This is a genomic window from Paenibacillus polygoni, from assembly GCF_030263935.1.
Classification (GTDB): domain Bacteria; phylum Bacillota; class Bacilli; order Paenibacillales; family Paenibacillaceae; genus Paenibacillus; species Paenibacillus polygoni.
Window position 1 is genome coordinate 147,501 of record NZ_CP127162.1, and the last position, 47,500, is coordinate 195,000.

At 44.0% G+C, this 47,500-nt stretch carries 44 protein-coding genes, 1 tRNA gene and 1 other RNA gene (1 of these 46 running past the window's edge); 42 read left to right on the plus strand and 4 right to left on the minus strand.

Annotation, left to right across the window (positions count from 1 at the left end):
* The 24 genes from QPK24_RS00715 to QPK24_RS00830 form a co-directional block, all read left to right on the plus strand.
* Positions 1 to 829: the 3' portion of a PucR family transcriptional regulator gene (locus QPK24_RS00715; protein ID WP_285745393.1), read on the plus strand. Its footprint begins 290 nt before the window's first position; only the last 829 of its 1,119 coding nucleotides appear in the window; the start codon falls outside the window, past its left edge; the stop codon is at positions 827 to 829.
* Between the two features lie 144 nt (positions 830 to 973).
* Positions 974 to 2,098, plus strand: a complete 1,125-nt coding sequence (locus QPK24_RS00720) for an ABC transporter ATP-binding protein (RefSeq protein ID WP_285745395.1) — start codon at positions 974 to 976, stop codon at positions 2,096 to 2,098.
* 341 nt (positions 2,099 to 2,439) lie between these two features.
* Complete coding sequence (hprK, locus tag QPK24_RS00725; protein WP_160036704.1) at positions 2,440 to 3,378, plus strand: HPr(Ser) kinase/phosphatase; 939 nt, start codon at positions 2,440 to 2,442, stop codon at positions 3,376 to 3,378.
* 116 nt (positions 3,379 to 3,494) lie between these two features.
* Entirely contained in the window at positions 3,495 to 4,517 is a 1,023-nt protein-coding gene (lgt, locus tag QPK24_RS00730; protein ID WP_285745398.1) for a prolipoprotein diacylglyceryl transferase, read from the plus strand.
* Between the two features lie 18 nt (positions 4,518 to 4,535).
* The gene (ppaX, locus tag QPK24_RS00735) at positions 4,536 to 5,177 is read left to right on the plus strand and encodes a pyrophosphatase PpaX (RefSeq protein WP_285745400.1); all 642 of its coding nucleotides are present in this window, start codon (positions 4,536 to 4,538) and stop codon (positions 5,175 to 5,177) included.
* Positions 5,178 to 5,185: 8 nt separating this feature from the next.
* On the plus strand, positions 5,186 to 5,695 hold the full coding sequence (locus QPK24_RS00740) for an acyltransferase (RefSeq protein WP_160036707.1): 510 nt from the start codon (positions 5,186 to 5,188) through the stop codon (positions 5,693 to 5,695).
* A gap of 292 nt (positions 5,696 to 5,987) precedes the next feature.
* Positions 5,988 to 7,208 carry an ATP phosphoribosyltransferase regulatory subunit gene (locus QPK24_RS00745; RefSeq protein ID WP_285745403.1) on the plus strand — a complete coding sequence of 407 codons (1,221 nt, stop codon included), beginning with the start codon at positions 5,988 to 5,990 and terminating at the stop codon, positions 7,206 to 7,208.
* A gap of 37 nt (positions 7,209 to 7,245) precedes the next feature.
* The gene (hisG, locus tag QPK24_RS00750; protein ID WP_160036709.1) at positions 7,246 to 7,881 is read left to right on the plus strand and encodes an ATP phosphoribosyltransferase; all 636 of its coding nucleotides are present in this window, start codon (positions 7,246 to 7,248) and stop codon (positions 7,879 to 7,881) included.
* 212 nt (positions 7,882 to 8,093) lie between these two features.
* Positions 8,094 to 9,383 (plus strand): histidinol dehydrogenase, encoded by a 1,290-nt coding sequence (hisD, locus tag QPK24_RS00755; protein ID WP_285745405.1) that lies wholly within the window; start codon positions 8,094 to 8,096, stop codon positions 9,381 to 9,383.
* A gap of 205 nt (positions 9,384 to 9,588) precedes the next feature.
* Entirely contained in the window at positions 9,589 to 10,206 is a 618-nt protein-coding gene (gene hisB / locus QPK24_RS00760) for an imidazoleglycerol-phosphate dehydratase HisB (RefSeq protein ID WP_285745407.1), read from the plus strand.
* Positions 10,207 to 10,209: 3 nt separating this feature from the next.
* Entirely contained in the window at positions 10,210 to 10,833 is a 624-nt protein-coding gene (gene hisH, locus QPK24_RS00765; RefSeq protein WP_285745409.1) for an imidazole glycerol phosphate synthase subunit HisH, read from the plus strand.
* A gap of 29 nt (positions 10,834 to 10,862) precedes the next feature.
* Entirely contained in the window at positions 10,863 to 11,618 is a 756-nt protein-coding gene (gene hisA, locus QPK24_RS00770; protein WP_285745411.1) for a 1-(5-phosphoribosyl)-5-[(5-phosphoribosylamino)methylideneamino]imidazole-4-carboxamide isomerase, read from the plus strand.
* Positions 11,619 to 11,686: 68 nt separating this feature from the next.
* Positions 11,687 to 12,445 (plus strand): imidazole glycerol phosphate synthase subunit HisF, encoded by a 759-nt coding sequence (gene hisF / locus QPK24_RS00775; RefSeq protein WP_285748990.1) that lies wholly within the window; start codon positions 11,687 to 11,689, stop codon positions 12,443 to 12,445.
* On the plus strand, positions 12,442 to 13,140 hold the full coding sequence (hisIE, locus tag QPK24_RS00780) for a bifunctional phosphoribosyl-AMP cyclohydrolase/phosphoribosyl-ATP diphosphatase HisIE (protein ID WP_285745413.1): 699 nt from the start codon (positions 12,442 to 12,444) through the stop codon (positions 13,138 to 13,140). The genes hisF and hisIE overlap by 4 nt, the downstream gene beginning before the upstream one ends.
* A gap of 18 nt (positions 13,141 to 13,158) precedes the next feature.
* Entirely contained in the window at positions 13,159 to 13,977 is an 819-nt protein-coding gene (gene hisJ, locus QPK24_RS00785) for a histidinol-phosphatase HisJ (protein WP_285745415.1), read from the plus strand.
* Positions 13,978 to 14,114: 137 nt separating this feature from the next.
* The gene (locus QPK24_RS00790) at positions 14,115 to 15,062 is read left to right on the plus strand and encodes a ribose-phosphate diphosphokinase (RefSeq protein WP_213535892.1); all 948 of its coding nucleotides are present in this window, start codon (positions 14,115 to 14,117) and stop codon (positions 15,060 to 15,062) included.
* Positions 15,063 to 15,459: 397 nt separating this feature from the next.
* Positions 15,460 to 17,250, plus strand: a complete 1,791-nt coding sequence (locus QPK24_RS00795) for a tetratricopeptide repeat protein (RefSeq protein ID WP_285748992.1) — start codon at positions 15,460 to 15,462, stop codon at positions 17,248 to 17,250.
* 37 nt (positions 17,251 to 17,287) lie between these two features.
* On the plus strand, positions 17,288 to 18,253 hold the full coding sequence (gene trxB, locus QPK24_RS00800; RefSeq protein WP_285745419.1) for a thioredoxin-disulfide reductase: 966 nt from the start codon (positions 17,288 to 17,290) through the stop codon (positions 18,251 to 18,253).
* 171 nt (positions 18,254 to 18,424) lie between these two features.
* Positions 18,425 to 19,375 (plus strand): ROK family glucokinase, encoded by a 951-nt coding sequence (locus QPK24_RS00805; RefSeq protein ID WP_285745421.1) that lies wholly within the window; start codon positions 18,425 to 18,427, stop codon positions 19,373 to 19,375.
* Between the two features lie 71 nt (positions 19,376 to 19,446).
* Positions 19,447 to 20,352, plus strand: coding sequence for an RNase adapter RapZ (gene rapZ, locus QPK24_RS00810; protein WP_285745423.1), 906 nt, complete (start codon positions 19,447 to 19,449; stop codon positions 20,350 to 20,352).
* A 199-nt stretch (positions 20,353 to 20,551) separates the two neighbouring features.
* The gene (locus tag QPK24_RS00815; protein WP_160036740.1) at positions 20,552 to 21,517 is read left to right on the plus strand and encodes a gluconeogenesis factor YvcK family protein; all 966 of its coding nucleotides are present in this window, start codon (positions 20,552 to 20,554) and stop codon (positions 21,515 to 21,517) included.
* Between the two features lie 6 nt (positions 21,518 to 21,523).
* Positions 21,524 to 22,468 carry a DNA-binding protein WhiA gene (whiA, locus tag QPK24_RS00820; RefSeq protein WP_285745425.1) on the plus strand — a complete coding sequence of 315 codons (945 nt, stop codon included), beginning with the start codon at positions 21,524 to 21,526 and terminating at the stop codon, positions 22,466 to 22,468.
* A 117-nt stretch (positions 22,469 to 22,585) separates the two neighbouring features.
* A complete protein-coding gene (locus QPK24_RS00825; RefSeq protein WP_160036722.1) occupies positions 22,586 to 22,855 on the plus strand; it encodes an HPr family phosphocarrier protein in 270 nt (89 codons plus the stop codon).
* A 192-nt stretch (positions 22,856 to 23,047) separates the two neighbouring features.
* Positions 23,048 to 23,818, plus strand: coding sequence for an SIMPL domain-containing protein (locus tag QPK24_RS00830; protein WP_285745427.1), 771 nt, complete (start codon positions 23,048 to 23,050; stop codon positions 23,816 to 23,818).
* Between the two features lie 86 nt (positions 23,819 to 23,904).
* Here QPK24_RS00830 and clpP read toward each other — a convergent pair whose 3' ends face one another.
* Both clpP and QPK24_RS00840 read right to left on the minus strand, forming a co-directional pair.
* Positions 23,905 to 24,501, minus strand: coding sequence for an ATP-dependent Clp endopeptidase proteolytic subunit ClpP (gene clpP / locus QPK24_RS00835; protein WP_160036723.1), 597 nt, complete (start codon positions 24,499 to 24,501; stop codon positions 23,905 to 23,907).
* A 196-nt stretch (positions 24,502 to 24,697) separates the two neighbouring features.
* Positions 24,698 to 24,772, minus strand: a tRNA-Arg gene (locus QPK24_RS00840).
* 300 nt (positions 24,773 to 25,072) lie between these two features.
* Here QPK24_RS00840 and QPK24_RS00845 point away from each other — a divergent pair.
* The 9 genes from QPK24_RS00845 (at position 25,073) to rnr (ending at position 36,000) form a co-directional block, all read left to right on the plus strand.
* Complete coding sequence (locus tag QPK24_RS00845) at positions 25,073 to 26,095, plus strand: sugar-binding transcriptional regulator (RefSeq protein ID WP_285748994.1); 1,023 nt, start codon at positions 25,073 to 25,075, stop codon at positions 26,093 to 26,095.
* Positions 26,096 to 26,201: 106 nt separating this feature from the next.
* On the plus strand, positions 26,202 to 27,206 hold the full coding sequence (gene gap / locus QPK24_RS00850; RefSeq protein WP_285745429.1) for a type I glyceraldehyde-3-phosphate dehydrogenase: 1,005 nt from the start codon (positions 26,202 to 26,204) through the stop codon (positions 27,204 to 27,206).
* 245 nt (positions 27,207 to 27,451) lie between these two features.
* Positions 27,452 to 28,633, plus strand: a complete 1,182-nt coding sequence (locus QPK24_RS00855; protein ID WP_285745431.1) for a phosphoglycerate kinase — start codon at positions 27,452 to 27,454, stop codon at positions 28,631 to 28,633.
* A gap of 35 nt (positions 28,634 to 28,668) precedes the next feature.
* The gene (tpiA, locus tag QPK24_RS00860) at positions 28,669 to 29,424 is read left to right on the plus strand and encodes a triose-phosphate isomerase (RefSeq protein WP_285745433.1); all 756 of its coding nucleotides are present in this window, start codon (positions 28,669 to 28,671) and stop codon (positions 29,422 to 29,424) included.
* Between the two features lies 1 nt (position 29,425).
* Positions 29,426 to 30,970, plus strand: a complete 1,545-nt coding sequence (gpmI, locus tag QPK24_RS00865; protein WP_285745435.1) for a 2,3-bisphosphoglycerate-independent phosphoglycerate mutase — start codon at positions 29,426 to 29,428, stop codon at positions 30,968 to 30,970.
* A gap of 113 nt (positions 30,971 to 31,083) precedes the next feature.
* Positions 31,084 to 32,370 (plus strand): phosphopyruvate hydratase, encoded by a 1,287-nt coding sequence (eno, locus tag QPK24_RS00870; RefSeq protein ID WP_285745437.1) that lies wholly within the window; start codon positions 31,084 to 31,086, stop codon positions 32,368 to 32,370.
* A 165-nt stretch (positions 32,371 to 32,535) separates the two neighbouring features.
* On the plus strand, positions 32,536 to 32,721 hold the full coding sequence (locus QPK24_RS00875; protein ID WP_285745439.1) for a YjfB family protein: 186 nt from the start codon (positions 32,536 to 32,538) through the stop codon (positions 32,719 to 32,721).
* 91 nt (positions 32,722 to 32,812) lie between these two features.
* The gene (secG, locus tag QPK24_RS00880; RefSeq protein ID WP_285745441.1) at positions 32,813 to 33,043 is read left to right on the plus strand and encodes a preprotein translocase subunit SecG; all 231 of its coding nucleotides are present in this window, start codon (positions 32,813 to 32,815) and stop codon (positions 33,041 to 33,043) included.
* Positions 33,044 to 33,321: 278 nt separating this feature from the next.
* Complete coding sequence (rnr, locus tag QPK24_RS00885; protein ID WP_285745443.1) at positions 33,322 to 36,000, plus strand: ribonuclease R; 2,679 nt, start codon at positions 33,322 to 33,324, stop codon at positions 35,998 to 36,000.
* A 153-nt stretch (positions 36,001 to 36,153) separates the two neighbouring features.
* Here rnr and QPK24_RS00890 read toward each other — a convergent pair whose 3' ends face one another.
* Complete coding sequence (locus tag QPK24_RS00890) at positions 36,154 to 37,221, minus strand: response regulator transcription factor (RefSeq protein ID WP_285745445.1); 1,068 nt, start codon at positions 37,219 to 37,221, stop codon at positions 36,154 to 36,156.
* 110 nt (positions 37,222 to 37,331) lie between these two features.
* Positions 37,332 to 39,140 carry a sensor histidine kinase gene (locus QPK24_RS00895; protein WP_285745447.1) on the minus strand — a complete coding sequence of 603 codons (1,809 nt, stop codon included), beginning with the start codon at positions 39,138 to 39,140 and terminating at the stop codon, positions 37,332 to 37,334.
* 135 nt (positions 39,141 to 39,275) lie between these two features.
* On the opposite strand from QPK24_RS00895, the gene QPK24_RS00900 reads away from it, so the two are divergent.
* From QPK24_RS00900 to ssrA, 9 genes are all read left to right on the plus strand, one after another.
* The gene (locus QPK24_RS00900) at positions 39,276 to 40,652 is read left to right on the plus strand and encodes an ABC transporter substrate-binding protein (RefSeq protein WP_285745449.1); all 1,377 of its coding nucleotides are present in this window, start codon (positions 39,276 to 39,278) and stop codon (positions 40,650 to 40,652) included.
* A gap of 25 nt (positions 40,653 to 40,677) precedes the next feature.
* Entirely contained in the window at positions 40,678 to 41,640 is a 963-nt protein-coding gene (locus QPK24_RS00905) for a carbohydrate ABC transporter permease (RefSeq protein ID WP_285745451.1), read from the plus strand.
* A gap of 43 nt (positions 41,641 to 41,683) precedes the next feature.
* Complete coding sequence (locus QPK24_RS00910) at positions 41,684 to 42,508, plus strand: carbohydrate ABC transporter permease (RefSeq protein ID WP_285745453.1); 825 nt, start codon at positions 41,684 to 41,686, stop codon at positions 42,506 to 42,508.
* 127 nt (positions 42,509 to 42,635) lie between these two features.
* Entirely contained in the window at positions 42,636 to 43,547 is a 912-nt protein-coding gene (locus QPK24_RS00915; RefSeq protein ID WP_285748996.1) for a sugar phosphate isomerase/epimerase family protein, read from the plus strand.
* Positions 43,548 to 43,720: 173 nt separating this feature from the next.
* Positions 43,721 to 43,888, plus strand: coding sequence for a hypothetical protein (locus tag QPK24_RS00920; protein WP_285745455.1), 168 nt, complete (start codon positions 43,721 to 43,723; stop codon positions 43,886 to 43,888).
* Positions 43,885 to 44,934 (plus strand): Gfo/Idh/MocA family protein, encoded by a 1,050-nt coding sequence (locus tag QPK24_RS00925; protein ID WP_285745456.1) that lies wholly within the window; start codon positions 43,885 to 43,887, stop codon positions 44,932 to 44,934. The genes QPK24_RS00920 and QPK24_RS00925 overlap by 4 nt, the downstream gene beginning before the upstream one ends.
* 75 nt (positions 44,935 to 45,009) lie before the next feature.
* Positions 45,010 to 46,038: a Gfo/Idh/MocA family protein gene (locus tag QPK24_RS00930; protein WP_285745458.1), complete on the plus strand. Its 1,029-nt coding sequence runs from the start codon at positions 45,010 to 45,012 to the stop codon at positions 46,036 to 46,038.
* Between the two features lie 290 nt (positions 46,039 to 46,328).
* Complete coding sequence (gene smpB / locus QPK24_RS00935) at positions 46,329 to 46,808, plus strand: SsrA-binding protein SmpB (RefSeq protein ID WP_213535943.1); 480 nt, start codon at positions 46,329 to 46,331, stop codon at positions 46,806 to 46,808.
* A 264-nt stretch (positions 46,809 to 47,072) separates the two neighbouring features.
* Positions 47,073 to 47,436, plus strand: a transfer-messenger RNA (tmRNA) gene (ssrA, locus tag QPK24_RS00940).
* Positions 47,437 to 47,500 lie beyond the last annotated feature (64 nt).

Genomic DNA, 47,500 nt, shown 5'->3' on the forward strand with positions numbered 1-47,500 from the left:
TAAAGAAGTAAACTCATTAGAACAGCTTGGAAGCTGGATTCAAGAGAGTGTAGATAAGGATAAGCCTTTGCCTTATCCTGAGGATCTTAGTGTGTATGAGAAACAGTTTGCCAAGGGAATGATTCCTTTTTACCTAACGTATGAGGGAGCTCATGAATCTGGGATCTCACTTAAAGCTTTAAATAAACTACTCCAATCTTATTTTGACGGAAAAGTACTCTTAGTTCCCTTAGAAGAAGATAGATGGTCTATATTAGCTGAATTAGGTTTAGTATTAGATAATACGGATGAAGATATGGACCAAATGGCTCTGCAGCAAAAGATGCAGTTCTCCATTGAAGAAGAGCTTGCTGCCTTTACCGATGGTCTTCATGAGGTAATTGCAAATGAGTGGGTTGGGGTCTTTCATCTATCCGTAGCTAAACCTCTATTCAATATAGCTTACTTACCTCCTACGATCTCTTTTCTTAGAGAAATAACGGAACTGGGTAAGAAGTTTAAAGTTGGCGAGCATGTTTACTTTCCATGGCAATTTCATTTGGAACGTTTGATCTATAGTATACCTGAGGAAGTGAGAGCAAATTATCTAAAAGGAATGAGTAACACCTCGATCCTTTTTGAGGATGAGACGATTTCTACTTTAGAGACCTTTTTTCAGATGGATTGTAACGTAAGTGAAACGGCAAAACGTCTTTATATTCACCGTAATACTCTAATTTATCGCTTAGATAAGATAAAGCAAGAGACAGGACTTGATGTGCGTACCTTTAAAGATGCAGTATTGGTCAAGTTGACTCTCTTCATGTACAAAGTGACGAAAACCTCTTAATTTTTTTGTGTGAATTGTGCATAGTCACAAGCACGGTTCCCAGGTTATTATAAGAGCAGGAAATGAATTCGATTACATTATGCTATATCGTATATGTATTCGCTTTCATAATTAAATCGAAACGATGCTGAGGAGGCAATAATCATGGCTGGTGTACGCTTAGAACATATTTACAAACAATATCCGGGTGCAGAAAAAGCAACAGTTGTTGATATTAACTTAGATATTAAAGACAAAGAATTTCTCGTTCTGGTAGGTCCGTCCGGTTGTGGTAAATCTACAACACTTCGGATGATCGCTGGCCTTGAGGAAATCTCCGATGGCAAACTATATATTGGGGATCGCGTTGTAAATGACGTAGCTCCTAAAGATCGTGATATCGCGATGGTATTCCAATCTTACGCTCTTTATCCACATATGAACGTTTATCAAAATATGGCGTTTGGTTTGAAACTTCGTAAAGTGAAAAAAGAAGAAATCGATAAGAGTGTTCGTGAAGCAGCTAGAATTCTTGATATCGAGCATTTGCTGGATCGTAAACCAAAAGCTCTTTCCGGTGGTCAACGTCAGCGTGTAGCTTTGGGACGTGCAATCGTTCGTAACCCACAAGTTTTCTTGATGGATGAGCCGCTCTCTAACTTGGATGCGAAACTTCGTGGACAAATGCGTGCTGAAATCACTAAACTTGCGAAACGTCTTGAAACGACTGTTATCTACGTAACGCATGACCAAATCGAAGCGATGACGATGGGTGACCGTATCGTAGTAATGAAAGACGGCTTTATTCAACAAGCAGCTTCACCGGAAGAACTGTACAATCATCCTACAAACTTGTTTGTAGCTGGTTTTATTGGATCACCTACAATGAACTTTATTACTGGTAAATTGACGCAGCAAGGTGAAAGCCTTCGCTTCGCAGCAGCTGGTCTAGATGTAGAAATTCCACAAGGTAAAGCACAAATTCTTAAAGGCAAAGGTTATGCTGGCAAAGAAGTAATTCTGGGTGTTCGTCCAGAAGATATTCATGAAGAGCCAGTATTCTTGGAAGCTTCTCCACACACAGCTTTCACAGCTAAAGTAGATGTTAGTGAGAACCTTGGTCACGAATTGCTCTTGTACCTGAGTGGTGTAGGTAATGATGTAACGATCGCACGTGTTGATGGACGTTCCAATACTCGCGATGGTAACACAGTTAAAATGGCAATTGATATGAACAAAGTTCATATCTTTGATAAAGAAACAGAAGCAAACGTACTTGTTCAAGATTAATACAAGTATGATGCACTAAAAAAGGGGGTTGTCAGGCTTTTCTAAAGCCTGGCAGCCCCTTATTTTTAATTAAATAATATTAGGTTAAGAACATTATGGAACATTAAATTAATGAATAACTTTGATTGTTGAGAGTTGCGATAATTAAGAAAAACTAATGTTCTACTTCAGAAATACTACATGAAAGGTGCAACTTGCCGAACATTGCAATCAACTTCATTTTCCGATACGATGAGTACAATGATAATCAGGTTAATATAGATAGAGAACTGTACATAATAGTGGCAACACTTTCTCTTTAAATCCGCGTTATATTTGCCGTACCGAAAGGAAGATAAAATATGGCTAAAAAAGTAAAAGTATCGCAACTTGTTAATGAATTTCAAATGGAAGTTGTCTCAGGTGAAAATGGTCTAAAAAGACCAATCACGGTAGATGATCTGAACAGACCAGGCCTTGAGATGGCAGGATATTTTGAGTATTATCCATCAGAACGGGTACAGTTGCTAGGAAGAACTGAACTTGCTTTTGTTAAGATGCTGCCCGAGAAAGAACGTCGGGAACGTATGGAAGGTTTGTGTCACGAAGAAACACCTTGTATTGTTGTCACTCGTGGCCTCGATGTTCCTCAAGAACTGATTGATATCAGTAATGAGAAAGACCTGCCTGTACTGCGCAGTACGATGGCGACAACCATTCTATCAAGCCGTATTACGGGATTCCTCGAAGGAAAGCTGGCTCCGACCACAACCATTCATGGTGTTCTTTGTGACGTATATGGCATCGGCCTACTCATAACAGGAAGCAGTGGAATTGGTAAAAGTGAGGCTGCTTTGGAGCTTGTTAAACGCGGTCATCGTCTTGTTGCCGATGATGCGGTTGAGATCAGCCAAACATCAGACAATCAATTACACGGAACAGCACCAGAACTCATTCGTCATCTGCTTGAGATTCGGGGCGTCGGGATTATTAATGTTATGACCCTGTTTGGAGTAGGTGCCATCCGTAATCATAAAAGAATTACACTCGTTGTCCGCTTAGAAGCTTGGCAGCAGGATAAGCAATATGACCGTCTGGGTCTTGATGAAGAGACAACTCGAATTATTGATACCGATGTTCCGCTCGTCACCATTCCAGTACGTCCAGGCCGTAACCTTGGGGTTATTATTGAAGTGGCAGCGATGAATTTCCGTCTGAAGCGGATGGGTGTGAATGCGGCTCTGCAATTTACGAATAAGCTGACAGCTACTATTGCTGAAGATAACGATGATATGGACTGAAAATTAGATTAAATAAACTATAGAATATAAACGAGTATGAACGGATTTTAAACTTGCGATAGAGGATGTAACAAGCCAGCATGGGTTATATTATCAACGAAACAGGGAGTGGGTAGATGGGTACCTTATTACTTGATCCGATTGCATTTTCTATCGGTTCGCTCAGTGTCCATTGGTATGGACTAATCTTGGGGACAGCAGCCATTGTAGGTCTGCTGCTCGCAATACAGGAGGGGAAACGTTTTGGAATCCCCTCTGATTTTTTCATGGATTTATTGCTGCTCGGCGTTCCTTCTGCTATTATCGGAGCACGAATTTACTATGTAGCATTTACGTGGGATGACTATAAGAATAACTTATGGGATGTCTTTAAAATTTGGAATGGCGGTATTGCCATTTATGGAGCATTAATTGGTGCTATCATCTGTGCCTTTTTCTATTTCCGGCATAAAGGTTATAATTTCTGGCGTATCGTGGATATTTGTGCTCCTTCTCTTATTATTGGACAGGCAATTGGTCGCTGGGGGAATTTCGTCAATCAGGAGGCATACGGCGGACCTGTAGATGAGTCTTTCCTTAGAAATACGCTACATCTACCTGACTTTATTGTAAACCAGATGAATGTGCAGGGTACTTTTCATCACCCCACTTTTTTATATGAATCTCTCTGGAATATCGCAGGACTGATTATACTTCTTGTTTTACGTCGTCAAAAATTCATGCGTGCAGGAGAGTTATTCCTGTCCTATTTCATATGGTATTCAATCGGTCGGTTCTTTATCGAAGCACTGCGTACAGACAGCCTTGGATTCCAAGGTCCAGAGTGGCTTGCATCTCTCGTAAATGCTTTGTGGTCTCCTATGACCGCAATGGGATTTGAACTGGGTTATTTAGACCCTGCTTATGGAAATATCCGTATATCACAAGTATTATCAATTGCAATTATTATCGTCGCTATTATCCTCATTGTAGTTAGACGCGTAACAGGCGCTTCAAATGAACGTTATATGGATCCGATTGTGTCCAGTAAGACTCCTGCAGATGGAGGTAGTGACAACGTTTCAGAACTAGAACGAAAAAAAGATCACAGAAATGAGTCATCTTCTATCGGTTCTGGTACTGATCAGAAAAAGGAGTAACAAAGGAGCAATAGCTAAATGATTAAAACGGTTTTATTTGATTTAGATGGTACGATTATTGACACGAATGAGCTGATTATCAGCTCTTTCATCCATGTTTTGAATGAACTCGGTCCGGGCGCACTTTCTAGAGAAGAAATTATTCCTCATATGGGAGGCACACTGGAGCAGCAAATGCAGGCATTTACCGGAAAACCTGATGTAGCCGAATATGTTACAGGATACCGTGCCTACAACTCGGTTCATCATGATGATATGGTGAAGCCTTTTCCGGGTGTAATGGATGTAGTGAAGAAACTGCACGAGCAAGGGATACGTATGGGTGTAGTTACGACTAAAATAAGACCAAGTACCCTTCGAGTACTAGAACAGTTCGATCTTCTAAAATATATGGAGTCCATCGTCACAGTATCGGATGTAACTCATCCAAAGCCGCATCCAGAACCGGTTCTTACTGCGGTGAAGCAGCTTCAGGTGGATCCATCGGAGACGCTAATGGTAGGCGATAGTCCAGTCGACATTCAATCCGCCAAAGCAGCTGGCGTTAAGGCAGCAGGTGTAGCTTGGTCCCTAAAAGGGGAAGCGAAGCTTAGAGAGTATGACCCTGATTATATTTTGCATGATATGCATGACATTCTTACTCTGACCAAGAAGGAGTAGTAAATACTGTGAGGAAGCTGGAACGTTATCCCGTTGAAGAGCAGAATGCACTATGGCATATCTATCGAACGGTTAGTCCCTTCAAAGGGGTTCGTAACTTCGTCTGGGTGCAGCTAGCAAGATATTGTCCCATCTTACCTTTGAAAAATTGGATTTACAAAAGCCGTCTTCGCATGGAAGTGGGAGATCACACGGCATTTGCACTAATGGTGATGGTCGATGTGTTTTTCCCAGAACGGATCCATGTAGGAACCAATTCTGTAATAGGATATAACACAACGATTTTGGCACATGAGTATCTCATTCATGAATATCGCCTGGGTGATGTATGGATTGGTGATAATGTATTAATCGGTGCGAACACGACGATCCTGCCTGGAGTAACCATTGGGGATGGAGCAGTGGTTGCCGCAGGTTCTGTGGTTCATAAGAATGTGGCTGCAGGCGCTTTTGTCGGGGGTAATCCTTTGCGGGAACTTGGTTCTCAGCGGGAAAGCGGAAGTAGCACACTACACTAAAGAGTTCTCTTTACACCTAAAAGAATAGAAAGTATGGAAGACCGCTTATCGAGCGGTCTTTTTTTTGTGATATAACCCTTTTAATCAAATTATGGGTGTACATACAGCAGTTTAGAAGAAGACAAAGAATTGACGATAAAAGGGAAATCGTGGTAAGATACCGAATAATACTTTAATTTGTTAGATTGGTAGCACTTTAATGCAGTGAAGATAAGATAAAGATTACAGTAAAAATCATGGATAACGAATCCGGTGTGAATGTTAGGAACTATAGATGCAGAGGTGAACAGAAATGACCAAACCAAAAGGTTTTGAAAAGCCAGCCGGTGTACGTGATTACCTTCCTCATGTCGTAGATAAGTTGAGACGGATCGAACATAGAGTGCTGGAATGTATGAGCAGCTGGGGATATCGGCAGATTATTACCCCTTCCATGGAATATTACGATACCGTAGGTGTGGCTAGTTCAACGTCCGATCAAAAACTGTTTAAGTTGTTAAACAACCGGGGAACGACACTCGTGCTCCGTTCCGATATGACAGCACCGATTGCGAGAGTAGTCTCTTCTATGCTTAAGGATGAGAAGTTGCCTCTACGGCTTTCGTATCATGCGAATGTATTCCGGGCGATTGAAGAAGAAGCAGGACGTGAAGCAGAATTCTTTCAAACCGGTGTAGAACTGGTCGGCGATGACTCACCCGAAGCAGACGCTGAGGTTGTAGCTCTAGCGATCAGTTCCCTACAGGCGGCTGGAGTGACGTCATTTAAAATAGCGATGGGTCATGTGGGATTCTTGAATGGTTTACTCGGTGAGATTATCCCAGAAGAAGTAGATTTGCAAGAAGAATTAAAGGCAGTACTACTGAAGCGTGACTATGTAGGTTACCGTGAGAAAATTGAAGATTTGTCATTATCATCAGAGCAAAAAGAGCGACTTGAGACTATATTACGTCTTCGGGGCGGAAAAGAAATAGGTGAGCGTGCTGAATCATTGGTCTCAAGTGATGAAGCACGAAATTCAGTGCAGCATCTGTGCGCAGTGTGGGAAGTACTCGAAGCTTATGGAGTATCAGAACATGTACTGATCGATTTAACGATGCTTGGCGATTTTTCATACTACACAGGAATGACGTTTGAGGGATACGCATCAGAACTTGGATTTCCGGTATGCAGCGGGGGCAGGTATGACAAGTTGCTAAAACAGTTTGGGAAAGACATTCCCGCGACGGGTTTTGCAATAAAGACAAACCGAATCATTGATGGAGTGCAAGGAATTCGAGCAGAGCAGCCGCTTCCTGTACTTATTGAATATACGAAGGAACACCGAGTAGAGGCTTTATCTCAAGCATTGCAGCTAAGAACGGAAGGACGGACCGTCGTCACTAGACTCATGCAAAGAGTAGAGGATCGTTATCACCAGGGTGTAGATACAAATGAGCAGGGAAGTAACTGTGCGGTGTCTACCCTTCAAGGGAAATACGAAAAAATATATACGTACAGCAGTCCGTTATAGATCTGCCTAAGTATCAAATAAGAAAGGAGCAAGGCATATGAGTGAAATTTTAAAAGTAGCGATGCCCAAAGGGCGAATCTATAAAAAAGCATCTCAATTGTTCCGCGCAGCAGGCATATACATTCCCGAGGATATTGACGATACAAGAAAGCTCGTCATTCCTATTCCAGAAGCATCTTTAGAGTTCATTATGGCGAAGCCTGTTGATGTTCCTACGTACGTAGAATATGGAGCGGCTGATATCGGGATTGTGGGAAAAGATGTGCTTTTAGAAGAAAATCGTGACGTATACGAACTGCTCGATCTTGGTATCGCCAGATGCCGTATGTCTGTGATCGGGTTACCTGATTGGGAGCCAGGCATTAGGCAGAGAGTAGCGACGAAATATCCGAATGTGGCTTCACAATATTTTCGTGAGCAAGGGCAGCAAGTAGAAGTTATTAAACTAAATGGATCAATTGAACTTGCACCGCTAATTGGCTTAGCTGATCGAATTGTAGATATGGTAGAGACAGGGCAGACCTTAAAAGAGAACGGTCTTATTGAACTTGACAGCATGTTTGATATTACAAGTCGTTTGATTGCGAACCGAGTTAGTTATCGTATGAAAAACGATCAAATTCAAGGGATTTGTGATTCATTGCAACAAGTCATCAATGCAGCAGCAAGGTAATCATAAATGATACTCATTTGCCTGAGGGCAGGAATGCAGGTCCATAGAGGCTAGAGCTAGTAATGAAGATGTTAGATAAATAGATAGATTTATTAGAAGCAAATTGCTTTAGATAGAGGCTCAGATAACGAAATGTAATGGCGTTTTTAGCATCTATGAAGGTGCATTTCTGCTCAGTGAAGACATTATTTAAAGATAGGGAGTGGAGTGAGATGAAAATTGTAGCAGCTCAGGATTTTCGTCTGGATCGGAATGTGGATTATGGAACAAACGAACAGAATGAATCAGTTCGCCAAATCGTTTCCACTGTTCGTAACGAAGGGGATTCCGCAGTACTCAGGTATACCGCGGAGCATGACCGTGTAGTTCTTACTCCAGAACAGCTCAGAGTAACGAAGGAAGAAATGATGGCAGCCTACGATAAGGTAGATCGCGATTTTGTATCTCATATTCGCGAAGCTGCTAACAATATCCGTAGATTTCATGAGAAGCAAAAGCGGAATTCATGGATGGATTTTGAACCCGATGGAAGCCTGTTCGGCCAAATTATTAGACCGCTTGATCGGGTTGGGGTCTATGTACCTGGAGGGAAAGCGGCTTACCCATCCTCTGTACTCATGAATGTTATTCCAGCGCAAGTGGCGGGTGTGAAAGAGATTGTGATGGTTACACCGCCAGCTACAAGTGGCGGTGAAGGGATTAACCCGTACATTCTCGTTGCTGCTGCGGAAGCAGGCGTAAGCGAGATGTACCGGGTCGGCGGCGCTCAGGCTATAGCGGCGCTGGCTTACGGCACAGAAAGTATTCGCAAGGTCGACAAGATATGTGGACCAGGCAATATTTATGTGGCGCTCGCGAAGCGAGAGGTGTTCGGTGCCGTCGATATTGATAGTATCGCAGGGCCAAGCGAGATTGTCGTGCTGGCTGATGAAACGGCGAGAGCCGAATATGTAGCAGCCGACTTATTGTCTCAAGCCGAACATGATGAGATGGCTTCTGCTATTCTTGTCACAACTTCTAAGCTGCTGGCAGAGGAAGTGCAGGCAGAGGTGGAAAAGCAACTAAGCCAGCTGCCAAGGGAGAAGATTGCTCGTGCTTCAATCGATTGTCACGGCAGTATTATTGTTGTTAATTCTGTGCTTGAAGGTGTTGAAGTGGTCAACAAGCTCGCACCGGAACATCTAGAAGTGATGGTTCAAGAGCCGATGTCCTATGTATCTCATATCCGGCATGCGGGGGCTATTTTCCTTGGGCCGTACAGCTCGGAGCCTGTCGGGGATTATTTTGCAGGTCCTAACCATATCATCCCGACGAACGGAACAGCGAGATACGCATCGCCCGTGGATGTAGATGATTTCACTAAGAAATCAAGCTTAATTTACTATAGCAAGGAAGCATTACTAGCAAATGGAGAAGCAATTATTGGGCTTGCTCGTCATGAGGGGCTAGAAGGGCATGCACGGGCAATTGAAGTCCGGTTAAAGCGAGAAAAACAAAGTTAATGTTCGGTTAAAGCATGGAAACAAGGATGAGCGCATCTAAAAGTCAGACTTTGTTGATCTTCTAATAGAGTGACCAGCGCGCTGTAACGTATACAGTACGACATACAGTACGACATACAGTACGACATACAGTAAGACAAACAGCAAGACAGCAAATGAATATAGCAAATCAATATAGAAGAGTGATTGAAGGGTGGAGAACCAGATGGCAAATGATGCACAGCAATTTCTTAATGATGGACGCGGGGCGAAAGTCAGCCGGAGAACGAATGAAACGGATATTCAGCTTAGTCTTGGTGTAGATGGAAGCGGTCGTACTGAGATCGAGACCGACGTTCCTTTTTTAAATCATATGCTTGATCTGTTTACGAAACATGGACAATTCGACCTTCAGGTAAAGGCGAAAGGTGACATAGAAATAGATGATCATCACACGGTTGAGGATATCGGAATTTGTCTTGGCCAGACACTTCTAGAAGCTTTGGGTGACAAAAAAGGGATCAAACGTTATGCAAGTGTATTTGTTCCTATGGATGAAGCATTGGCACAGGTCGTCATTGATATCAGCAACCGGCCTCACTTTGAATACCGGGCTGATTATCCGTCTCAGCAGGTAGGAAGCTTCTCGACGGAACTTGTCCAAGAGTTCTTATGGAAATTCGCACTGGAAGCGCGTATTACGCTGCACGTGATTGTTCACTACGGACAAAACACACACCATATGATCGAGGCTATTTTTAAAGCGCTCGGCAGAGCAATCGATGAAGCAACACTCGTTGACCCGCGTGTTACGGGAGTTCCATCTACGAAGGGAGTGCTCTAGTCTATGACCATTGCCATTGTCGACTATGGGATGGGAAATCTTCATAGTGTAAGCAAGGCGATCGAACGGCTTGGCTATGAAGCACAAGTAACGGGTAAGAGAGAAGAAATTATGGAAGCATCGGGTGTGGTATTACCAGGAGTAGGAGCTTTCGGCGATGCTATGCAGCACCTAAGAGAAACGGAGCTTGATAAAGTGATGCGAGAGGTCCAGGAGAAAGAGGTTCCGCTCCTTGGCATATGTCTTGGCATGCAGCTGTTATTTAGCAGCAGTGAGGAACATGGGCGTCATGAAGGGCTGAATATTATACCGGGGCGGGTAGTACGGTTTGAAGACCGTTCTTCATACAAAGTGCCGCATATGGGTTGGAATGAGCTTCAGTTTATACAGCAAGACAATCCACTATTTCAGGATCTGACGGAAGGTCACGTCTATTTTGTGCACTCCTATCATGTCGAACCAGAGGATAATGCGGACCTGCTTGCGGTAACTGATTATGGATTTCCTGTTACAGCAATTGCCGGCAGAGGTTCAGTATATGGAATGCAGTTTCATCCAGAGAAGAGCGGAGAGCTCGGTATGCAGCTTCTGAAGAACTTTTTAAAACTAGCGGAGTCTAGTAATTAATCTGGAACATTTATAAGGGGGCCTATGCGATGACAGCATTCATGATTTACCCGGCAATTGATATTAGAGGCGGAAAATGTGTACGCCTTGTTCAGGGGGATTACAACCAGGAAACCGTGTATCATGACAGTCCTGTAGAGGCAGCAAAAGCTTGGGAAGATCAAGGCGGGTCGTTCATCCATTTAGTGGATCTCGATGGAGCTAAAGCAGGGTCGCCCGTTAACATCGAAGTCATCGGACAGATTGCATCGGCGGTTCAAGTACCTGTTCAGGTAGGCGGGGGAATTCGCAAAATAGAGGACGTTAAGAAACTGCTCGATCTGGGCGTTGCAAGACTCATTCTAGGCACTGCAGCTATTGAGGATCGGCAGTTTACGGAGCAAGTGCTTGGTACATATGGTGATAAAGTAGCCATTGGTATTGATGCGAGAAATGGTTATGTGGCAACTCGCGGCTGGCTCGAGACATCAGAAGTGAAAGCAGAGATCCTTGCAAAAGAACTTGCCATTTACGGAGCGCAGACTTTTATTTTCACGGATATTTCGAGAGACGGCATGATGCAAGGACCTAATGTGGAGGCCATTGTTGCACTAGCGGCAGCTAGCGGCCAAAAGGTCATTGCTTCTGGCGGTGTAAGCACGATGGAGGATCTTGTAAAACTGCACAGACACCGGGAAGATGGGGTAAGCGGAGCAATTATCGGTAAAGCATTATACACAGGAGCGATTGACCTAAGACAGGCGGTTGAAACTGTAGAGAATAGGGGCGTTACTGATTTGAAATAAATTCAAGTCGCGGCTAAATAAAGTCTTTGCTAGAAAGTAAAGAAAATAAGCTGAAAAGAGGTTGGATGATGCTAGCTAAACGAATTATTCCTTGCCTTGATGTAAAGGACGGCAGAGTGGTCAAAGGTGTGAATTTCGTAAATCTGCGTGACGCGGGAGACCCCGTAGAGCTGGCTGCCTTGTATGATCGTGAAGGTGCGGACGAGATTGTGTTTCTTGATATATCAGCATCTGTAGAAGGACGACAGACAATGGTAGAAGTTGTACGTCAGACGGCTGGTGAGATTGCAATCCCTTTTACGGTAGGCGGGGGCATTAAGCATGTTGATGATATGAAGACAATCCTTCGTGCAGGTGCCGATAAAATCGGAATCAATACAGCGGCTGTTCTGAATCCATCTTTAATTAAAGAAGGTGCGCTCAGGTTTGGCTCGCAATGCATCGTGCTTGCTGTAGATGCCAAATGGAATGATGAATTTGGTGAATGGGAAGTGTACACACACGGCGGCCGTAAGCCTACTGGGATTAGGACACTTGAGTGGGTGAAGCAGGCAGAGAAGCTCGGAGCAGGTGAACTGCTGCTTACAAGTATGGATGCCGATGGAACAAAGAATGGTTTTGATATTCGTCTGACGTCCGCTGTTAGTGATGCAGTAGGCATTCCCGTGATCGCTTCGGGAGGAGCAGGGAAAGAGGATGATTTTGAGGAAGTGTTTACAGCAGGAAAAGCGGATGCAGGACTTGCTGCAACGATTTTTCACTATAAAGAAATTGCAATTCCTCATCTAAAACAACATTTGAAAGCCAAAGGGGTGGAGATTCGATGAGCAATCAATTAAAAGATCAGCTATCACTGGGACAGGTAACCGAATATATCAGGTGGAATGATCAAGGGCTCGTCCCTGCCGTAATCCAAGATGCTGATTCTAGGGCCGTTTTGATGCTGGCCTATATGAATCAGGAATCCCTGAAAAAATCTTTAACTACGGGAGAAACTTGGTTCTGGTCACGTTCGAGAAATGAACTCTGGCATAAGGGAGCTACCTCTGGGAACGTACAATCCATTGTTTCTGTAAAATACGACTGTGATGGCGATACCCTATTGTTTTTGGTTAAACCGAAGGGTCCGGCGTGCCATACAGGTGAAACGACTTGTTTCTACCGTGAGATTCATGGTGTTCATACAGGGGAAGCGGAAAGTAAGCCTTCTATATACACAAGTCATCGCTTTGATGTGCTCGCAGAGCTTGAGTCGGTGATTGCCGAACGTGAAAGAGACCGCCCTGAAGGTGCATATACCACGTACCTGTTCGACAAAGGGGTAGACAAGATTTTGAAAAAAATTGGTGAAGAAGCATCAGAGACGATTATTGCAGCAAAGAACAAAGATAATGAGGAACTGAAGCTTGAGGTTAGTGACTTGATCTATCATTTGTTGGTTTTGTTGCAAGAACGCAAACTACCTTTGGACCAAGTGTTAAAAGAACTCAGTCTGCGTCACGAGCGTCCGCGCCGCGATTAGAGTAAGGGAGGAATACTCATGTTAATTGATTATCATACCCATCATGCCAGATGCGGACATGCGGTAGGAGACCTGGAGTCATATGTTACACAGGCCGTCAAACTTGGATACAATGAGATTGGTTTGTCAGATCATATGCCTCTACTCCACGTTAATCCAGCTGAGTATTATCCTGAGATGGCGATGCCTATAGAAGAGCTGCCAAGATACATTGAGGAATGTCTTTATCTAAGAGATAAGTATAAGAATGACATTGAGGTACGTGTTGGTCTCGAAGGAGACTACATTGAAGGTTATGAAAAAGAGATCGAAGAGATCATCTCAGCCTATCCTTTTGACTATGTCATTGGATCTGTTCACTTTCTGAAAGAATGGGATATTACCGATCACAGACAGGTCCACCACTGGGAAGGAAAAGATGTGCTCGAAGTTTACGAATTGTATTACGATGCTGTTCAAAAAGCCGCAAAAAGCGGACTCTATGATTTTCTTGGACACATTGATGCGATCAAACGATTTACATATAAGCCTAAGCAAGAAGAGCAGGAAGCTTGGTATGCGCTAGAACGCGAAACCCTAGAGGTAATTGCTGAATGCGGAATTCCAATTGAGCTGAATGCCTCAGGCTTATCGAAGCCGTGTGCGGAAATGTTTCCTAGTGAGCGCATGTTAAAGCAGGCCTATCAGCTGGGGATACCGGTAACGGTTGGTTCGGATGCCCATGATCCGTTGAAAGTAGGAGAGAATGTAGATCGTGCCAGGAACATTTTAAAAGAGATTGGGTATACCGAACTTGCTACCTTTAAAGAGAGAAAGCGCTTTATGGTCTCTTTGTAATCTCTAACAAGCGTAGTATAATAAAGGAAAAACATCCTGTTTTTCTATATATAAAGCATCCTATGGTTCATTGTGAACCGTGTACTTTCGAGATTGCGGGACTGTAATGTTAAAAATAAGTTCTTCAGGAGGCATGTATGCAGCACTCTCTCCGTATTTTTTCGGGATCATCCAATCCTCAACTGGTACAAAATATATGCCAGAAGTTAGGGGTAGAGCAGGGTAAAATCAAAATATCCCGCTTCAAGAGCGGGGAGATTTACGTGCACTATGAGGAAACGATTCGGAATTGTGATGTTTTTCTTGTGCAGTCTTTATCAAGACCAATCAATGAGTTACTAGTTGAACTGCTTGTCATGATTGATGCAGCTAAACGTGCTTCTGCCCGAACAGTCAATATTATCCTGCCTTATTACGGTTATGCGAGACAGGAGAGAAAGTCTGCTCCAAGAGAGCCCATTTCTGCAAAGTTGCTGGCTGATGTACTCACAACAGCAGGAGCAAACCGGATTGTAACCATTGATCTTCATGCAGCTGCAATTCAAGGTTTTTTTAATATCCCGGTTGATCATCTTACTGCGCTGGATTTAATTAGTGATTATCTTAAAAGCAAAAACATTGATAAACCTGTCATTGTATCGCCTGATGCGGGAAGAGCATCGATGGCAGAGAAACTGGCAAGCAGGCTCGATTCCCCGTTTGCAATCATGATTAAGAAGCGTCCAGCTCATAATGAGTCTGTCATTACTCATGTGATCGGGGATGTCGACGGCAGAACTCCTATTATTATTGAAGATTTAATTGATACAGGAACGACGATTGTTAACGTAGTGGAAGGGCTTAAAGAGAGAAATGCATATCCAGCGATTGTTTGCGCAACGCATGGACTTTTTTCAGGATCGGCACTAGAAAAACTCTCTCACCCACATATTGAGGAAGTGATTGTCACGGATTCTATTGAACTTCCGCCTTCGGGTCCACCTTGTTTTACCGTCTTATCGGTTGCTCCTATGCTGGCAAGGGCAATCCGTATCATTTTGGATGGCGGTTCTATTGCTACATTATTCAAAGATGCAGGTATCTAAGGACGACGAATAAAAGATTCAGCAAGGTTCTTCAGCGAAGAGCCTTGTTTGCGTTGGGCCTGGCAAGGTTAGCAGGCTGACCGTAAAGGGTAATAAGTAGGTAGAAGACACCAAGTACCGCGGGAGTTTCTCATAAAACGTGTACATCCCCTTTATAGAATGGGGAAATCAATTTCATAACTCATTAAAACGATAAATTTGTAACTATATATAGACAAATAGAACCATTTTGATCTATATATACTACTGACTAAAGCAACGAAAGGTATTATGAAATTGATTCAGTGAAGTAAATTTTTCATCCGTTGTATAGTTCTGCAATACGAGAAGAGTCCTTCAGATTATGTTATACTGGAGAGTATGAAATCGTATGATATAAGGAGGTGCCTTGGCACGTATGAAGGGCAAACCGCAGCGGACTGATCGCTCTCTTGTCAATGTTGTACCGATTCAACTGGACGCTTCTTTTTTCTTTGAAAGAGCTGTCCGCTCGCTGGATCGCAATCATTATGACAAGGCATTAAAATATTTTAGTAAAGCAGCTGAATATGAACCGGAAAACCCGGTCAATCATTGTAATGTGGCAGGTATTCTGTCCGAGATGGGAGATTATGCCCGCTCTAATGAAATTTTGAACCATGTGCTCACTGAAGTCGATCCCTCCATGATGGAGTGTTATTTCTATATGGCGAATAACTACGCGAACATGGAACAGTTTGAAGCCGCAGAAGAAGCAATTGTTACTTATTTGGAAGAGGATGAACAAGGGCAGTTTCTGGATGAGGCGGAAGAAATGTTAGATCTTCTGTTCTATGAACTGGGCCGGAAGGCTCCGGTGAGACGAATTAAAGCTAGAGAAGGGATCGCAGAGCATGATTATGCTCGCAGCCTGCTGGAGGAAGGGAAGTTTGCTCAGGCAGCAGAAATGCTGGAGAGTATTACAAGAGATCAGCCTGATTTCACAGCTGCACGCAATAATCTTGCCTTAGCCTATTACTATATGGGAAGATTCGCAAAAGCGAAGGATACCATCTTTGAATTGTTAGCAATGGAGCCGGGCAATCTGCACGGTCTATGTAATCTTGCTATTTTCTATCAAAATGAAGGTAATAAAGAACAGGTAGAAGCACTGATAAAGCAACTGCAGACTCTCGTTCCTTTCGAGCAAGAGCATGTCTTTAAATTAGGAACGACGATGGGTATTCTGGGAGAACATGAAGCAGCGTATGCTCACTTCCGCAGACTACTTAAGAATAAAGAAACTGCAAGCGACCCTTCGCTTGTTCATTATGCTGCAGTGGCAGCATGTAATACGAAGAGATACAAAGAAGCCGAGCGGCTATGGGGAATGGTGCAGGCACTCGATCCTGAATCAGAGGTCCCTAAGTTTTATATTTCCAGGCTGTCAGCACGGAAGGAAGATCAAGATTTTGGAACGGTAAGTTACCATTATCATTTGCCGTTTGAGGAACAATTTCGACTGTGGGAAAAATACGGGGCGAGTATTCCAGAAGATATCAAGAATGATCCACTCATTCGTTCTTCTTTCTTCTGGGCGCTGCATCATGGTGATGATACGAGTAAAGCCCAAGTCATCAGTGCACTGCGTCATATTGGTGACTATGAAGTATACCAGGCACTTACTGATTTCCTAGAACAACCAGCTGAGACTACGGAGCTCAAAGAGCTGGCTTTTTCCGTACTGCGTGAGATCGGGGAACCGGAGATGCTTTTGAAGGAGCAGAGTCAGAATAGCAATTTACGTTCTGCCGATTCTAGTTCAGCAGGTGAAGAGTTATTTATACCGGATAAGCAACATAATGAAGCAGCAGGGCCATCCCAATACGAGCAGCTGGATGATAAACAACAAGCGGTCTTAAATAAAGTGCTCGAGAAGATGGACCAGCAACCTGATATTTTGCGTAAGGGAGTTCAGTATTTATGGGCAGACTATTTGAAGCAAGTTGCTCCAGAATTGCCATCGATCTCTCTCATTGAAGGATGGTCCGCTGCACTCGAATATCTCACTGTCAAATCAGCAGGCAAGGAAGTTACCTATAAGGAAGTGGCTGGCCATTATGGCATTTCAGCTTCCACGGTAAGCAGGTACGCTAAGCAAATTGATCTAGTGTGTAATTCTACACATTTGTTAAAGCCCGTATTTGGGTCTTTATCGGAGAAGCTGTAGTAGTAAACTTTATTTTGTAAAAGGGAGGTAACGATGTATGACTCATTATAAATCCGTTATTATTGGCACAGGTCCGGCGGGACTTACTTCTGCAATATACTTGGCACGGGCTAACATGGATCCGCTCGTTATTGAAGGCATGGAGCCAGGAGGCCAGCTTACAACAACAACAGAAGTTGAAAATTTCCCTGGATTCCCTGAAGGGATTCTTGGTCCAGAGCTCATGGACAATATGCGTAAACAAGCAGAACGCTTTGGAGCTCAGTTCAAAAATGGCTGGGTAGACAGCATTGATCTTGCTGAGCGTCCTTTCCGCATTAAAGTAGAAGGCCAAGAGGAAATCACCGCAGATTCCGTTATTATTTCTACCGGAGCTTCTGCTAAATATTTAGGAATCCCAGGCGAAAAAGAAAATGTAGGGCGCGGCGTGAGCACTTGCGCAACCTGTGATGGTTTCTTTTTCCGCAACAAAAAGATTGTTGTTGTTGGCGGGGGCGACTCTGCTATGGAGGAGGCAAACTTCTTGACCAGGTTTGCTTCAAGCGTAACTATCGTACATCGCCGCGATCAATTGCGGGCCTCCAAAATCATGCAGGACCGTGCGAAAGGTAACGAAAAAATAAAATGGGCTTTAAATCGTTCCCCTCTTGAAGTCATTGCTGACGATCAGGGAGTAAAAGGCCTTAAAGTTCATAATAATGAAACAGGGCAGGATGAGCTGGTGGAAGCAGACGGCGTATTTATTGCGATCGGGCATACACCGAATACAGCCTTTTTGCAGAATCAAATCACACTGGACGCAGGTGGATATATTGCTTGTAATCCAGGAACTACAGAAACGAATATCCCTGGTGTTTTTGCTTGTGGTGATGTGCAGGATACGAAATATCGTCAAGCCATAACAGCAGCAGGATCGGGTTGTATGGCTGCTATGGATTGTGAGAAGTACCTTGAGGGCAGCATGGCTCATGACTGGAGCGAAACATTGAACAACGAACAATAATATGAAAAGCTGGCCGGGCACAAAAGGGTGTCCGGACGGCTTTTTTACTTACATTGATTGGATAAGACTTGTGAGAAATGGAAGGGTATTCGTCTTGACCGGTCCCCTTCGTTCAATTATAGTGATAACGTATGAATAAATATTACAGATGATAAAGGTGGCTTGCTAGCAATGTCTGAAAATGTCTACGTTGGAGTGGATTTAGGCGGTACGGCAATCAAAGTTGGGATCTGCAATGAGCAAGGAGTACTTCTGCATACATATGAAGGTCCGACAGAAGTGAGTAAGGGCGTTGATACTGTCATTTCAAACATCGAGAAATATGTCCGTCATATTGTGGAAGAATCACCATACAGTTGGGAGCAACTTGCAGGAGTCGGAGCAGGTGTAGCCGGATTCACTAATGTGCGAGAGGGAGTAATCGTACTCGCGCCTAACGTAGGTTTTAAAGATGTACCGATTCGTTCGATACTCGAAGATAGGCTGGGAAAGCTCGTTAAGATAGATAATGATGCGAATGTTGCGGCTCTTGGAGAAGCGTGGGCTGGATCAGGTAACGGAGTTGAAAACTGTGTCTGCTATACGCTAGGTACGGGTGTCGGCGGTGGAATTATTATTGATGGTAAGATTTATCAAGGGTTCTCAGGAATGGCTGGCGAGATTGGACACACAAATGTAGTACCGGATCTAGAAGCGATTCAATGCGGATGCGGGAAAATGGGATGTCTGGAAACGGTTTCCTCAGCTACAGGAATTATACGTATGGCAAATGATGCAGTAGAACGTGGAGATCATACTTCACTTCAATCCGTAGATACCATTATGGCAAAAGATGTATTTGATGCGGCGAAAGCAGGAGATGAGGTAGCACTGCGTATTGTTCATCGTGCAGCTTATTATCTTGGAAAATCACTGGCATCGGTTGCGGCTGTATTAAATCCTGAGATGTTTATCATTGGCGGAGGGGTTTCTAAAGCAGGTGATATTCTGTTTGATGAAGTGCGCAGCGTGTTTGCAAGTCTTGCACCCGAGCCTCTTCAAAAAGGGGTAACCATTGTACCGGCAACCCTGGGAAATGATGCTGGTATTGTAGGCGCAGCTGGATTATTCATTCGTTCCTAAGATCGTACGCAACTTAAAATAATAATAGTAAGTCATTAGATAGACGAACTGAAATTGATAGGGGGAAAAACATGTTTGAAGGTGAAAAATCACCAGCAGGTGGAGCAACCCTTATTATCATTACAGGGATGTCAGGTGCAGGAAAGACCATTGCGGTTCAGAGTCTGGAAGATCTAGGTTTTTTCTGTGTTGATAATTTGCCTCCCGTTCTTATTCCTAAGTTTGCAGAACTTATTGTTCAATCGAATGGTAAAATTGGTAAGGTGGCACTTGTCATAGATTTACGGGGACGAGAGTTTTTCACTGCCCTGTCTGAATCTTTGAATTATATTAAGGATCAATTTACGATTCACTGTGAAATTATGTTCCTTGATGCTCAAGACAGTGTTCTTGTGCAGCGATATAAAGAAAGCCGGCGGAGACATCCGCTTGCACCAGAGGGTATGCCGCTTGATGGTATAAGACTGGAACGCAAAATGTTAGAAGAACTTAAAAATTCTGCTACACAGGTGCTCGATACCAGCAGCATGAAGCCTGCGCAGCTGAAAGAAAAAATTATTTCAAGGTTCTCTCATTTAGAGAGTCATATGTTGTCCGTAAATGTTACTTCCTTTGGTTTCAAATACGGTATTCCTATTGATGCTGATTTGGTATTTGATGTTCGTTTTCTGCCAAATCCACATTACATCGAACATCTGCGTCCGAATACAGGACAGAATAGTGATGTATACGAATATGTAATGAAGTGGCCAGAAACACAGGCGTTTTTAACAAAACTGCTTGATATGCTTCATTTCCTTATTCCTCAGTACCGGAAAGAAGGTAAAAGCCAGGTCATTATCGGCATTGGATGTACAGGCGGTAAGCACCGGTCCGTTGCAATTGCTGAGTATTTAGGTAAAATGCTTGGCGCGAGTGAGACTGAATCTGTGGTAGTGAGCCATAGAGATGCAGATCGCGATCGCGGAAATCACTAAATAAAGTAGAATCTATAATATTTCGACAAGAATTACTTGGTTTTATCGATTTAGGGATGACACCTGCATAGGATACAACATACAATGTATGGACCGCTCATACCGCAATCGTTAGTCATCATTTTCAGGAGAGTAACGGATTGCTGACCTTGAGCAACCTCTTATAGAAGGTGAAGTGATAGAAGTGGCTGTAGAGCAAATGAAACGTCCGCATCTTGTCGTTATGGGTGGCGGAACAGGGCTATCTGTCATGTTGCGGGGGTTAAAAAATAAGCCGCTTGATATCACGGCAATAGTTACGGTTGCCGACGATGGGGGAAGCTCAGGCATGCTGCGGGATGAACTGCAGATGCCTCCTCCAGGTGACATCCGTAATGTGCTCACAGCGCTTGCTGATGTAGAGCCGTTGATGTCAGAATTGCTTAATTATCGTTTTAGTGGAAATGGTGGATTATCCGGTCATAGTCTTGGAAACTTGATTTTGGCTGGAATGACAGATATAACAGGTGATTTTGTAACAGCGGTGAGAGAGATTAGCCGTGTTTTTGCTGTACGCGGGCAAGTATTGCCAGCTGCGGCGGAAGCTGTTGTGCTCCGCGCCGAGATGGAGGATGGTACGATCGTTACCGGCGAGTCCCAGATTCCAGCCTATGGCGGACGGATTAAAAGAGTTTATCTTGAACCGGACCACGTGGAGCCGTTGCCAGAGGCTATTCAGGCAATTGAACAGGCAGACGCCATTATTATTGGTCCCGGCAGCTTGTATACCAGCATTTTACCTAATCTTCTTGTTCCTAAATTGGCAGAAGCTGTTGTGTCCTCTAAGGCTGCGAAGATTTTTATTGGTAATGTGATGACACAGCCAGGTGAAACCGATGGTTATTCTGTTGGAGACCATTTGAAAGCCATTGATGCCCATATAGGACATCGTATATTTGATTACGTCATTGTTAACAATGGCGATATTCCTGAACCCGTTCAGGAAATGTATGCAGAAAAGGGTGCAAAACCAGTACAGCTTGATCTTGAAGAGATTTTGAAGTACTCGAATGAATGCATCGCAGATCGACTTGTCATGTACCGGACTTATTTACGGCATGATGCGAATAAACTAAGTCATCATATCTACACGCTAGTGCAAAACTGGATGATTCGAAAGAGGTGAGATCCTTTGTCGTTTGCGGCACAGACTAAAAAAGAATTAACTCTGATCGAAAGCGAGCCTTGTTGTGAGAAAGCGGAGCTATCTGCACTCATCCGTATGCTTGGCTCGGTCCAGCTATCGAACAAGAAGGTTATTTTAGATGTTTCTACGGAGAATGCTGCAATTGCTAGGCGAATCTATTCTTTGCTCAAAAAGCACTTTCAGGTGCATACTGAGTTATTGGTTCGTAAAAAGATGCGGCTTAAAAAGAATAATGTATACATCGTAAGAGTTCCGGTTCGAGTGCAGGAGATTTTGAATGAATTGGAGATCGTATCCGAAGGGTTTATATTTACACCAGGAATCAATCCAAATGCCATTCATAAAAACTGCTGTAAACGGGCTTATTTGCGAGGTGCATTTATGGCGGGAGGTTCTGTTAATAACCCGGAAGGATCCTCTTACCACTTAGAAATTGCCTCAATGTATGAAGAGCATTGTCAGGCTCTCGTGGATCTTGCGAATGAATTTAATCTGAATGCACGCTGTATCGAGCGGAAGAAAGGGTTTATTTTCTATATTAAAGAGGGCGAAAAAATCATCGAGATGCTTAGCATTATTGGTGCACATCAGGCTTTGTTTAAATTTGAAGATGTCCGTATTATGCGCGATATGCGCAATTCGGTGAATCGAATTGTTAACTGTGAGACAGCAAATTTGAACAAAACAATTGGTGCAGCTGTGCGTCAAATTGAAAACATAAAACTCCTTGATAAGGAAATAGGGCTCGAAACTCTTCCTGATAAACTGCGTGAAGTAGCAGAAGTAAGACTTGCGAATCCAGATATTAATTTGAAGGAAGTCGGGGAATTACTAAAAGGAACCGTCAGCAAATCAGGCGTGAACCATAGACTTCGTAAAATCGATGAAATGGCAGAGAAAATTAGAGTAGAAAAAGGACAACTTATATAGTGTGAGATTTATCATAAAGAAGTCTTTTTTCTTCTAGTTTCATTCATGCTATAATGGTATAATGTTAATTAATTATGTAGTAATGATGAGAGATTTTTATAGAGGGGGTAAGTTTTTATGACAAAACACCCGGTAGTAGTCCGTTTGAAGACGGGTCTTCATGCCAGACCAGCTGCTCTATTCGTTCAAGAAGCGAATAAGTATTCATCCGAAATTTTTGTGGAAAAAGACGACAAAAAAGTGAATGCTAAAAGTATCATGGGAATTATGAGCCTTGCAATCAGCACAGGAACTGAAATTCACATTAGTGCTGAAGGCGCAGACGCTGAACAGGCAGTAAATGCATTGATCAGTCTTGTAAGCAAGGAAGAGTTGGAAAACCAATAAATTTCACGTTTTCATATGTTTATACCGGAAAGCCCCATTTGGGGCTTTTTTGCGTTGCAATTCAATTTTAGTGTTACAAATAATACATAAATTAAATAGCAGAAATGGAACTTTATACAAAATATTCTCGTCTAACAGTGTGTAGTGTCTGAATTAGTTAGAAGATGTTTGAGTAGAGAGGGAGGATCGTATATGAAAAACAAAATGGTATGGTTAAAGCCCGCAGCAGCTACATTTATCGCAGGTACTTTATTCATCAGCGGGGGCGGAGGGGCCATCTCCTTTGCGGGAAAAGCACAAGCGCAGGAAGCCGCGGCGGTTCAGAATGTGGTCTCCGTCGTAGGAAAAGGTGAAATTTCGGTAAAGCCGGACATCGCCTATCTTTATATTGGTATCCATACCGAAGGAAAGACAGCTGTTGAAGCTCAAAACGCAAATGCTAAAAAGATGCAAAGTTTAACCAACTTACTTAAAAAGACGTGGAAGCTGGAAAGCAAAGACATACAAACGAATCAGTTTTATGTACAGCCTGATTACACATACAGTGAAAAAGAAGGACGGAAATTAAAAGGATATACAGCCTCACATTCACTAAAAATCAGCTATCGCAATCTTGATAAGATTGGAGAACTACTGGATTCAGCTGTTAAAGTGGGTGTGAATCAGATCGACAATATTCAGTTTTCAATTGAGAATAGGGATGCTTTCGAAACGGCAGTAATTGAAAAAGCGATGTCTAATGCGAACTTGAAAGCAGGAGCCATCGCTAAAGTTGCCGGACGCAGTTTGGGAGTTGTCCTAAGTGTGAGCCAAGGGAATGTAGCGGAACCCGTTCGTTTCTATGAGCAGATGTATGATATGAAAGTGGAAACAGCAAACAGTACTGCTGGTAATTCATCGTCGGTTGAAACAGGAGAAATTAAATTGACTACAGAACTTACGGTGCATTATCAACTTAATTAATGTTTATTTTGAAGAAGGCAGTTTCACATGCATGAGAAAAGCCGCAATCTCCAAGAGGAGACTGCGGCTTTTCTCTAATTTCTATATTAGATTCCTTGCGGTGGAGTTGAAGTAATGACTTTATCAACAAGTCCATAAGCTTGTGCTTCTTCTGCAGTCATGAAGTTATCGCGATCTGTATCTTTCTCAATACGTTCAATCGGTTGACCTGTACGCTCAGCCAAAATTTTATTGAGTTTGTCACGCATTTTGAGAATGCGGCGAGCACGAATTTCAATATCTGTTGCTTGACCTTGTGCACCGCCCAAAGGTTGGTGGATCATAATCTCGCTGTTTGGAAGCGCAAAACGTTTGCCTTTTGCACCTGCATTGAGCAAGAATGCACCCATAGAAGCTGCCATACCCATGCAAATTGTCGATACATCTGGTTTGATGAATTGCATCGTGTCATATATCGCCATACCCGCAGTAATGGAACCGCCCGGGCTGTTAATGTATAGATGAATGTCTTTCTCCGGATCTTCCGCAGTGAGGAATAACATTTGAGCGATGATAGAGTTGGCTACTACATCGTTGACGTCGCTTCCCAGAAAAATAATCCGATCTTTCAGCAGTCTGGAATAAATGTCATAAGCGCGTTCACCGCGATTGGTTTGTTCTACGACCATAGGAATGTAACTCACGTGAAAAACCTCCTTAGGAATTTAGGTTTAGAGTTTATATTTAGACGTTTAACAGCATCTACATCTACTGTTTCCGTATTAACCACATCATAAACAAATCAAAACAAAAAGTCAAAGAAAGTCAAACTATTTTGATAAAAAAAGAAACCTATACGGTTTCATCGGTTAAAAGTATAACAAGCTGTTAGTAATTATATGGCGCGCCCGCGAGGAATCGAACCTCGATCTCAGGCTCCGGAGGCCTACGTCATATCCGTTGGACCACGGGCGCACAAGTATGACAGCAAAATTTATTATATCTGATCGCTACCAAAAATGCAAGAAAGTTTAGTGGAGATGTTTGATGTTCTATAAGAATGTGCAGACTACATTAATAGTGCGTTCTAAGCAACATTTTATTTGTATGTAAGTAAAGTGCATAAATAAGTGCCTACTTGCGAAATATACTTTTGACCACTTGCATACCAGGGTAGATTTAGGTAAAATAAACGTGGGACTTAAAAAGTTAACCCCGGGACAATTTTAGTCCATACTAGAGGCCGGAATGAAGGAGTTTGCGGAAGTGGAAAGTATGCGAACGATTTTAGAAGTGCAGAAGCAACTTCTACCTGATCTCATGGACGTAATGAAGAAGAGATATACCATTCTGCGCCAAATCATGATTTCGGATGTAATCGGACGAAGAACGCTTGCCCACTCTCTGGATATGACGGAGCGTGTACTCAGATCGGAGACAGACTTGCTTAAATCACAAGGACTGATTGAGATCGAGAGTATGGGCATGAGAATAAGCGAGTCCGGCGAGCAGCTGCTTGCAATGTTAGAACCTATGGCTAATGAATTATTTGGACTGTCGGAGATGGAAGAGTTAATTGAGAAAACGTATGGACTCCAAAAGGTTATCGTTGTTCCCGGTGATTCGGAAAACTCGGAATATGCCAAACGTTCACTTGGTCGTGCAGGAGCTAGAGCCCTGCTGAGTGTCATGAATGATGGAGATGTTGTTGCAGTTACAGGCGGATCGACTACAGCTTCGGTCGCTGAACACTTAACTCCTTCGTCTGCGATGCGCGGTGTATGGTTTGTACCCGCAAGAGGCGGACTTGGTGAAAGTGTAGAATTCCAAGCGAATACGATCGCGTCGACCATGGCTAAGAAGCTTGGAGCTGAGTACAGGTTGCTTCATGTGCCTGATCTGCTAAGTAACCATGCTTACGAATCACTAGTTCAAGACTCTAACATTCAAGAAATTCTGGGTATGATTCGAAAAGCTCGTATCGTAATTCATGGAATCGGCGGAGCAATGGAGATGGCTAAAAGACGTAAGCTTGCACCTCAGACGATCGAAGAGATTAGAGATGAAGGTGCTGTCGCTGAATCCTTTGGTTATTACTTCAATAATAAAGGAAAAGTAGTTCATACTATGCTCACGCTTGGTATGCGTCTTGAGGATATTACTCGGACGGATGTCGTCATTGCCATTGCAGGCGGTAAATACAAGGCAGAATCTATAAAAGCCGTGCTTCGTTTTGGCCAAGAAGATATACTTGTCATTGATGAGGCGGCAGCTACAGAGATTGTCAAAGATTTATAATGATGTAAGGGCAAATTTGAAACTTGTTGTCTTGATAAATCTATACATTCGTATAGTTTTGTCTTGAATATATAAAAATTTAGCAAAACTTGGGAGGAACTTACTCATGGTAAAAGTAGGTATTAACGGTTTTGGACGTATTGGACGTAACGTATTCCGCGCAGCACTTAACAACAGCGATGTGGAAATCGTAGCAATCAACGATTTGACAGACGTAAGCACTTTGGCTCACTTGCTTAAATACGACACAACTCATGGTCGTCTGGATGCAACTGTTGAACATAAAGAGGGCGCTCTTATCGTAAACGGCAAAGAAGTAAAAGTATTTGCTGAGCGTAACCCTGAAAACTTGCCTTGGGGACAACACGGCGTTGAAATCGTTGTTGAATCCACTGGTATCTTCACAGCAAAAGAAAAAGCAGAAGCTCACCTTAAAGGCGGAGCTAAAAAAGTTATCATCTCTGCACCAGCTACAAACGAAGATATTACAATCGTTATGGGTGTTAACGAAGAGCAATATGACCCAGCTAACCACACTGTAATTTCTAACGCTTCTTGTACTACAAACTGCTTGGCGCCTTTCGCTAAAGTTCTTGACGAGTCCTTCGGAATCGTTAAAGGTATGATGACAACTGTTCACTCTTACACTAACGACCAACAAGTACTTGACCTGCCGCACAAAGACCTTCGTCGTGCTCGTGCAGCTGCTGAGAACATCATTCCTTCTACAACTGGTGCAGCAAAAGCAGTTAGCCTTGTATTGCCACAACTGAAAGGTAAACTGAACGGTATGGCTATGCGCGTTCCTACTAAGAACGTATCCGTTACTGACCTTGTAGTTGAACTGAACAAAAACGTAACTGTTGATGAAGTAAACGCAGCTTTGAAAGAAGCAGCTAACGGCCCGCTTAAAGGAATCATGAACTTCTCCGAAGAGCCGCTTGTATCTAGCGACTACAACAGCGATCCAGCTTCTTCCACTATCGACAGCCTGTCCACTATGGTAGTTGGCGATAACATGGTTAAAGTTGTATCTTGGTACGACAACGAGTGGGGTTACTCCAACCGTGTTGTTGACCTTGCTGCTTTCATCGCTAAAAAAGGTCTGTAAGAATAACACAAAGGCTTTAACAGCCTGATGTGACCAGGTTAAGAGGAGAACATTTATGTCTCTCCTCTTCATCATGGTTTTTATCTTTAATGCCAGAGAACCGGAGAAACCGGTCTATATAAATAGAGAGATATAAAGGCACTATATTGCTGTTTGAATGAATGGACTATTGGGTTTCGCCTAATGGTTACTACACATAAGATATCAGCTGTCTTTTTTAGATAGCACTTAGGAGGAACGTGGAGATGAACAAAAAAAGTGTACGTGATGTAGAAGTAACAGGAAAACGTGTGTTTGTTCGTGTCGATTTTAATGTACCGCTCGAAGATGGAAAGATTACTGACGATACTCGGATCCGTGAAACACTACCAACTATTAAATACTTGGTAGAAAAAGGTGCGAAAGTAATTCTTGCAAGTCACATGGGTCGTCCTAAAGGTGAATTTGTTGATTCCCTTCGCTTGACACCTGCGGCTAACCGTCTATCTGAGCTGCTTGGCAAACCGGTTGCTAAAGCAGACGAAGCTATTGGAGATGCAGTAAAAGCAGAGATCGAAAAAATGAACAACGGCGATGTTCTTGTACTTGAAAACGTCCGTTTCTACCCTGGAGAAGAGAAAAATGATCCAGAACTAGCAAAACAATTTGCTGATCTGGCTGACCTTTTCGTAAATGATGCATTTGGTGCTGCTCACCGTGCTCATGCATCGACAGAAGGTATTGCTCATCATCTTCCAGCCGTTTCGGGTCTTTTGATGGAGAAAGAACTTGATGTTCTCGGTAAAGCTCTAACTACGCCAGAACGTCCTTTCACTGCAATCATTGGTGGATCGAAAGTGAAAGACAAAATCGATGTTATTGATAACCTGCTTAATATTGCAGACAACGTACTCATCGGTGGAGGTCTTACTTATACGTTCTTCAAAGCACAAGGCTACGAAATCGGTAAGTCTTTGCTGGATGATTCCAAACTAGACGTAGCTCTTGGATTTATCGAAAAAGCGAAGAAACTGGGTAAAAACTTCCTTCTTCCTGAAGATATCGTAATCACGAAGGAATTTAGCGCGGATGCAGAAACGAGAGTAGTTAATATCGATGAAATTCCAGCAGATTGGGAAGGTATTGATATTGGACCGAAAACTCGTGCGAAATATGCAGAAGTTATTAAAAATTCCAAACTGGTTGTATGGAACGGACCAATGGGTGTTTTTGAAATCGAGCCATTCTCTCACGGTACTCGTGAAGTAGCAGAAGCTTGTGCATCAACAGAAGGATACACAATCATTGGTGGAGGAGATTCTGCAGCAGCAGCTGAGAAATTCCATCTTGCTGAGAAAATGAACCACATCTCAACTGGTGGCGGTGCTTCCCTCGAATTTATGGAAGGTAAAGAGCTTCCTGGTGTTGTGGCATTGAACGATAAATAAAAAATAATTTTGGATAAAAAGGAGGAGCGTACGATATGAGTAGAACTCCGATCATCGCAGGTAACTGGAAGATGTTCAAAACCGTACCTGAATCCACTTCGTTTATTGAAGCGGTAAAAGGGCAAGCTGAAGTAGAAGGGGTAGAAAGTGTAATTTGTGCTCCATTCACTAATCTTCCAGCTTTGGTTGAAGCAGTAAAAGGAACAAACATTAAAATTGGTGCTCAAAACCTTCATTTCGAAGATAATGGTGCATTCACTGGTGAAATCAGCGGCGTTATGCTGAAAGATCTGGGTGTAGATTACGTTGTAATTGGACACTCTGAGCGTCGTCAGTATTTTAACGAAACGGATAAAACAGTAAACAAAAAAGTTCATGCTGCATTCCGTCATGGTCTTACTCCAATTGTATGTGTGGGTGAGAAACTGGAAGAGCGTGAAGCGGACCAAACGAAAGACGTTTGTAAAGTGCAAACAGAAGCTGCATTTGCTGGACTAGCTGCTGATCAAGCAGCAAAAGTTGTAGTAGCTTATGAGCCGATCTGGGCAATTGGAACAGGTAAATCTTCCACATCCCAAGATGCAAACGAAGTTATTTCATACATTCGCGGCGTGATTAAAGATCTATACAATGAAGAGGTTGCAAACGCAGTTCGTATTCAATACGGCGGCAGTGTGAAACCTGAGAACGTTGCCGAGTATCTCGGTCAAAGCGATATCGACGGAGCACTTGTTGGCGGAGCAAGCCTTCAACCAGAATCCTACATCGCGCTCGTTCAGGGGGCGAAGTAAGATGACTGCACCAAAACCAGTAGCACTGATCATTATGGACGGTTTCGGACTTCGAAACACCGATGTAGGTAACGCGGTAGCTCAAGCCAAAAAACCAAACTACGATCGCTATATGGCAAAATATCCGCATACTACACTTACGGCAAGTGGAGAAGCGGTTGGATTGCCTGAAGGACAAATGGGGAACTCTGAAGTAGGACACTTGAATATCGGTGCAGGTCGTATCGTATATCAAGATCTTACGCGGATTTCGAAATCCATTCGTGATGGTGAGTTCTTTGACAATGAAACGCTTGTAAATGCGGTCCGTTCTGCGAAGCAAACAGGCAAAAAACTTCACTTGTACGGCCTTTTGTCTGATGGTGGAGTACACAGTCACATTAAGCATATGTTTGCCATGCTGGACCTGGCTAAGAAAGAAGAAATGGATGAAGTATATATCCATGCTTTCCTCGATGGTCGTGACGTTTCCCCGAATAGCGGTATTAAATTCCTTGAGGAGTTAAATGCCAAAATTGAGGAAGTGGGTATTGGTAAAATTGCGACTGTTCAAGGTCGTTACTATGCAATGGACCGTGACAAACGCTGGGAACGTGTTGAGAAATCTTACCGCGCAATCGTGTACGGTGATGGACTTAAATACACAGACCCGCTCAAAGCGGTTAAGGAGTCTTATGAAAGATCGGTATACGATGAGTTTGTAGAGCCAACGGTAATCGTAAAAGAAGATGGAACACCAGTCGGACTTGTAGAAAGCGGCGACTCGGTTGTCTTCTTGAACTTCCGTCCTGACCGTGCAATTCAATTGTCTCAAGTGTTCACAAACCAAGATTTCCGCGGTTTTGATCGTGGTGATAAGTGGCCTCAAGGGCTGCACTTCGTATGTTTGACACTGTTCAGTGAAACAGTAGATGGATACGTTGCCTATACACCGAAGAACCTTGATAACACTCTTGGTGAAGTGCTGGTTCAAAACAACAAGAAACAATTGCGTATTGCAGAAACCGAGAAGTATCCGCACGTAACGTTCTTCTTCAGCGGTGGACGTGACGTTGAACTTCCAGGTGAAACTCGTATTCTGATCAATTCTCCTAAGGTTGCAACTTATGACCTCAAACCAGAAATGAGTGCATATGAAGTAGCTGACGCTTGCGTTAAAGAGATTGAAGCAGATAAACACGATGCGATCATTTTGAACTTTGCCAACCCTGATATGGTAGGTCACTCCGGTTTGCTGGAACCAACCATTCGTGCGGTAGAAGCTACTGATGAATGCATGGGACGTGTTGTTGAAGCTGTACTTGCAAAAGGCGGCGTGGTTCTGATCACTGCTGACCATGGTAATGCGGATATGGTATTTGACGAGAACGGAAATCCGTTTACGGCACATACAACAAACCCAGTACCTTTCATCGTTACTTCCGAAAATGTAGAGCTTCGTGAAGGCGGTATTCTTGCTGACATCGCTCCTACAATCCTTGACTTGATGGAACTTCCGCAACCAGCGGAAATGACCGGAAAATCCATCATCTCAAAACGCAAATAGGTTGTTAACCGAACTTATTTGCAATTGACTGTCTGACTTTGTTTTAATAAGAGATATAAGGCCTAGCTAGCCAAACAATAGAATCGATTCCAAACAAAAGGAGATTATTACTCATGACTATTATTTCTGACGTATATGCTCGCGAAGTCCTAGACTCCCGCGGTAACCCAACAGTTGAAGTTGAGGTTTATCTTGAATCCGGCGCAATCGGCCGCGCAATCGTTCCATCCGGTGCTTCCACTGGTGCTCACGAAGCAGTTGAACTTCGTGATGGCGACAAAGACCGTTACCTAGGTAAAGGTGTTCTGAACGCTGTTAAAAATGTTAACGAAAAAATCGCTCCAGAAGTTATCGGTATGGACGCTCTAGATCAGCTCGGTATCGACAAACTGATGATTACTTTGGATGGTACTCCAAACAAAGGTAAATTTGGTGCAAATGCAATTCTTGCAGTTTCTATGGCGGTAGCTCGTGCAGCTGCTGACGCTCTTGACCTGCCACTGTATGTTTACCTTGGCGGATTCAATGCGAAACAACTTCCAGTTCCTATGATGAACATCGTTAACGGCGGTGAACATGCTGACAACAACGTTGACGTACAAGAATTCATGATTCTTCCTGTAGGTGCTCCTTCTTTCAAAGAAGCTCTTCGTACAGGTGCTGAAATCTTCCACAGCTTGAAATCCGTTCTGAAAGCGAAAGGACTGAACACAGCTGTAGGTGACGAAGGTGGTTTCGCTCCTAACTTTACTTCCAACGAAGACGCTCTTGGCGCAATCATGGAAGCTATCGAAAAAGCAGGATACAAACCAGGTGAAGACGTTCTTCTTGGTATGGACGTTGCTTCTACTGAGTTCTACAAAGATGGTAAATACACACTTGCAGGCGAAGGTAAATCCTTTACTTCTGCTGAGTTCGTAGACCTTCTTGCTTCTTGGGTTGAAAAATATCCAATCGTTACAATTGAAGATGGTTGCTCCGAGGATGACTGGGAAGGTTGGAGACTCCTTACTGAAAAATTGGGAGACAAAATTCAACTCGTTGGTGACGACTTGTTCGTTACAAACACTGAGCGCCTGAAAAAAGGTATCGATGAAAAAATCGGTAACTCTATCCTTATCAAAGTTAACCAAATCGGTACGCTTACTGAAACTTTCGATGCAATCGAAATGGCTAAACGTGCAGGTTACACAGCTGTTATCTCCCACCGTTCCGGTGAGTCCGAAGACAGCACAATTGCGGATATCGCAGTTGCAACAAATGCAGGCCAAATCAAAACGGGTGCACCTTCCCGTACAGACCGTATTGCAAAATACAACCAATTGCTTCGTATCGAAGACCAACTGGGTGAACTTGCTCAATACAACGGCCTAAACTCTTTCTACAACTTGAAAAAATAATAAGCTTTAAGCTTATTTCAAAAAGAGCTGATCTCAAAAGGATCAGCTCTTTTTTTATTTCGATGATTTCGTCTTTTTTTCTATATGTGACAGCTTGAGAATGAAGTAAATCATTCAGGAGGAACCTACCGATAAATAGATAAGAAGGAAAGGAGGGAAATTATAATGGATATTGCAGCATTATCAATGGCTATGTCTCAAGCATCTGTTCAGCAGGCAGCTTCTCTGCAAGTGTTGGGTATGGCAAAGAATCAAACAGAAATGAATGGTCAGCAGATGGTGCAGTTGTTGAATTCGGCTGTACCTGCTCCTCATCCTACATCAGGAAGTATAATTGATATCAAGGTTTAAGATTGCTAATTCCATCTACTGTATGATACAATAGGAATACTGTTTATCAGCGTGTGATGTATACGCACAATTTTTTTAGGAGGTGGAAGTTATGGAACTCGTTATGAAATTGCTTCTCGTTATTTTTGCCATCGGTGTTATTGTCGTTGTTCTTCTTCAACAAGGGAAAAGCGCAGGTCTTTCCGGTGCCATCTCCGGCGGTGCGGAACATCTTTTTGGCAAGTCCAAAGCACGCGGTATGGAACTCGTACTTGAGCGGATTACGATAATTTTTGCTGTCGGATTTATGGTTTCAGCTATCTTAGTAGCTGTATTCCAGTAAGATTTAGAATACTAACTCAGACCTTCGTTCCGTGAGGAACGGAGGTCTTTTAATATACAGATTTCGTTGTAATGTCCCTTACGGGGGCTTGTTTTACGGTAATGAGAAAGTTTAGATTAATTTGGTGTATACTAGGGTAAGATTTTACTAATGCTTAGTGATGAAAGGTATCCTGGAAAGTGAACAACTGAAGCCATCTTGACCTGCCTTGTCATTTCCGATTTTGAATTCAATTTATACATAAAGACCTACTTTTATGTTTCCTAGAGGTGAACCTAATGATAACAGAACAGCAATTGCTCGATTTCATGCATGAAACGGCCTACAAGCCGATGACTTATCAGGAACTTGAACAGCATTTTCACATTGAAAATGCTGCTGAGTTCAAAGAATTCCTTAAAATGCTCAATCATCTGGAAGATGAAGGGAAGATTGTACTAACCAGCGCAAATCGCTATGGCGTACCCGGACGTATGCAAATGGTTCGTGGACGACTGCAAGCACATGCCAAAGGATTTGCTTTCCTTATTCCCGAAGATCGTGAGCATCCGGATGTTTATATCCATGCCAATGATTTAAAAAGTTCCATGAACGGAGATACCGTTCTTGTTCGTGTAACTTCAAAAGGACCAGAGGGCGGCCGACTTGAAGGAGAAGTCGTTCGCATTGTGAAACGTGCCATTACCCAAGTTGTGGGTGTATTCCAGAGTCATGAAGTATACGGCTTTGTTATCCCAGATGACAAGCGGATCAATCGGGATATCTTTATTCCTCGCGGAAGCTTTCTAGGGGCAGTAGATGGCCAGAAAGTGGTTGTGAAGATTGTGAATTATCCGGAAGGCCGTGCGGCGGCAGAAGGGGAAGTCATTGAAGTCCTTGGTCACAAGGACGATCCAGGTATTGATATTTTATCTGTCATTCGTAAGCATCAACTTCCAGAGGGATTCCCTGAAGAAGTGATGGCAGAAGCAGAGCAAGTGCCTGAATCGATTACAGAAGAGGAAATTGCTCGTCAAGGACGCCGTGACCTGCGTGGTCTGAACATTGTTACTATTGATGGCGAGGATGCAAAAGACCTGGATGATGCTGTAAATGTAGAGCGTCTTCCGAACGGACATTATAGACTCGGCGTTCATATTGCAGACGTTGGATATTATGTACCTGAGAATTCGAAGCTGGATCAGGAAGCTTATAATCGCGGATGCAGTGTGTACTTGGTTGACCGGGTTATTCCGATGCTTCCTAAACGCTTGTCGAACGGGATCTGTAGTTTGAATCCGCAGGTAGATCGTCTCACTATGTCTTGTGTTATGGAGTTTAACGAGCAGATGAAGGTCGTTAACCATGATATATTCACAAGTGTCATCAAGACCAAAGAGCGGATGACTTACAAAAATGTATATAAAATTCTGGAGGAAGAAGACCCAGAGTTAATTGAACGTTATAGCGACTTGGTAGATGACTTCAAACTGATGAAGGAAATCGCCATGAAGCTTCGTAATATGCGGATGCGCCGCGGCGCAGTTGATTTTGACTTTGAAGAAAGCAAAATTATCGTTGACGAAGAAGGTAAGCCGGTAGATATCGTGAAAAGAGAGCGGACGGTAGCTGAACAGATCATCGAAGAATTCATGCTCGCTGCCAATGAGACCGTTGCAGAACATTTCCACTGGCTAAAAGTACCGTTCATCTATCGTGTCCATGAAGACCCGGATCAAGAGAAATTGCAAAACTTCCTTGCCTTTGCTTCAAATTTTGGATATCAGGTAAAAGGACGCGGCAATGCAATTCATCCGAGAGCACTGCAATCGCTACTTGAAGATATTCAAGGAACCAAAGAGCAAACGGTGATCAGCACAATGATGCTGCGGTCTATGAAACAAGCGAAGTACGATTCCGAGATGTCGGGACACTTTGGCCTTGCCGCTGAATTCTACAGCCACTTTACATCGCCAATTCGTCGTTATCCGGATCTCGTCATTCACCGTGTAATGCGTGAAGTATTTGAGAATAACGGTGCGCTTAGTGAGCAGCGCCAAGAGTATTTGGCCAGCCGTATGCAGGATATTGCTCAGCAGTCTTCCGAACGCGAACGTGTTGCAGTAGAGGCAGAACGTGACACAGAGAAAATGAAGAAAGCGGAGTTCATGCTTGATAAAGTCGGCGAAGTATTCGAAGGTATGATCAGCAGTGTAACCAGCTTCGGAATGTTTATAGAACTGGAGAATACGGTAGAAGGTCTAATCAGACTAAGCATGCTCACGGATGATTATTATCATTTTGATGATCAGCACATGGCTCTCATCGGAGAGCGCACGTCGAAGGTCTTCCGTATCGGTGATGAGCTCGAGATTCGTGTGGCTCGCGTAAATATGGATGATTATACGATCGACTTTGAGATGCTGGATATGAAACCGCGTCAAGGACGTCCAGGTGGCAGTCAAGGCGGTCCACGCGGGGGCCGTGGAGGTCAGCGTAATGATGGACGAAGCGGAGGTCGCAGCGGCAACCGGGAAGGTCAGCGTGGACGCAATACTGAGTCAGGAAGCAAAGGTGAGAAACGAGGCGCTAAAAATATCGCTGGAAATGCAGGCGGTGCCGCAAATCGTGGTAAAGACAGTGGACGCAGTGGTCGTGACAATAATACGAATCCTCGTTCATCAGATCGTCCAAGCTTTGGATTTGGGTCTGGCAAAGGTGGATACAGCTCGGCTGGATCGTCCACTGGTTCAAGTTCACCGCTTTCTGAAAGCCGGGGCGGTTATAAGCAAGGGAAAGGCCGCAAAAAGAAAACAACCAAAAGCGGCATTTTCATCGGCAATCCGAATTCCAGTGATCAAACGGTGAATCCACCTGCAGCAGAAGTTGAATCAGCAGCGGGTAAGCGGAAACGGAATAAAAACAAAGGCGGCAATAAAAACGGGATGGCCGCATTTGTACGCAAGAAGAAAAAATAGTCCCTCCCTCTTAATAATAGAGCAGCTTACCATTTAGGAGACTCTATAAGAACGGGTTAAACAAAAAAGCTGGCACAGAGGTCCTTGTTACAGGATCTTCGTGTCAGCTTTTTTAATGTGAATAAGCCATGTATTTAGACTGTGAAATAAACACTAAATGCTTCGATGCAGCTTACTATAATCAGCCGGGGCTATACCATAGACTTTCTTGAATGTTTTACTGAAATGAGGGTAGTCTGTGTAACCGACTCGTTCACATATTTCGGAAGCACTGAGGAGCTGCTCATCAAGCAGTCTCTTCGCTTTTTCCATACGCAGCCGAGTAAGGTACTGCACATAACTAGTGCTGGTCTCTTCTTTAAATAAACGACTGAAATAGGTGACTGACATCCCTGCAATATCAGCTGCGATCTGAACAGATAAAGTGCTGTCAGATAGGTTTTCTTTTGTATACATAATTGCTTTAGAGATGTGAGTTCGTGAACCGAAATTTCGTGATGATTTCACCGCATGCAGCAAAATTTGAGTATAAGCTCTACACTGGGACAGAACAGAGGAAGTGTCTTTGATTTTCTCATCTGCATCGGTAGTTAACCCTCTATAAATTGGAGGTTCAGGAAAGGGGAGCCCGCGATTCGTGAGTTCCTTTGTTATTTTCTCTTGCAATATGTTGTTTAAAGTGGGAAAAGGAATTTCATCCGCGGCCTCTTCTTCGTAAAGGTGAACGAGTTTGTGAAGCAAATCGTCCACAGCTTTCTCATCTAAACGCCAAATCGCATCGGCCAATTGTACCAGCAGTTCTTCGTGGCTTAAAAACCACTGTCTATAATCCATTACTTTCCGTTTCTGTTTCTCTAATCGATGATAGATGGCTGTAAGCGTCTGCTGAAACTTATCAGGGCTTACAGGCTTGAGCAAGAAGTCTTCTACTCCTAATCGCAGGGCACGCTGTGCATACTCAAACTCACCATACCCAGAGATAACAAGGAAAAGAACATCGGGCCTTACTTGTTTTGCTTTTTCAATAAAAGCAAGACCGTCTAGACCCGGCATACAGATGTCGGTAATGATAAGGTCTGGTTTCTCTTTCAGCAGTATAAGTGCTTCCGCTCCATCTTCGGCTTCGCCTACGACATGAAACGGATGTTCCGAAGACTCTACCAGCTTCGCCAAACTGCGATGAATCATGTATTCATCATCTGCAATGATCACTTTATACATGAGAACTCCTCCTAAGTGTAAAGGTGGGATAGGCAGTGACCGTCTGGGGGTTAATTTTGTTGAGAAGATATAAGAGTAACGTTCAGTTCATCCGACAAAAGTTATAAGAGTTACGTCCAACTCATTCGGCGTGGGAGTCTAACTTCGATATGCGTACCCTCATGATTAGATGAGGCAATGTATAGTCCGTAAGCATCTCCAAAAGACAAACGAATTCGCTCATGTACACTCGCGAGTCCAATACCGTTTGATGTAATCGCCTGAGAAGCAGGTGCTTGCTGAAAATAGGCATTTAACTGCATTCGCTTTTCTTCACTCATTCCATGTCCTTTGTCTTTCATGTGGAGAACATACCGATCTTCCTCTGTGCTCAGGGTAAGTCCTATATAGACAGGCGGAAGGCGATGATTCTGATATCCATGAATAAAAGCATTTTCGGCCAGCGGCTGCAGCGTCAGTCGAATCAGATATACGTGATGGAGCATGGATTCATCGAGTGCATTAAGGTCGATATCGATCCTCAGTTTGCGGTACCTGGCCGCCTGAATATCCAAATACGCTCTAAGATGACCAATCTCCTCTCGAAGGGTAACGATTTGGTGCGCATTTTTTAAATTGTAGCGGAAAAGGTCTGCAAGGGATGTCGTCATTTTGCTGATAACCTCATTGTTCTCGATGATCGCATGACTATTAATGACCTCTAGTGTGTTGTATAGAAAATGGGGGTTAATCTGTGATTGCATGGCCTGTAGAGCAGATTCTTTCTGAGCCAGTTCATGTTCCCGCTCCTTCAGCTTGGCAGACTGTACCTCCTTCACAAGTCGTTTTAACTCCCCGACCATATGGGCATGACTTCGAAAAAGCTTTCCAATCTCATCGCGCCGCTCCGTCATTGTGGTAATGGGCAGCGAGAAGTCCCCCGTCTGCACCCGCTTCATTAACCTCTCTAGCAGCGACAAAGCACGGCTAATTTGGAGTGAGAATCCTCCTAGAATAAAAACCGTAACAATCATAATACATGCAAAAAAGTAAATTGCCGTAGCACGAAGGTCCAGTAGTTCGCCAATCACGGCATCCTTAGGCTGTTCAAGAGCAACAACCCAATCCGTCTGAGAAGAGTGCTCATACAACAAAATATTTGGAAGATCGGTTTCATATTCATGTAATAAACCTGTCTTGCTGGATGTTAGCTCTTGAACAAGGGAGGGGGAGAGTGAAGTGCCGATTCTCGTTTGTTCTGGATGGTAAATGACTTGTCCACTATGTGCATCGGTAATCCATATTTCAAGTTCATGGTGAGAGACATTTTTACATATGCCTGCAATCTGGCTGAGATGAAGATCGACAATAAGCAAACCTTCAAACAGATAGCTCTGATTGCTTGGAATCTTTCGAGTCACGGTAAGGACAGGCTCCGAACCTACGTAACGAATTCCCTCAATATGAAAATCGTCCATTCGTTCCATTTTCTCTAGTAACAGCTGATTTTGGTGCGTAATTTGATCCATATTCAGAAGTTCGGGAGCGCGGGTATAGTCACTGACAACAAAACCATTCTTTGCTGCAAGGGACATGCCCACGACATCATCTCGGCCGTATAGCATCTGGGCAAAGATCCCTTTTTCAATGGATTCAGATAGTTTCAGATAGGCGTAAGGAGACAGGCTACGGCTGTTAATGAGACTCTGAATGCTTGCGCCCGATAGAGAAGGGTAGGTGGAGGTCTCAAGACCGGCAATGTACAAGTTTAGGTACTCTGTGGTTTGGGTCACGATCCGCTGGTTTGAAGCAATCGTCGATTCTTCAATAGTTTCCGTGGAGGCATTGTACCAATAGGTACCGAGCAGAAGAACAGGCAGACAGACGAACAACAGGCTAATGGCAATGAGTTTTTTGTTCATGGTTAGATTCTTCAGCATGGACTGCGTAATCACTCCCTTGCCAAACTTCAGTGTAGGAAAAGACAACCGGAATACAAAAAACCATTCAACTTTAAATTACAATATTTACAATATAAGGTGTGAGATGGATCTAATATAACGGGGGGCGGTTTCATGGTCAAGCGTAAAGGAATGTCTGTACTCGTATGTATGCTGCTTGTGCTGACAGTATTCGCAGCAGGTTGCAGCAAGGGCGGGAGTGGTACTGCAGATTCACCGGGGGGAGTAACAGAACCTAAGCCAGGCACAGATACACCAGCGCAGGAGCAAACCGAAATTACCCTTGGTTATTATTCAGATGGGAAAAGCGACGCCAAGATGAAAGAACTCATTACTACATTTACGGATAAGCATCCTAACATTACTGTAAAAACGCAAAGTGCACCGTATGGCCAGTTCTATCAAAAACTCGATACCCAGATTGCGGCGGGTAAAGCCCCGGATGTGTGGTTATCCGATGGAGCACTTGTCATGAAGTATGCCGAACGCGGCACGCTGAAAGATGTGACGGAGTGGATCAACAAGGATCTGAATAAAGAGGATTATTATGGCTTAGAGTTCAATAAAGATGCCGAAGGTCACTACTGGGGAATTCCCCAAGGAATTCAGATTGGTGTGCTGTATTACAACAAAGATCTTTTTGATAAAGCAGGGATAAGTTACCCCGAGGATAGCTGGACTTGGGAAGATTTGAAGCTTGCGGCGGAAAAACTGACGGTGGATGCAAGTGGAAAGACAGCTGTCGATGCTAGTTTTGATGCAAACAGTGTAAGCCAGTTTGGTCTAACCTTTTTTAGCATTACCGAAGGTTGGTTCTCCGTACTGAAATCGTATGGCGGAGGCATTTTGGATGAGACAAATACAAAATCCATCGTAGATTCCCCAGAAAATAAGCAGGCAATGGAATGGATCGTAGACGGTATGAATAGAGGAATCTTTACAGATCCGGTTGATCTAAAAAGTTTCCAAAGCTCAATGGCGGTATTCCCAAGCGGCTCTGCTGCGATGCGGATCGGGATTTATGCACGTGTTCAGGCAGCCAATGAAGCAGGACTTAATTATGATGTAGCGCTCCTTCCAACAGGTCCAGATGGCAAGCGTTTTGCTCCCGTTATTGCGAACTCTTGGGTAATCAGCGCGAAGGCAGATGATGCCAAAGCACAGGCCGCATGGGAATGGATGAAATTCTGGGCAACAGAAGATGAAGTACAAAAAGAGTGGGCAGCACTTGGTGAAGCCGTGCCGGTGAAAAAGTCGGTAGCGAATTCTGACGTATTCCTTACCTCAGGAGCAAACCCTGCGAATCGTCAAGCTTTCCTCGATAGCTTTGAGTTTGCCGGGACTCTCGATACAAATGCCGTATGGGAAGAGTGGGTATCGAAGTTTAATGAAAATGCAGAGCGTGCCTTCCTTGGCGATACACCAGTAGAAGAGACACTGAAAAAAGCGAATGAAGATATACAGAAAGTGCTGGATGGTTTCTATAAGTAAATAAACAGACAAAGGAGAGCCGCCCATGATCCCAAGTGAAACTCCTCCAGAAGTACAGAAGAAAAAGCGGAGATTTCAGGCGGCGGGACGAAGCAGGTTATTGCGATCAGAAGGCAGGTGGGGACTCCTCATGGTGTCCCCCTATCTGATACATTTTCTCGTCTTCGTGGCAGGACCGCTGGCTGTCTCCCTCTATTTCAGCTTCACAAAATATGACATGTTAACTCCGCCGCAGTGGATTGGACTAGGGAATTATGAGCAGTTATTTCAGGAACCTTTATTCTGGAAGTCTCTATGGAACACCCTTTACTTTGCTATCCTTTTCGTGCCGATCCAGACCGTACTTGCACTTATCCTCGCCGTGATGCTGAATCAGAAGCTGAAGGGACTAAAATTGTTCCGGATGGCTCACTTTATTCCGGTGATCTCTTCCTGGACGGTTATTCTTTATGTGGCTGATTCTATATTTAATCCCCGTTTTGGGATTGCGAACTCGCTTCTCATCAAATGGGGCCTTGATCCACAGCAGTGGCTGAACAGCGAAAAATGGGTTATTCCCCTGCTCGTTATCATTGCCGTATGGAAAGGAATCGGGTACATCATGATTCTATTTCTGGCAGGGCTCCAAAGTGTTCCTGGGGAGCTGTACCAAGCAGCAGAAATCGATGGAGCCGGTGCTTTTCATAAATTCCGTGCCATTACAGTACCGCTTATCTCGCCTACGACGTTTCTTGTCATCATCCTAAGTACGATCTCTACGTTTCAGGCATTCGAACAAGTCTATGTTATGACTGGGGCCGGAGATATCTCTTCCGCAGGCGGACCTCGAAATGCGAGTCTTGTGCTCATGTTGTATTTGTATAGAGAAGGGTTCTCCTTCATGCATATGGGTTATGCCTCGGCGATTGCTTGGGTGCTGTTTATGATCTTGTTCAGTCTTACACTGATACAGATGAAAATGCAGAACCGGTGGGTGCACTACAATTAAATGCGGCTGACCTGCTTTTCTGTAAGAAAGGAAGTGGTTACGGATGCCCGGTAAAAACCTGCGTAAAGCAGCTGCCTATCTGGCTATTATGATCAGCTCGCTCGTTATGCTTGTCCCATTTGCCAAGGCTGTACTCAATTCTCTAAAGACCTATAAAGAATATACCGCCGTACCGCCTACCTGGTTCCCTGACATCTTCCAGTGGTCAAACTATGCTGAGGTGCTGAAGCTCGGGGATTTTGGAACTCAAACGATGAACAGTTTTATTGTATCTATACTCTCGGTCATTGGGACGCTGTTATCCTGCTCATTAGTCGGTTATGCCTTTGCGAGAATTCGGTTTCCAATGAAAAATGTACTCTTTCTATTTGTTCTCGGTACGATGATGATTCCGCCTGTGGTGATCATTATCCCGCACTTTATGATCTTTAACTCCATGAACATGCTGGATACACTAACCCCCCTTTGGGTCATTGAGTGGCTTGCTCAGCCTTTTGGCATCTTCTTAATGCGGCAGGCGTTTCTTGGAATTCCGGGGGAGTATGAGGAATCGGCCAAAATGGAAGGCTGCAACCCGCTGCGGATTTACTGGCGGATCTACATGCCAATGAGCTTACCTTCGCTTGCTACCCTCGCGATTTTTACTTTTATGAGCAAGTGGAATGAGATTCTCGCTCCTTCCATTTACCTGAGTTCCAGTGAGAAGTTTACCCTTCCGATCGGGATTTTGGGGCTGAAAGGACAATGGGTGGGGAATGAGCAGCTGATGGTTGCCGCCGCACTGATGAGTTTGCTTCCGATCCTGCTCGTCTTCTTGTTCGCTGAGAAGTATTTCGTACAAAATCATTCGGCATCAGGGATTAAGTAAGTGGATGAAGTATACCTAGTTAAGTAAGGCCATGGATTTTTACCTAGTCAGATGAAGTAGATGGATTGATCACTATATCGCGTCATATGTCGCTTCCTAACTAGGAAGAAGAGGAGTGAGCGTGCTGATGAGAAGTGGGAATGAATTAACAAAAAAGATACCCCTGGCTGCTTTTAGTGGATCGTTGATAGATTATCCTTTGCGTGAAGCAATGGAGATTACAGCAGAGCTTGGATTTGATGGGATTGAAATTGCCTGCCGCTCTCCTCACCTAGGACTAGATACACCGCTTGAAGAGGTAAAAGAGTTAGGAGATTATGCAGCGGGGCTTGGACTTTGCATCCCGGCACTAGCAGGATACACGGGTCACTTTTCCAGTCTAAATGATGAAGAATGTGAAACTGCGCTGGAGGAATTTCGAAAATTGCTTCGGATTGCTGAGGTATTGTCTGTCCCATGCATTCGGGTTTTTCCAGGAGGACCTAATGCATTCTTGGCAGAGGATCAGCACTATGAGCGAGCAGCTCACTATTTACGGAAATGTATCATAGAAGCGGAAGAGTCCGGAGTTCAGCTGCTGATTGAAATTCACAATCAGACCTTAGTGGAAGATGCAGATAGTGCGCTCCGGCTGCTAGAGCTAACCGGTGGATCAGGGCTTGGCTTTATCCATGACGCAGGCAATATGTATATTTCGGGTGTGGACTATGGGGAAGCGTCCGTGCGTAAGCTTGGAAGCCATCTGAGCCATATCCATATAAAAGATGAGAAACGGATTGCAATAGAAGGTGCAGAAGGGTCTTTTACCAATCGGACTCGGCATGGCATAGAGGCATTTATGCAGTGCAGGCTTGGGGAAGGTTCTGTAGATCACCGGCCCATGCTGGCTGCTGTTCTTATGAGCGGGTATGCCGGCTGGATGACACTGGAGTGCGCGGCCCCTTTTCCACCGAAAGAGCGGCTGGCTTATGATTTGGCTGAGATTGAAAGACAGCTTGAAGCTGTGAGGAAGGTCAAGAGAAGCAGTCTGCTTGAATAGTTGATATCAGAGGATGGCGAACCTATGCACGATGAAGGTAGAGGAATCAGAGGATGGCGAACCCATGCATGATGAAGGTAGGAGAATCAGAGGATGATGAACCTATACATGATAAAGGTAGAAGAATCAGAAGATGGCGAACCTATTCACGATGAAGATAGAAGAATCGGAGGATGACGAACCTGTGTACGATGAAGGTAGAGAAATCAGAGGATGACGAACCTTGTACGATGAAGGTAGAGGAATCAGAGGATGGCGAACCCATGCATGATGAAGGTAGGAGAATCAGAGAATGGTGGGCCCGTGCAGATGCATGTAGAGAAGGGGGGATTGTTCCATGACGTTTGGCAGCAAAAGATCAGAAACAGAAGGGAAGGGTGACGGAGCCTTTGCGATAGCCGGCTGTCAGCATCCCCATATTTCTATTTTTATAGAGGAAATGCAGGCAGTAGGGCATGCTTGTGCTGGGATCTATGATGAAGGCGACCAAACGCTGGCAAGGAAGATAGCAGAGCAGTACCAGCTTCCTTTTGCGGACAGTGTGACAGAACTACTGGCGAATGAAGACGTAAAGTTTATCGGTAGTTCTGCTATCAATAATGAGAAGATTCAGATTGCCGATGCTTGTGAGCAGTATGGAAAACATCTGATGCTGGATAAGCCTGCTGTGGTAGACCGGGCTGGTCTGGATCAGCTGGAGCAGATCATAGGCAGGGGGAAGATTCAGATCGGCATGCTGTTAACGGAGCGATACCGGCCGGCTGTATATACGCTGTATGATCTCATTCGTAAAGATGAGCTTGGACAAGTGATGAGTATTACGATGCGAAAACCACATCGATTACGGCCTGATACGAGGCCTAATTGGCATTTTAGTAAGGAGCAGTCCGGGGGGATTATTGTTGACCTGCTCATACATGATTTTGATCTTCTCAGATGGCTGACAGGACAGGAAGTAAGCGAAGTGAGCGGTAGAATGGGGAAACAGATCTTGCCGGAGTACTCGGAGTTTTATGATACAGCCGCGATACAAGTAGAACTCAGTCAAGGAACAATAGCCCAGCTGTACGCTGACTGGCATGCACCTGAGAAATGCTGGACATGGGGCGATGGTCGTATTTTTGTAACGGGAACAAAAGGAAGTGCGGAGATTCGGCTTGCCGGAGACCCTGCTGTTTCGACTGACGAAGAATTGCTGCTTATGATGACGCATGAACAAGCGCTTGTGGAAGTTCCACTTAGAGCACCGGCAGCATCAGTGACGGAGGATTTCTTGAGACGTGTCCGAGGAGAATCACATGATTTCACCCACCTAGATTTGCTTGAAGCGACGAAAGTAACTTTGCTTGCCGATGAGCAGGCCAAACGAGTGAAGTTCTTAAGATGAGTCTCTTAGTCATAATCTTATAGCCCAGATTTTAACAAAGGTGAGATCACATTGAATGGGACAGGGGGAAATAGGATGGTATCTAAGGTGGAACCGCTAAGGTATGGAATTGTTGGCTGCGGAATTATTGCAGAAGTTCATGCAGCGGAGATGGTCAAAATATCAGAAGCTGAGCTGATCGCCGTATGTGACAGCAAGCCCGATCATGCAGCTAGGTTCTCAGCACAATACGGGGCGGCTGCTTACAGTGATCTAGATCAGATGCTTGCACGAACGGATATTGAAGCGGTATGTATCTGTACTCCCAGCGGACTGCATGTCGAGCAAGTGATTCGGGCCGCTAAGGCAGGGAAGCATGTTCTCTGTGAGAAGCCCATGGCTATTGAGATGAAGGGTATGGACCGAATGATTGAGGCCTGCCGTGAGGCGGGCGTGAAGCTGGCTACTATTTTTCCAAGAAGGATGTCTCCTCAAGCACAATATGCGAAGCGGCTTATTGAGCAAGGGGCTTTGGGGAGGCTCAGCTTATGTTCTGCTTACGTCAAAATTTATCGCAGTCAGGAATATTATGATAGTGCTGGGTGGCGGGGAACCTGGGAGATGGATGGCGGGGGAGCGATGATGAATCAGGGGATTCATACAGTCGATTTGCTGCAGTGGCTTGCTGGAAATGTTGTCTCATTACAGGGGAAAGCTCGAAATGTACTGAGGGACATCGAGGTAGAGGATACCGCTATTACAATGCTTGAGTATGAGAGTGGCGCATTGGGTGTGCTTGAAATTACTACAACTGCCTACAAAGGCAAAGGAATGCGTATTGAAATCTACGGTGAGAAAGGTTCGCTGATCATTGAAGAAGAAGATATCGTACAGCTGGAAATGGAAGGGCAGCAGGTTCAGCTTCCTGTTTTCCCTCCATTTCAAGTGATTCCTGATGGACATAGGGAGCAGATCCGGGATCTCTGTTATGCGGTGCGTGAACAGAGAGAGCCGGTAGTAACTGGAGAAGAGGGAAGACATTCACTGGAGATCATTCTTGGAACGTATGCTTCTTCTCGTCAGCAGGAAGAAATTCGGCTGAAAGAGTATTTTGCTGTGAGATAGGTGTGACATTTAGGAGCGGCTGAAGAGGATGGAAGGGCCGGCAGGTGAATTTTCTGCGGGCCTTGGTTTATTTTACAGGGGTGTAAATGTAGCAAGGAGGAGAAAGGAAGACAAATGATGAGGTTGCATAAATGGATTTCAATGCTTCAAAAAAGCTTGTTTGGGGTACAATGCATATAGAGGTTTGTTACCTTGATTTTGGGTCTGTATATTTGTTACAATAAAGACCGGAATAGAGTTAGCTAGCAATACCGTCCAGTGAATAAATGATCCTGAGAAGAGGTGAGAACATGGCGAAGAATACGGACAGTAAAGTGCTTGCGCAGAATAAAAAAGCTTCCCATGACTACTTTATCGAGGATACGTATGAAGCAGGGATGGTGCTGACCGGTACGGAGATTAAATCTCTGCGAAATGGTCGTGCGAATATTGGAGATGCCTTTGCGACGATTCGTAATGGAGAGATTCATATTCACAACATGCATATTAGTCCATTTGAGCAAGGGAATCGTCACAATCCGGAAGACCCGACAAGAACACGTAAGCTGCTTATGCATAAAGCGCAGATCCATAAACTTCTTGGATTATCCAAGCAGGATGGATACTCGATTGTACCACTCAAGATCTATATCAAGAATGGGTACGCGAAGCTGCTTCTTGGACTCGGTAAAGGTAAGAAGCAATATGATAAACGGGACACTGCTGCGAAGCGAGATGCACAACGTGACATTCAGCGTGCACTGCGCGAGAAACAGAAGATTGCTCGTTAAGATGTAAGGTTTATGGTTTATGGTATGAAGCTTCATATGGTAACTCTCTCCTTGTTTACCTGCAAGATGTAGTGTGCCATCTGTCGCATTATATATATTTTTGTGATATACTAAGTTTCGTACGAGAGAGGAACATACGATCTCGTGAAGACAAGTTTTTACTGCTTCTGATTATCCTTTTACCATGGAGGAAAAGGATACGGAATAGATCTACTTTTGCTCAGGATTACAATCCAATCTATCCAAAGAAGCCCTTTTTATTAAGGGGGCGTTTATGGATTCGACGGGGATAGTTCGAGCATGGGTAGCGGGTAGTGGGGACGCGTCCGCTTCATCAACGCTAAAGCCAATTAAACGGCAAACAACAAAACAACTACGCTTTCGCAGCTTAATAACCTGTGAGCGTGCTCTTACTCTGTATCGCCCATGTACCGGGATAAGGGCTCAACTTTAGTGGGATACGCTGTCTAGTCTCCGCCTGCGGCTAGCTGAAGAAGACAATCAGGCTGACCTAAAGAGAATCCGGTAACGGGGAGTCTCTAGGGTGACATTAAATCTGTTACTACACCCGTAGAAGCTTATGTGGCGTTATCTTCGGACAGGGGTTCGACTCCCCTCGCCTCCATACATAAAACCCAGCCCTGATCAGGGCTGGGTTTTTTTAATTAATATGGATTGTTGACCAAGGGCTC

Bases quoted from the DNA above. Each gene is read 5' to 3' on its own strand.
- QPK24_RS00720 (WP_285745395.1), top strand. From the start codon at position 974: ATGGCTGGTGTACGCTTAGAACATATTTACAAACAATATCCGGGTGCA.
- hprK (WP_160036704.1), top strand. From the start codon at position 2,440: ATGGCTAAAAAAGTAAAAGTATCGCAACTTGTTAATGAATTTCAAATG.
- lgt (WP_285745398.1), top strand. From the start codon at position 3,495: ATGGGTACCTTATTACTTGATCCGATTGCATTTTCTATCGGTTCGCTC.
- ppaX (WP_285745400.1), top strand. From the start codon at position 4,536: ATGATTAAAACGGTTTTATTTGATTTAGATGGTACGATTATTGACACG.
- QPK24_RS00745 (WP_285745403.1), top strand. From the start codon at position 5,988: ATGACCAAACCAAAAGGTTTTGAAAAGCCAGCCGGTGTACGTGATTAC.
- hisG (WP_160036709.1), top strand. From the start codon at position 7,246: ATGAGTGAAATTTTAAAAGTAGCGATGCCCAAAGGGCGAATCTATAAA.
- hisD (WP_285745405.1), top strand. From the start codon at position 8,094: ATGAAAATTGTAGCAGCTCAGGATTTTCGTCTGGATCGGAATGTGGAT.
- hisB (WP_285745407.1), top strand. From the start codon at position 9,589: ATGGCAAATGATGCACAGCAATTTCTTAATGATGGACGCGGGGCGAAA.
- hisH (WP_285745409.1), top strand. From the start codon at position 10,210: ATGACCATTGCCATTGTCGACTATGGGATGGGAAATCTTCATAGTGTA.
- hisA (WP_285745411.1), top strand. From the start codon at position 10,863: ATGACAGCATTCATGATTTACCCGGCAATTGATATTAGAGGCGGAAAA.
- hisF (WP_285748990.1), top strand. From the start codon at position 11,687: ATGCTAGCTAAACGAATTATTCCTTGCCTTGATGTAAAGGACGGCAGA.
- hisIE (WP_285745413.1), top strand. From the start codon at position 12,442: ATGAGCAATCAATTAAAAGATCAGCTATCACTGGGACAGGTAACCGAA.
- hisJ (WP_285745415.1), top strand. From the start codon at position 13,159: ATGTTAATTGATTATCATACCCATCATGCCAGATGCGGACATGCGGTA.
- QPK24_RS00790 (WP_213535892.1), top strand. From the start codon at position 14,115: ATGCAGCACTCTCTCCGTATTTTTTCGGGATCATCCAATCCTCAACTG.
- QPK24_RS00795 (WP_285748992.1), top strand. From the start codon at position 15,460: ATGAAGGGCAAACCGCAGCGGACTGATCGCTCTCTTGTCAATGTTGTA.
- trxB (WP_285745419.1), top strand. From the start codon at position 17,288: ATGACTCATTATAAATCCGTTATTATTGGCACAGGTCCGGCGGGACTT.
- QPK24_RS00805 (WP_285745421.1), top strand. From the start codon at position 18,425: ATGTCTGAAAATGTCTACGTTGGAGTGGATTTAGGCGGTACGGCAATC.
- rapZ (WP_285745423.1), top strand. From the start codon at position 19,447: ATGTTTGAAGGTGAAAAATCACCAGCAGGTGGAGCAACCCTTATTATC.
- QPK24_RS00815 (WP_160036740.1), top strand. From the start codon at position 20,552: ATGAAACGTCCGCATCTTGTCGTTATGGGTGGCGGAACAGGGCTATCT.
- QPK24_RS00825 (WP_160036722.1), top strand. From the start codon at position 22,586: ATGACAAAACACCCGGTAGTAGTCCGTTTGAAGACGGGTCTTCATGCC.
- QPK24_RS00830 (WP_285745427.1), top strand. From the start codon at position 23,048: ATGAAAAACAAAATGGTATGGTTAAAGCCCGCAGCAGCTACATTTATC.
- QPK24_RS00845 (WP_285748994.1), top strand. From the start codon at position 25,073: ATGCGAACGATTTTAGAAGTGCAGAAGCAACTTCTACCTGATCTCATG.
- gap (WP_285745429.1), top strand. From the start codon at position 26,202: ATGGTAAAAGTAGGTATTAACGGTTTTGGACGTATTGGACGTAACGTA.
- QPK24_RS00855 (WP_285745431.1), top strand. From the start codon at position 27,452: ATGAACAAAAAAAGTGTACGTGATGTAGAAGTAACAGGAAAACGTGTG.
- tpiA (WP_285745433.1), top strand. From the start codon at position 28,669: ATGAGTAGAACTCCGATCATCGCAGGTAACTGGAAGATGTTCAAAACC.
- gpmI (WP_285745435.1), top strand. From the start codon at position 29,426: ATGACTGCACCAAAACCAGTAGCACTGATCATTATGGACGGTTTCGGA.
- eno (WP_285745437.1), top strand. From the start codon at position 31,084: ATGACTATTATTTCTGACGTATATGCTCGCGAAGTCCTAGACTCCCGC.
- QPK24_RS00875 (WP_285745439.1), top strand. From the start codon at position 32,536: ATGGATATTGCAGCATTATCAATGGCTATGTCTCAAGCATCTGTTCAG.
- secG (WP_285745441.1), top strand. From the start codon at position 32,813: ATGGAACTCGTTATGAAATTGCTTCTCGTTATTTTTGCCATCGGTGTT.
- rnr (WP_285745443.1), top strand. From the start codon at position 33,322: ATGATAACAGAACAGCAATTGCTCGATTTCATGCATGAAACGGCCTAC.
- QPK24_RS00890 (WP_285745445.1), bottom strand. From the start codon at position 37,221: ATGTATAAAGTGATCATTGCAGATGATGAATACATGATTCATCGCAGT.
- QPK24_RS00895 (WP_285745447.1), bottom strand. From the start codon at position 39,140: ATGCTGAAGAATCTAACCATGAACAAAAAACTCATTGCCATTAGCCTG.
- QPK24_RS00900 (WP_285745449.1), top strand. From the start codon at position 39,276: ATGGTCAAGCGTAAAGGAATGTCTGTACTCGTATGTATGCTGCTTGTG.
- QPK24_RS00905 (WP_285745451.1), top strand. From the start codon at position 40,678: ATGATCCCAAGTGAAACTCCTCCAGAAGTACAGAAGAAAAAGCGGAGA.
- QPK24_RS00910 (WP_285745453.1), top strand. From the start codon at position 41,684: ATGCCCGGTAAAAACCTGCGTAAAGCAGCTGCCTATCTGGCTATTATG.
- QPK24_RS00915 (WP_285748996.1), top strand. From the start codon at position 42,636: ATGAGAAGTGGGAATGAATTAACAAAAAAGATACCCCTGGCTGCTTTT.
- QPK24_RS00920 (WP_285745455.1), top strand. From the start codon at position 43,721: ATGACGAACCTGTGTACGATGAAGGTAGAGAAATCAGAGGATGACGAA.
- QPK24_RS00925 (WP_285745456.1), top strand. From the start codon at position 43,885: ATGACGTTTGGCAGCAAAAGATCAGAAACAGAAGGGAAGGGTGACGGA.
- QPK24_RS00930 (WP_285745458.1), top strand. From the start codon at position 45,010: ATGGTATCTAAGGTGGAACCGCTAAGGTATGGAATTGTTGGCTGCGGA.
- smpB (WP_213535943.1), top strand. From the start codon at position 46,329: ATGGCGAAGAATACGGACAGTAAAGTGCTTGCGCAGAATAAAAAAGCT.